The 57,671-nt window shown below is 33.5% G+C and carries 50 protein-coding genes, 2 tRNA genes and 2 pseudogenes (1 of these 54 running past the window's edge); 24 read left to right on the top strand and 30 right to left on the bottom strand.

The features are described 5' to 3' along the window. Positions 1 to 300: 300 nt before the first annotated feature. The 7 genes from ACFSJT_RS02600 to ACFSJT_RS02570 all read right to left on the bottom strand — a co-directional run bounded on the left by ACFSJT_RS02600 (position 301) and on the right by ACFSJT_RS02570 (position 6,939). Positions 301 to 1,161 (bottom strand): SDR family oxidoreductase, encoded by an 861-nt coding sequence (locus ACFSJT_RS02600; protein WP_378318636.1) that lies wholly within the window; start codon positions 1,159 to 1,161, stop codon positions 301 to 303. A 17-nt stretch (positions 1,162 to 1,178) separates the two neighbouring features. After that, positions 1,179 to 2,198 (bottom strand): zinc-binding dehydrogenase, encoded by a 1,020-nt coding sequence (locus tag ACFSJT_RS02595; RefSeq protein ID WP_378318635.1) that lies wholly within the window; start codon positions 2,196 to 2,198, stop codon positions 1,179 to 1,181. A 202-nt stretch (positions 2,199 to 2,400) separates the two neighbouring features. Continuing rightward, a complete protein-coding gene (locus ACFSJT_RS02590) occupies positions 2,401 to 2,856 on the bottom strand; it encodes a pyridoxamine 5'-phosphate oxidase family protein (protein WP_378318634.1) in 456 nt (151 codons plus the stop codon). Positions 2,857 to 2,923: 67 nt separating this feature from the next. Then, entirely contained in the window at positions 2,924 to 3,955 is a 1,032-nt protein-coding gene (locus ACFSJT_RS02585; protein WP_378318633.1) for a zinc-dependent alcohol dehydrogenase family protein, read from the bottom strand. 45 nt (positions 3,956 to 4,000) lie between these two features. After that, positions 4,001 to 4,390 (bottom strand): hypothetical protein, encoded by a 390-nt coding sequence (locus tag ACFSJT_RS02580; RefSeq protein WP_378318632.1) that lies wholly within the window; start codon positions 4,388 to 4,390, stop codon positions 4,001 to 4,003. A 73-nt stretch (positions 4,391 to 4,463) separates the two neighbouring features. After that, the gene (gene ftsH, locus ACFSJT_RS02575; RefSeq protein WP_378318631.1) at positions 4,464 to 6,416 is read right to left on the bottom strand and encodes an ATP-dependent zinc metalloprotease FtsH; all 1,953 of its coding nucleotides are present in this window, start codon (positions 6,414 to 6,416) and stop codon (positions 4,464 to 4,466) included. A gap of 73 nt (positions 6,417 to 6,489) precedes the next feature. Continuing rightward, positions 6,490 to 6,939, bottom strand: coding sequence for a DUF2267 domain-containing protein (locus tag ACFSJT_RS02570; protein WP_378318630.1), 450 nt, complete (start codon positions 6,937 to 6,939; stop codon positions 6,490 to 6,492). Between the two features lie 462 nt (positions 6,940 to 7,401). Here ACFSJT_RS02570 and ACFSJT_RS02565 point away from each other — a divergent pair, with 462 nt between their 5' ends. Next, entirely contained in the window at positions 7,402 to 7,605 is a 204-nt protein-coding gene (locus ACFSJT_RS02565) for a hypothetical protein (protein WP_378318629.1), read from the top strand. Here the strand turns inward: ACFSJT_RS02565 and ACFSJT_RS02560 are convergent. The 3 genes from ACFSJT_RS02560 to ACFSJT_RS02550 form a co-directional block, all read right to left on the bottom strand. After that, complete coding sequence (locus tag ACFSJT_RS02560; protein ID WP_378318628.1) at positions 7,602 to 8,015, bottom strand: YeeE/YedE family protein; 414 nt, start codon at positions 8,013 to 8,015, stop codon at positions 7,602 to 7,604. The two genes, ACFSJT_RS02565 and ACFSJT_RS02560, sit on opposite strands and share 4 nt — an antisense overlap. A 3-nt stretch (positions 8,016 to 8,018) precedes the next feature. Further along, the gene (locus ACFSJT_RS02555) at positions 8,019 to 8,576 is read right to left on the bottom strand and encodes a YeeE/YedE family protein (RefSeq protein ID WP_378318895.1); all 558 of its coding nucleotides are present in this window, start codon (positions 8,574 to 8,576) and stop codon (positions 8,019 to 8,021) included. A gap of 239 nt (positions 8,577 to 8,815) precedes the next feature. Next, the gene (locus tag ACFSJT_RS02550; protein ID WP_378318627.1) at positions 8,816 to 10,063 is read right to left on the bottom strand and encodes an NAD(P)/FAD-dependent oxidoreductase; all 1,248 of its coding nucleotides are present in this window, start codon (positions 10,061 to 10,063) and stop codon (positions 8,816 to 8,818) included. Positions 10,064 to 10,372: 309 nt separating this feature from the next. Here ACFSJT_RS02550 and ACFSJT_RS02545 point away from each other — a divergent pair, with 309 nt between their 5' ends. The 5 genes from ACFSJT_RS02545 to ACFSJT_RS02525 all read left to right on the top strand — a co-directional run bounded on the left by ACFSJT_RS02545 (position 10,373) and on the right by ACFSJT_RS02525 (position 15,376). After that, complete coding sequence (locus ACFSJT_RS02545) at positions 10,373 to 11,593, top strand: sulfite oxidase (RefSeq protein WP_378318626.1); 1,221 nt, start codon at positions 10,373 to 10,375, stop codon at positions 11,591 to 11,593. Positions 11,594 to 11,595: 2 nt separating this feature from the next. Beyond that, positions 11,596 to 12,072 (top strand): monoheme cytochrome C, encoded by a 477-nt coding sequence (locus ACFSJT_RS02540; protein WP_378318625.1) that lies wholly within the window; start codon positions 11,596 to 11,598, stop codon positions 12,070 to 12,072. Continuing rightward, positions 12,056 to 13,012 carry a sulfurtransferase gene (locus tag ACFSJT_RS02535; protein WP_378318624.1) on the top strand — a complete coding sequence of 319 codons (957 nt, stop codon included), beginning with the start codon at positions 12,056 to 12,058 and terminating at the stop codon, positions 13,010 to 13,012. The genes ACFSJT_RS02540 and ACFSJT_RS02535 overlap by 17 nt, the downstream gene beginning before the upstream one ends. Before the next feature lie 5 nt (positions 13,013 to 13,017). Continuing rightward, the gene (locus tag ACFSJT_RS02530) at positions 13,018 to 13,893 is read left to right on the top strand and encodes a sterol desaturase family protein (protein ID WP_378318623.1); all 876 of its coding nucleotides are present in this window, start codon (positions 13,018 to 13,020) and stop codon (positions 13,891 to 13,893) included. Between the two features lie 244 nt (positions 13,894 to 14,137). Then, positions 14,138 to 15,376, top strand: a complete 1,239-nt coding sequence (locus ACFSJT_RS02525; RefSeq protein WP_378318622.1) for an OmpP1/FadL family transporter — start codon at positions 14,138 to 14,140, stop codon at positions 15,374 to 15,376. Between the two features lie 252 nt (positions 15,377 to 15,628). On the opposite strand, the gene ACFSJT_RS02520 is transcribed toward ACFSJT_RS02525, so the two are convergent. From ACFSJT_RS02520 to ACFSJT_RS02485, 8 genes and pseudogenes are all read right to left on the bottom strand, one after another. Continuing rightward, positions 15,629 to 16,312: an aspartate/glutamate racemase family protein gene (locus ACFSJT_RS02520; RefSeq protein WP_378318621.1), complete on the bottom strand. Its 684-nt coding sequence runs from the start codon at positions 16,310 to 16,312 to the stop codon at positions 15,629 to 15,631. 122 nt (positions 16,313 to 16,434) lie between these two features. Next, positions 16,435 to 16,707: a cupin domain-containing protein gene (locus tag ACFSJT_RS02515; RefSeq protein ID WP_378318620.1), complete on the bottom strand. Its 273-nt coding sequence runs from the start codon at positions 16,705 to 16,707 to the stop codon at positions 16,435 to 16,437. 125 nt (positions 16,708 to 16,832) lie between these two features. After that, positions 16,833 to 17,074: pseudogene (locus ACFSJT_RS02510) on the bottom strand (rhodanese-like domain-containing protein). 428 nt (positions 17,075 to 17,502) lie between these two features. After that, a complete protein-coding gene (locus ACFSJT_RS02505; RefSeq protein ID WP_378318619.1) occupies positions 17,503 to 18,915 on the bottom strand; it encodes an MBL fold metallo-hydrolase in 1,413 nt (470 codons plus the stop codon). 146 nt (positions 18,916 to 19,061) lie between these two features. Next, positions 19,062 to 20,477, bottom strand: a complete 1,416-nt coding sequence (locus ACFSJT_RS02500) for an MBL fold metallo-hydrolase (RefSeq protein ID WP_378318618.1) — start codon at positions 20,475 to 20,477, stop codon at positions 19,062 to 19,064. A gap of 63 nt (positions 20,478 to 20,540) precedes the next feature. After that, a complete protein-coding gene (locus tag ACFSJT_RS02495) occupies positions 20,541 to 22,280 on the bottom strand; it encodes a SulP family inorganic anion transporter (RefSeq protein ID WP_378318617.1) in 1,740 nt (579 codons plus the stop codon). Between the two features lie 68 nt (positions 22,281 to 22,348). Beyond that, positions 22,349 to 22,759, bottom strand: a pseudogene (locus ACFSJT_RS02490) (Crp/Fnr family transcriptional regulator); the annotation flags it as partial. A 541-nt stretch (positions 22,760 to 23,300) separates the two neighbouring features. Next, positions 23,301 to 23,385, bottom strand: a tRNA-Ser gene (locus tag ACFSJT_RS02485). Positions 23,386 to 23,527: 142 nt separating this feature from the next. On the opposite strand from ACFSJT_RS02485, the gene ACFSJT_RS02480 reads away from it, so the two are divergent. Continuing rightward, entirely contained in the window at positions 23,528 to 24,583 is a 1,056-nt protein-coding gene (locus ACFSJT_RS02480) for a M28 family metallopeptidase (RefSeq protein WP_378318616.1), read from the top strand. Positions 24,584 to 24,773: 190 nt separating this feature from the next. Here ACFSJT_RS02480 and ACFSJT_RS02475 read toward each other — a convergent pair. The 4 genes from ACFSJT_RS02475 to ACFSJT_RS02460 form a co-directional block, all read right to left on the bottom strand. After that, positions 24,774 to 24,849 (bottom strand) — tRNA-His (locus tag ACFSJT_RS02475). A 59-nt stretch (positions 24,850 to 24,908) separates the two neighbouring features. After that, positions 24,909 to 25,625: a bacillithiol biosynthesis deacetylase BshB1 gene (gene bshB1 / locus ACFSJT_RS02470; protein WP_378318615.1), complete on the bottom strand. Its 717-nt coding sequence runs from the start codon at positions 25,623 to 25,625 to the stop codon at positions 24,909 to 24,911. A gap of 2 nt (positions 25,626 to 25,627) precedes the next feature. After that, entirely contained in the window at positions 25,628 to 26,797 is a 1,170-nt protein-coding gene (locus ACFSJT_RS02465) for a trans-sulfuration enzyme family protein (protein ID WP_378318614.1), read from the bottom strand. Between the two features lie 123 nt (positions 26,798 to 26,920). Then, positions 26,921 to 29,098 carry a response regulator gene (locus ACFSJT_RS02460; protein WP_378318613.1) on the bottom strand — a complete coding sequence of 726 codons (2,178 nt, stop codon included), beginning with the start codon at positions 29,096 to 29,098 and terminating at the stop codon, positions 26,921 to 26,923. Positions 29,099 to 29,433: 335 nt separating this feature from the next. Here ACFSJT_RS02460 and ACFSJT_RS02455 point away from each other — a divergent pair, with 335 nt between their 5' ends. The 5 genes from ACFSJT_RS02455 (at position 29,434) to ACFSJT_RS02435 (ending at position 31,694) form a co-directional block, all read left to right on the top strand. Continuing rightward, a complete protein-coding gene (locus ACFSJT_RS02455) occupies positions 29,434 to 30,072 on the top strand; it encodes a peroxiredoxin (RefSeq protein ID WP_378318612.1) in 639 nt (212 codons plus the stop codon). A gap of 79 nt (positions 30,073 to 30,151) precedes the next feature. Next, positions 30,152 to 30,466, top strand: a complete 315-nt coding sequence (locus ACFSJT_RS02450; RefSeq protein WP_378318611.1) for a thioredoxin family protein — start codon at positions 30,152 to 30,154, stop codon at positions 30,464 to 30,466. Continuing rightward, positions 30,447 to 30,704: a DUF6952 family protein gene (locus tag ACFSJT_RS02445; protein ID WP_378318610.1), complete on the top strand. Its 258-nt coding sequence runs from the start codon at positions 30,447 to 30,449 to the stop codon at positions 30,702 to 30,704. Before ACFSJT_RS02450 ends, ACFSJT_RS02445 begins: the two co-directional genes overlap by 20 nt. Positions 30,705 to 30,820: 116 nt before the next feature. Continuing rightward, positions 30,821 to 31,318, top strand: a complete 498-nt coding sequence (gene tpx, locus ACFSJT_RS02440) for a thiol peroxidase (RefSeq protein WP_378318609.1) — start codon at positions 30,821 to 30,823, stop codon at positions 31,316 to 31,318. 7 nt (positions 31,319 to 31,325) lie between these two features. After that, complete coding sequence (locus tag ACFSJT_RS02435) at positions 31,326 to 31,694, top strand: diacylglycerol kinase (RefSeq protein WP_378318608.1); 369 nt, start codon at positions 31,326 to 31,328, stop codon at positions 31,692 to 31,694. 96 nt (positions 31,695 to 31,790) lie between these two features. On the opposite strand, the gene ACFSJT_RS02430 is transcribed toward ACFSJT_RS02435, so the two are convergent. After that, complete coding sequence (locus tag ACFSJT_RS02430; RefSeq protein ID WP_378318607.1) at positions 31,791 to 32,972, bottom strand: hypothetical protein; 1,182 nt, start codon at positions 32,970 to 32,972, stop codon at positions 31,791 to 31,793. Between the two features lie 322 nt (positions 32,973 to 33,294). On the opposite strand from ACFSJT_RS02430, the gene ACFSJT_RS02425 reads away from it, so the two are divergent. The 4 genes from ACFSJT_RS02425 to ribB all read left to right on the top strand — a co-directional run bounded on the left by ACFSJT_RS02425 (position 33,295) and on the right by ribB (position 39,273). Then, positions 33,295 to 35,805, top strand: a complete 2,511-nt coding sequence (locus ACFSJT_RS02425) for an FtsK/SpoIIIE family DNA translocase (protein ID WP_378318606.1) — start codon at positions 33,295 to 33,297, stop codon at positions 35,803 to 35,805. Between the two features lie 57 nt (positions 35,806 to 35,862). After that, the gene (lolA1, locus tag ACFSJT_RS02420) at positions 35,863 to 36,498 is read left to right on the top strand and encodes an outer membrane lipoprotein periplasmic chaperone LolA1 (protein WP_465252804.1); all 636 of its coding nucleotides are present in this window, start codon (positions 35,863 to 35,865) and stop codon (positions 36,496 to 36,498) included. Between the two features lie 133 nt (positions 36,499 to 36,631). Further along, positions 36,632 to 38,068 (top strand): LptF/LptG family permease, encoded by a 1,437-nt coding sequence (locus ACFSJT_RS02415; protein WP_378318605.1) that lies wholly within the window; start codon positions 36,632 to 36,634, stop codon positions 38,066 to 38,068. A 53-nt stretch (positions 38,069 to 38,121) separates the two neighbouring features. Continuing rightward, positions 38,122 to 39,273: a 3,4-dihydroxy-2-butanone-4-phosphate synthase gene (ribB, locus tag ACFSJT_RS02410; RefSeq protein ID WP_378318604.1), complete on the top strand. Its 1,152-nt coding sequence runs from the start codon at positions 38,122 to 38,124 to the stop codon at positions 39,271 to 39,273. A gap of 19 nt (positions 39,274 to 39,292) precedes the next feature. Here the strand turns inward: ribB and ACFSJT_RS02405 are convergent, their stop codons facing one another. After that, positions 39,293 to 40,483 (bottom strand): DegT/DnrJ/EryC1/StrS family aminotransferase, encoded by a 1,191-nt coding sequence (locus ACFSJT_RS02405; protein ID WP_378318603.1) that lies wholly within the window; start codon positions 40,481 to 40,483, stop codon positions 39,293 to 39,295. A gap of 136 nt (positions 40,484 to 40,619) precedes the next feature. Then, positions 40,620 to 41,249 carry an NAD(P)H-dependent oxidoreductase gene (locus ACFSJT_RS02400; RefSeq protein WP_378318602.1) on the bottom strand — a complete coding sequence of 210 codons (630 nt, stop codon included), beginning with the start codon at positions 41,247 to 41,249 and terminating at the stop codon, positions 40,620 to 40,622. Between the two features lie 90 nt (positions 41,250 to 41,339). Here ACFSJT_RS02400 and ACFSJT_RS02395 point away from each other — a divergent pair, with 90 nt between their 5' ends. After that, on the top strand, positions 41,340 to 41,738 hold the full coding sequence (locus tag ACFSJT_RS02395; protein ID WP_378318601.1) for an acyl-CoA thioesterase: 399 nt from the start codon (positions 41,340 to 41,342) through the stop codon (positions 41,736 to 41,738). Positions 41,739 to 41,773: 35 nt separating this feature from the next. Here ACFSJT_RS02395 and nhaC read toward each other — a convergent pair whose 3' ends face one another. After that, positions 41,774 to 43,279, bottom strand: a complete 1,506-nt coding sequence (gene nhaC, locus ACFSJT_RS02390; RefSeq protein ID WP_378318600.1) for a Na+/H+ antiporter NhaC — start codon at positions 43,277 to 43,279, stop codon at positions 41,774 to 41,776. Positions 43,280 to 43,703: 424 nt separating this feature from the next. On the opposite strand from nhaC, the gene ACFSJT_RS02385 reads away from it, so the two are divergent. Beyond that, positions 43,704 to 44,336, top strand: coding sequence for a CPBP family intramembrane glutamic endopeptidase (locus ACFSJT_RS02385; RefSeq protein WP_378318599.1), 633 nt, complete (start codon positions 43,704 to 43,706; stop codon positions 44,334 to 44,336). Here the strand turns inward: ACFSJT_RS02385 and ACFSJT_RS02380 are convergent. The 3 genes from ACFSJT_RS02380 to ACFSJT_RS02370 all read right to left on the bottom strand — a co-directional run bounded on the left by ACFSJT_RS02380 (position 44,333) and on the right by ACFSJT_RS02370 (position 46,249). After that, a complete protein-coding gene (locus tag ACFSJT_RS02380; protein ID WP_378318598.1) occupies positions 44,333 to 44,905 on the bottom strand; it encodes a non-canonical purine NTP diphosphatase in 573 nt (190 codons plus the stop codon). The genes ACFSJT_RS02385 and ACFSJT_RS02380 overlap by 4 nt on opposite strands. 71 nt (positions 44,906 to 44,976) lie before the next feature. After that, positions 44,977 to 45,501, bottom strand: a complete 525-nt coding sequence (locus ACFSJT_RS02375; protein ID WP_378318597.1) for a KdsC family phosphatase — start codon at positions 45,499 to 45,501, stop codon at positions 44,977 to 44,979. Beyond that, positions 45,485 to 46,249, bottom strand: a complete 765-nt coding sequence (locus ACFSJT_RS02370) for a Rossmann-like and DUF2520 domain-containing protein (protein ID WP_378318596.1) — start codon at positions 46,247 to 46,249, stop codon at positions 45,485 to 45,487. Before ACFSJT_RS02370 ends, ACFSJT_RS02375 begins: the two co-directional genes overlap by 17 nt. A gap of 138 nt (positions 46,250 to 46,387) precedes the next feature. Between ACFSJT_RS02370 and ACFSJT_RS02365 the strand changes: the two genes are divergently transcribed. After that, positions 46,388 to 49,555 (top strand): cytochrome c biogenesis protein, encoded by a 3,168-nt coding sequence (locus tag ACFSJT_RS02365; RefSeq protein ID WP_378318595.1) that lies wholly within the window; start codon positions 46,388 to 46,390, stop codon positions 49,553 to 49,555. Between the two features lie 500 nt (positions 49,556 to 50,055). Here the strand turns inward: ACFSJT_RS02365 and ACFSJT_RS02360 are convergent, their stop codons facing one another. After that, positions 50,056 to 50,604: a hypothetical protein gene (locus ACFSJT_RS02360; RefSeq protein WP_378318594.1), complete on the bottom strand. Its 549-nt coding sequence runs from the start codon at positions 50,602 to 50,604 to the stop codon at positions 50,056 to 50,058. A 340-nt stretch (positions 50,605 to 50,944) separates the two neighbouring features. Between ACFSJT_RS02360 and ACFSJT_RS02355 the strand changes: the two genes are divergently transcribed. The 5 genes from ACFSJT_RS02355 to ACFSJT_RS02335 all read left to right on the top strand — a co-directional run. Then, entirely contained in the window at positions 50,945 to 51,106 is a 162-nt protein-coding gene (locus tag ACFSJT_RS02355) for a hypothetical protein (protein ID WP_378318593.1), read from the top strand. 86 nt (positions 51,107 to 51,192) lie between these two features. Then, on the top strand, positions 51,193 to 53,172 hold the full coding sequence (locus ACFSJT_RS02350) for a sensor histidine kinase (RefSeq protein ID WP_378318592.1): 1,980 nt from the start codon (positions 51,193 to 51,195) through the stop codon (positions 53,170 to 53,172). 20 nt (positions 53,173 to 53,192) lie between these two features. Beyond that, positions 53,193 to 53,861, top strand: a complete 669-nt coding sequence (locus ACFSJT_RS02345) for a response regulator (RefSeq protein WP_378318591.1) — start codon at positions 53,193 to 53,195, stop codon at positions 53,859 to 53,861. 628 nt (positions 53,862 to 54,489) lie between these two features. Next, positions 54,490 to 57,249: a triple tyrosine motif-containing protein gene (locus tag ACFSJT_RS02340; protein ID WP_378318590.1), complete on the top strand. Its 2,760-nt coding sequence runs from the start codon at positions 54,490 to 54,492 to the stop codon at positions 57,247 to 57,249. A 401-nt stretch (positions 57,250 to 57,650) separates the two neighbouring features. Continuing rightward, a protein-coding gene (locus ACFSJT_RS02335; RefSeq protein ID WP_378318589.1) for a glycoside hydrolase family 2 TIM barrel-domain containing protein crosses the window boundary here: on the top strand, positions 57,651 to 57,671 show its 5' end (the start). It continues 3,168 nt past the right edge of the window; the window shows 21 of its 3,189 coding nt (coding positions 1-21); the start codon lies at positions 57,651 to 57,653; its stop codon lies off the right edge, out of view.

Raw genomic sequence — 57,671 nt, 5'->3', positions numbered from 1 at the left:
GATTCTATATACTCCTAGTCTTATTCCAATGTAGAGGGTGATTGGATTCGAGTAAATCTGGATGGTATTATGGATAATTTCAGAAGATTTTAAAGACACCTCACCATTTATCTGGGATGATTACTTCTCTTATTTTCAAAAAGAAGATTTACTTCTGGCACAAGATTTTTTCAGTGATGATTATTTTTTTAAAACTGGCTGCTGCAGAAAAACACATTTCATTTTTTGTTTTAGTAGGTCATATGGGAAAAATCATAAGACTAATTAAATAAAGCTTTCTCGTAAACGCCAAAAAATTTTTTATTGCCGTTTTTTGATTTCCAGTATTTTTTCATCTTCAACAAAAGTAAAATCATCTTTTATTTTCTGCCTATTTAAAAGAATAATCCAATCGCTCAATTTGGGAAAATATTGGATCATAAAATCTGCAAAATAGCCAAGGCCTGTCAATACTGTCCTGTTTTTTCTTTTTTCAATCATAAGACAAACACACCTTGCAACCGATTGTTGTGTAGCAAGGTGGATGTTTTTTCTTTTTGGTAAATAAACCAAAGATCCATCAACGTCCAGGATTGTTTTTCGAGAGTCGTTTTCTGTAAAACCAACATATACTAACCCTATGTGAATACCAGAATCATATAGCTCAATTCTCAAGGCATCTGCAAGGGCAGCTTGCGCCATTTTTGAAGCTGTATAGGCCGAATTATAGGGCATTCCTCGTAAACCCCCAACGCTATTAATAAATATTTGATGGCCTTTGGTTTTTTTTAAATACGGAATAGCGTATTTACTCATATATGCGCACCCTGTATAATTAGTTTCTATTAAAACCTTAAAATTTGATTCGGCCATTTCCTCAACAGCACCTCTACTACTCATTGCAGCATTGTTAACTAAAATATCAATCTTGCTATACCTTTTAATGGTTTCATTAATGAGATATCTGCACTGTTCCGGGTAACGTACATCAGCCGCGATAGCTAAGACGTTATATCCTTTTTGCTTCATTTTGGTCTCTGTATTTTCTAATTTTTCAAGATCTCTACCATTTAATACAACTTTAGCTCCATTTTTGGCTAATTCATTGGCAATAGCTTCTCCTATACCCATACTGGATCCGCTGATGATTGCTACTTTATTCTTTAATAGTTTGTTTTTCATTTCCGAAGTATAATCTATTACCATTTCACAACAATCTTACCAGTAGATTTTCTGGATTCCAGAAATCTATGTGCTTCGGCCAGTTCGTCAATAGTATATTCTGCTCCCACATGGGGCTGTAATACCTTTTTTTCAGTTAATTGTATCACTTCTCTCATTACTTTGGAGACTTTCTCTGGTCGTTCTTTTGCTACCTTTAGCATATTAACGCCGATTATCCCTTTAGAACTGCTTAAAAATTGAAGAGGATGATATATTCCAAACTGAGCAAGAACCTTTAATTTTCCAAAAATTGATTTAGCTTTATTTATGGATGAAACGCCAAAAGACAATAATCTTCCTCCAGGAGCAAGTAATTTGTATCCTTTTTTTACTGATTTGCCACCAACAGGATCAAAAACAGCGTCAAGGCCATCTTCCCCAATAGTCCCTTGGATAGATTTTGCAAAATCTTCTTGCAGGTAATTAATAGGATATTGAACTCCATTTTTTCTGAGATATTTGATTTTGGCAGCAGAACTACAGGTACCAAAAATGATACAATTTTTAAGTAAAGCAAATTGTGTTAATGCTGTTCCAACACCTCCGGCAGCTGCATGAATTAGGATTTTTTCTTTCTCTTGGATATTTGCCATTTCATAAAACAAAAAATAGGCTGTACAATATTGAGTAGCCAGGGCAACACCAGCTCCTATTGATATCGCCTCTGATACTTTGTTGGTCATATTATCTTCGGAAATAGCATATTCTGCATATCCGCCAAACTGAGTGAGTGCTATTACCCGATCACCAATCTTTAATTTTTTTACATCTGCTCCAATTTGTTCTATATATCCTATCACATCGTATCCTAGTATAGCGGGTAAAGGAGGAGCATCTTTATAAAGGCCTAAACGCGCCATTATATCTGCGAAATTTATACCGAAAGCTTCTACTTTTATAAGTACTTGATTTGACTCTGGTTTTGGTTTTGCTATTTCTTTAATTTCAAAAGCAGTCTCTGGTGCTCCATACTTCACTAAATGGGCGGCTTTCATTTCTAATAGTTTATGTATCAAGGAAGGTACATTATTAAAAAGTAGAAATGGATGACAACAGTCATTCATTATTACTAATTCATTGCCGGTAAGAATTTCTTGATAAACGTATTATCGTTAAATATACCGCCTAAAGATTGATTTCTTTTTTTGGTATAAAGAAAGAGCAACATTGCTATCCCAAAAACTGTATCTTAAGCTTTTATGAATCTCTTTGTTTTCCAGTGATTTCATCTATTTTAATGCGATATACTATTGGTATATTTTCTGAGGATATTTTACTCGAAAATTCATCGATAAATTGAGGAGATTTCTTCTCCTTACGTCTGATGATTTTTTTCACACCTTCTGAAAATTCATGTAATAAATACCTGGCATCAGTTCCGGTAAGCTCTTCGAACCTACCTTGTATCAGTACTGACTTCCAATTACTTAAGGATTCAATTTCATCTACTATCATGGAAACCGCATCGTTCTTGCGCATCGCTTCTATCTTATGTCCCATCCCCGAATAGCTAATAGTCGTTATATTGTCTTTATCATAATAATAAGTAATGGGGACTATATAAGGGCTATCCTGTGATATAAAGGCTAAATAACCGATATAATTATTACTTAATATTTGAACGCTTTCTTTTTTATCTAATTTTTTTATCATAATTATAGTTGGTTTTAATGTGTTCGACTTAACTTACTTCAAAACTTGAGTACTCAAAAACCTAAATCTACCCTCTAATCCTTAACACTTTTGCTCCTCTTATTTTTTGAGTCTTCAGTTCCAATAATACAGTATTCGCTTCTTCTAAAGGATATTCTTGAATATGAGGTTTTATGGAGGCTTCTGCTGCCAGTTCTAAAAAATCACTTATATCTTTGCTTGTTACATTAGCTACACTTTTTATTTCTTTTTCTAACCATAAATGGTCTGGATAAGAAATTCGTTGAAGATATTCCTTATCGATGTCTTCTTTCCTAATTGCATTAATGACCAGTCTACCGCCTTTTTCCAGATTACTTAAAGCTTCGATTACTGGTTTCCACACCGGAGTAGTATCAATAATGGCATCCAATTTTTTAGGACATACATCGGTGATATCTCCGGACCATACCGCTTGTAGTTCTTTGGCAAATTGTCTTTCTTCTTCTTTTCTGGCAAACACATATACTTCTGTTTTTGGAAATAAGTACTTTGCCATTTTAAGGACGAGATGTGCAGAAGCTCCAAAACCCATTAGGCCCAGCCGGTCACCGTCCTTTATATTCGAGAGTTGGATAGAGCGATACCCAATAGCTCCTGCGCATAACATTGGTGCTGCTTCGCTATCTGTGAAGAAATCAGAAATGTGATGCGCATATTTTTCTGGAGCGGTCATATATTCGGCATACCCTCCGTGCACATCCCTTCCAGTAGCTAAAAACTGATCACATAAGTTCTCATAACCTTGACTGCAAAACTTGCAATGTCCACAGGCCGAAAATATCCAGGCTACTCCAACACGATCATCGATGTTATATTTTGATGCTCCCAAGCCTTTCTTCACAACGGTTCCTATCGCCTGATGCCCTAAAATTATTGGAAATGTCTTAGGAGGTGTCCTTCCCTCAATTTCATCCAGCTCTGTATGACAGACTCCGCAAACGGAAATTTTGATAAGAATTTCGCTTTCTTTCGGCTCAGGAACTGGAAGGTTCATTAATTTGAGTGGCATACTATTTTCTGCCAGTAGGGAGGTTTTAGTAAGAACCATTGCTTTCATGCCGATGTACGATTAATTTGGTCATTTTTTACATCAATAGATTAACTACATATACTTCGATAGAAAGCGAAAGAATTCCTTTTTTAAATCACTATAGATATGTCGTTGTGTCTCTATACGATCTCTAAAGTCAATATGTTTTCGAACTAATTGATGACTCATCACATCACTTTCACCTTTTTTACTATGCTCTGATATGTCGGTTTCGTGCACATTGATATCGTGTAGTAACGTATCGATCACTTCACCATGAACAATGAATTGGTTCTGATACTTTTGTAATTGTGCGAGAACATCTTTATCTGTCCAACGGGTTACAATTTCTTCAAGTCTGTTTTTGAATGATTTTAGTTCATCTTCCCAAAAGTAGAGTTCTCGTCTCCATTGTTCATGTTCAAAATGTAAATCTGTATTATAGAAAACTTCTTTTTCCATGATGTAAGATATTTAAGATTGAGATGGTACTATTTTTTTAATTATTTTTATTAGCAAAAGAAGCCCTGAAACTTTATGCCTCTGTTGATATTTCTGGATTTCTCTTGCCTAATATTTTTTCTAAACCTTCTTTATAAACGACTTCTTTTTTTAGAAGTAATTGTGCAAGCTTTTCTAATTCTTGTTTATGATCTATCAATAGTTTTTTTGTCACTTTATATGCAGTTAAAATCAAATCCTGTACCTCTTTGTCTATAAGTTTTGCCATGTTCTCGCTATAGGGTTTTCCAAATAAACGTTCTGTCTGACCTGTAGAATCATAAAAGCTTATCGGACCCACTTCTTCATCCAAACCATAATATGCTACCATGTTATAGGCTTGCTTTGTGACTTTTTCTAGGTCGTCTAATGCTCCAGAAGAAATTTCATTAAATATAATCTCTTCTGCGGCTCTGCCTCCTAGGGCAGCACATATCTGATCCATAAACTGTGCCTTGGTGATGATTTGATGCTCTTCTGGTAAGTACCAAGCTGCGCCTAATGATTTCCCCCGTGGTATAATCGATACTTTAACCAATGAATCTACATTCTTTAAATACCAACTCACAACGGCATGCCCTGCTTCATGATAGGCCACAATTTGTTTTTCTTTTGGAGAAATTATCTTTGACTTTCTTTCTAAACCTCCAACCACTCGATCTCTGGCTTCCATGAAGTCGTCCTGCTCTACAATTTCCTTTTTTTTACGTGCAGCAATTAAAGCTGCTTCATTACAAATATTGGCGATATCAGCTCCCGAAAATCCTGGACTTAATGAAGCCAGAAGTTCTATATCTACATCTTCAGCCTTTTTTATGGGTCTTAGATGAACATCAAATATTTCTTTTCGCTCTTGCTTATTAGGAAGCTCTAAATAAATGTGACGATCAAATCGTCCCGGCCTTAATAGTGCTTTGTCTAAAATGTCAGCCCTGTTGGTAGCTGCCAAAACGATAACTCCGGTATTGGTACCAAATCCATCTAATTCTGTTAAAAGTTGATTTAACGTATTTTCTCTTTCGTCATTTGTCTGAAATGCATTTGCTTTACCACGAGAACGCCCAATAGCATCAATTTCATCAATAAAAATAATACTTGGCGCTTTTTCTTTGGCCTGTTTAAATAAATCTCTTACCCTTGAAGCTCCGACACCAACAAACATTTCTACAAACTCTGATCCCGACAAAGAAAAGAAAGGTACTTTTGCTTCTCCTGCTACCGCCTTGGCCATTAAAGTTTTACCGGTTCCCGGAGGGCCTACTAACATTACCCCCTTGGGAATTTTGGCACCTAACTTTGTATAAGTTTCCGGATTTTTAAGAAAATCAACTATTTCTTTTATCTCAATCTTAGCTTCTTTCAAGCCTGCAATATCATCAAAGGTGACTGTACTTTTTTTGTCTTTATCCATAAGCTTGGCAGTAGACTTTCCAAAATTGAATATGGAGCCACCCAAGCCACCGCTTCCTGTCGTTGACCTGCGAAGTAGAACAAACCAAAATAAGATGATAAGCCCAACCGGAAGAAACCATGATAGTATATTTAACCAATTGGTACGTTTTTGATATCGCACATCAATAATATCTTTCTTAGCAAAATCTTGCTGAGCCTTTTCCAATTTATTTTCAAAACTCTCTACAGAACCTATAGATAACTTATAATGAGGTCCGATTTTTGATTTAAATAGTCCTTCAGAAATTTTCTTGTACTTAGGATCATTAAGTCTTTCTTGTTTTATATAAATCTCTGCAACTTCTTTATTAACTACCACAATTTTATCAACGTCTAATTGACTTAACATAGTTTGTTCAAATTCTGACCATCCTATTTCTTTAGTTATATAAGAAGATCTTGAAACTATTGAGAAAAGAATGATAAAAAGCATAACAACGTAAAGCCAATTGATTCTAAAAACCTTATAAGGTTTTTGAGGCCTATTTGCCCGGGATGATTTATTTATTCTATCTTTATCTTGTTCTGTACTCATCCTTATTCTTGTAAAAATGAACTATTTGGACTAGCAAAGAGCCCTTTATATAATTGAGTAAATTATTTGATCCCTAGAAAATTGACTTATTAAAAATCATGTCTTTTAGATTCTTTGGAAGCTCATCACGAATATCCTCCATTTCTCCTCGGGAAATATACTTTCGTAACACAAAAAAAGTGGTGTTAATGTAGTGTTCTGCAACTTCGTTGGATTCAAAATCATATATTGAAGTAGCTCCGTCAAATGTTCTTACCAAATCAATAAATGCTTCCATGTGTTTTACTTTCTCTTTTTTGGATTTTGAGGACCAGCCGTTAACATATACTGCTTTTAGGAACATAGGTAGTTGCGCTATTAGTTGCAGGGATTCTTCAACAGAAATTAATTCACGTAATCCATGTAGTATAGCTGACAAGATACGTCCAGCTTTATCTCTGTTATCTTTTAGATTCAATTCTTCTGCATATTCCTCTAAAAAGGTATTTGCTTCTACCGCATATTGATTAAAATTAAGTGCCATAATTAATACTTTTTAGTTTATGTGACATATCGCTAAAGTTATGAGCTAAATAGTAAAATTGGAATGACGAATGTCATCTGACTTGAATTAAAATATCATTTCAATTAGTTTTTGAGTAACCTTCTATTAGCCGTTACTTCTAATATTCTCTTTGAGAACTCTTCTTAGGCAGCCACCAATACCTTTTTTTGCTCGCAGAACTACAACATCCGATTTCTAAAGGCGGCATAAAGCCGTTGCGTTGCACTTCACTTTTTATACGCCTTACTGCCCTTGGATATTGCTAAATCGTTAAGTATCAAAAAAAAGGTAATAGCTATGGCTCTACGGGAAGTAAATCTAAAAACCGAACAATGAAATCGTATCAAAAAACATATCGAAAGCTATCTAAAAAATCAAAAAAGGAAAATGCTCTAGATACTCTAAATAAATCGATTTTTTAATCATTTAAATTTCAATGGTATGAGTACTATTCAAAATCACATACAGTTAATTGAAAAGCCTAAGGATTCCACAACAGTAGCGAACCTTGAAAGGGAGAAAAAAGTAGCCCGATTGTCATTGGCAACCAATGAAAACTGCAAGGATAAAGCCAGAGAAAAGCAAACAGAAATCAATTGGCAGACCGTTAATAGAAATGATAATTGCTTTGATAAGATTGACTAATGTGGTAATTTATCTCTTAGTAATCCATATAAAAATGTACCCAAAATCGCGAATACAATTACAATGAGTATTGGCAAATAACCAGCCCCAACCAAAGTAAACATTGGACCTGGGCAAGCACCTGCTAATGCCCAACCTAAGCCAAAGATAATTCCACCATACATATAGCGGCTAAAGCTTTTGTTTTTTGGGTTGAAAATGATTTTTTCGCCATAGAACGACTTAATATTGAGTCTTTTTATTAACTGAACCACAATAACCCCTATAACTAATGCTGATCCAATTATACCATACATGTGAAAGGATTCGAATTTGAACATTTCATAAATACGAAACCATGATGCTGCTTCAGATTTAAACATTGTAATTCCAAAAAGTATTCCGATAAATAAATATATAAGTGTTCTCATAGTTTAAAAAATTAAAGGGAAAATCAAATGAATCATTGCTAACCCACCAATAAAAAAGCCAATTACTGCAAGTAATGAAGGAATTTGAAGGTTACTCAGTCCAGAGATAGCATGCCCAGAAGTACAGCCGCCTGCATATCTCGCTCCAAATCCAACTAAAAGACCTCCAATAGCTAGTATGACTAAACTTTTTAAATCAGAAAATGCTCCCAAATCAAATAATTCTGTTGGTAAATAAGCTTTACCAGCACTTTTAAAACCTAAAGTATTTAAATCGGATATAGTTTCGGGGTTTATTGCAACAGCAGTACTAGCAGATAGATAGTGAGACCCGATAAATCCTCCAATAATCGCTCCTAAGACTACGACTAGATTCCATCGCTGTAATTTCCAATCAAACTTAAAGAAGTCAACTTTGTCACCTGCTCCACAGATAGTACAAAGTGTTCTAAGATTAGAAGACATTCCAAAATTTTTGCCTATCATCAGTAACAAAAACATGATAAAGGCTATAAGTGGCCCCGCAACATACCAAGGCCATGGTTCTAAGATTTTTTCCATCATTTGTTTAATTTTTATGCAAAGTAAAGGCTTATAAGAGTACTAGTCAGTAACCTTTGTTACAATAATAAAGATAGTATAGCGTCTTTTTTAATTATAGTTTTCATTAGTGCTATTTATTATTTGTTCATATTGTCTTATTACATTAATCTTGTGTAATTGTAGTTTTATCTTTTATCAATAAAAAAGAGACGACAATTTTATGGATATCCCCTCTTTTAACTAATATGGAAATCAAACTATACATCAATACCTTTTAGCATTTTATTCCAATACAGATAGGGAAGCATGTATTTTTTTAGAATCCAAAGCCTCCAATGTTCTTTCGAAGAATCTTTGATAAGCATCTGTTTTAATTTTGGATCTGGGGTAAAATTGTTTTGATAATCAAACTCAGCTAACACCATTTTACCATAATCGGTCACCAAAGGACAAGAAGAATATCCACTGTATGATTTGTTCCCTATTTTATTATGTTTCATAAGCAAGGTGATATTATCAACTACAATAGGTACTTGTTTTCTGATAGCGGCACCTGTTTTGGCTGTTGGTAGTGCTGCAACATCTCCTAATCCAAAAATATTGGGATACTTGTTATGTTGCATTGTGTATTGATCAACATCTAACCATTTGGCATCATTCACCAGTGCGGATTCTTGTATAAACTTAGGTGCAACAGATGGTGGTGCTAAGTGTAACATGTCATAATGGATACCTATTAAATCGCCATCTTTTGATACTTGAATGTCTTTATGATTATATTCAGATTCATTGTCTCCTATAGCATACCAAGCAATTTGTTTTTCAGCATCAATTTTCTTTAGTTGATGGCCAAAACGAATATTGATATCCTTTCTGTCAATGACTTTCATTAAGGTTTTGGCAATTTGTTTTATGCCAAAAATCACACCTCCATTAGTTGCAAAAACAACATTAGTTTTATTTTTTACACCACTCTTACGAAAGTAGCTTTCTGCCAGATACATTATTTTTTGAGGTGCACCACCACATTTAATAGGAGTTGTCGGTTGAGTAAATAACGCAGTTCCGCCTTTAAAATTCTTTATTACATTCCATGTATGATTAGGATTAGTATAATTACTACATACTGCACCCTTATCAATAGCTTTTTCTAATCCTGGCACCAATGAATGATCATAAGTTAGGCCAGGTGCAACTACCAGGTAGTCATAGTCGATATCGCCACTTGATTTTGTTGAAACCGTATTGGATTTTGGGTTGAAACCCATTGCATAGTCCTTTATCCATGTAACACCTTTTGGCATAACAGAACTCATAGGTTTTGCCGTTTTCTTATAGTTGTAGGTTCCTGCACCCACCAATGTCCAGGCTGGTTGATAATAATGGGTGTCAGCGGGCTCAATTATTGCTACATCTAGCTTTTTATCTTTTTTGAGTAATTGGGCAGCTGTCATGATACCAGCAGTTCCACCTCCTATAATAAGAATTTGATGATGTGTTTTCATTTTTATATTTTTTATAGACTTGTTGATAAAAGTAACTTTATCATTTTACCTCCACAGTAACTTATGTTACAAAAGGAGTTGAATGCTGATGTATTCAAGAAATTGGAAATGTAGCACTATGTGTTTAATAATAAAACCAATTTCAATAGCCAGAGAATTGGTTGTAATTGTGTATTGTAGGATTTATGATAATAGTCATTACTATAAAACCTGAGTTTTTTTATTTTTAATTAACTAGTGTAACATTTGTTACAGAAATGAAGATTATAAACCCTTAATTTTAAAAACCATAAAAACGTATTCTACTTCATGAAACGACGAAATTTTGTTAAGAAAGCTGTATTAAGTTCTATGGCAACGATCATTGGAACAGATATTGTATTTGGGGCTTGGATATCTGAGGGTTATAAGCCTCTTGCATTGCAAGATCCTGACCCTTACAAAATGTTCAATAAGGATAAAGGAATGGAAGTTCTTAATGATAAACCCTGGAACATTGAAGCAAAGGCACACCTGTTAGATGAGAGAATAACGTCTAATAAATACATGTTTATCCGTAATAATGGGCTAATACCCGAAAACATAAATATTAATAACTGGACATTAACTATTGACGGGGAATCTGTAAAAGAAAAGAAAACATATTCCCTTGCCGAATTAAAGTCAAAATTCCCACAATATACTTACCAACTTACTTTAGAGTGTGGGGGTAACGGGCGAAGTGAATTTGATCCTCCTGCAAAAGGAAATCAATGGACGGTTGGAGCGGTTTCGTGTGCAGAATGGACAGGTGTTAGATTGCGGGATGTTCTGGAAGATGCAGGTATAAAAGATAGCGCTATGTACATTGGTTATCATGCTGCTGATGTTCACTTAAGTCGGGATCCTAAAAAAGAACCAATATCTCGTGGTGCTCCTATGGCAAAGGCACTACAGGATGAAACATTATTGGCTTTCAAAATGAATGGAGAAGATATTCCAATAGTTCATGGATATCCCTTACGATTAGTTGCAGGGGGATGGCCAGCGTCTGTTTCTGGTAAATGGGTAAATAGAATAAGCATACGGAATAAAGTACATGATGGGACCAAAATGACAGGAACTGCATATCGTGTTCCTTGTGAGCCTGTAGCTCCTGGAGATAAAGTAAAGGATGAGGATATGTGTATCATAAAGTCCATGCCTGTTAAGTCACTTATCACGTATCCTAAATCAGGAGCAACTATTAAAAAAGGAAAAAAATTAAACATTAGAGGTCATGCCTGGGCAGGGGAATTGAAGGTTTCTAAAATGGAATACTCTATTGATTTTGGTTCAACCTGGGTAAAATGCCCTATAGAAAAACCTGCCAATCGTTTAGCATGGCAACATTTTTCTGCTGCCATAGATTTTCCAAAGAAAGGTTATTATGAAGTGTGGGCAAGAGCTACGGATTCTAGAGGCGCTAGTCAACCGATGCTTATACCGGGCTGGAATCCAAAAGGATATTTAAACAATGCTTGTCATCGTATTGCTATAAAAGTTGTGTAGAGATGGATACTCAGGAACAATTTAGGCAACATGTCAAGACTATCTTCCGACTGCTGATGGTAGTATTCACTATGGTCTTAATAATTACTATTGCTGGTATTTATCTTATTACTGATCCTACATTATCCGCCTTTAAGAAAACAGAACCTGATTTGGGATACGTTGTTGTTCCCGAAGAAGATGAAGACAGAATAGAAAATGGAGTTCATGTACGAACAGGACTAGTCGAAGCCGAAGGGTTGATGGAAGTTGTCAATAATTGTACTAACTGCCATTCATCAAAATTAGTTACTCAAAACAGGATGACAGCAGAAAGATGGATAGCAACCATACGATGGATGCAGGAAACTCAAAATTTATGGGATTTAGGAGGTAACGAAGAAATTATAGTAAATTATTTAGTAGCAAATTATCCCCCAACAAAAAAAGGGAGACGGGAAATATTAAGAAATATTGAATGGTATGATTTACAGGATTAGTAGAATTGTAATTTTAAGTGTATTGATGTTGTCCTGTAATAAGCAGAAAGAAAAAATTACTCCAGACACCGAACTAGAGGCAAGTACTTATTTTAATTCGGAACATCTAATAGAAGCTGAGGAGTTACTGGCATTATACAAACAAGAGCACATCAAAATAATAGATTTTAGGAAAGTTACAGCGTATGCTAAAGCACATATAAATGGGGCATTAAACATTTGGCGTACGGATATAGAAGATACTACATATCCTTATAAAGGGATGATGGCAAAAAAAGATAGTATAGAAGCCCTGTTCAGTAGATTAGGAATTAAAAATGAAGATCTTTTAGTAGTATATGATGATAAGGGTTCTAGTGATGCTTCTCGTTTATGGTGGATACTAAAGAATTATAATTTCGAATCTGTAAGAATATTAAATGGAGGACTGTTAGCTTGGGAAAAGGTAGGAGGTTCAATAAATAATAAAACCATATCGGTTACTCCTTCAGAATTTACTCTTCCAGCAATTAGTTCTTTTGATCTATTTATCGGAAAAGATGAAATAATTGAAATAGCCAATTCGAATGGAAGCGAAATTATTCTGGATACCAGAAATATAGATGAGTTTAGTGGTAAAAGACAAAAGGATGGTGCTGCCAAAGGAGGTAGAATTCCTAAAAGTTTGCTTATTGACTGGGCAGAGGCTATTGATTATGAAGGAACCCAAAAATTTAGATCTTACGATGAATTAGAAAAGATTTATAGCAGAATGGGGGCGTCAAAAACAGACCTAATTATTTCGTATTGTCATAGTGGAGTACGCTCAGCACATACCACCTTCGTGTTAACTGAATTATTGGGCTATAAAAATGTAAAAAATTATGATGGTTCTTGGGTAGAATGGAGTTATTTTAATGGTTTACCCTTTGAGCAAGACAGTATAACAACAATAAAATAAAAGTTATGGAAAAGTATATAAATGCATTTATAGGTTCTTTTATGGATAGCGTACATTGGACGTGGAAATCCATACTGTTTGAAGTCCCTTGGTACACTAATTATTTTTGGGGACTCACTGCAATCTCGTTATTGGTTTGGGGATTAGAAATTGTATTTCCCTGGCGAAAAGAACAATCAATTTTTAGAAGAGACTTCTGGCTGGATGGCTTCTATATGTTCTTTAATTTTTTCGTTTTCGCCATCGTTATCAGTGGTTTTTATAAATTGCTGGGAATATTGTTTAATGATATAGGAATTTCTGCAAAAAGTTTAACAATTATTGATATTTCTGCCTTACCCATGTGGGCACAGTTAGTCATATTTTTTATAATATTAGACTTTGTACAGTGGTTTACACATGTACTACTTCACAAATATCCATTCTTATGGAAATTTCATAAAATACATCATTCGGTTAAAGAAATGGGATTTGCTGCACATTTGCGTTATCACTGGATGGAAAATATCTTTTACAAACCTCTAAAAACCATTGGTGTAATGATTCTAGGTGGTTTTGAACCGGAACAAGCCTATATTGTCCATTTCATAGCAATAGCTATTGGCCATTTTAATCACTCTAATATCAAAATTACATGGGGTCCACTAAAATATTTAGTTAATAATCCGGTAATGCACTTATATCATCATTCTTATGTATTACCGGAAGGTAAGTATGGGGTGAATTTTGGTATTAGTTTAAGCCTATGGGATTATATTTTCAAAACGAATTATATTCCTGAGGATAGTGGTACTATTGAGCTTGGTTTTCCCGGAGATGAAAAGGTTCCTGAAGATTTTGTTGGACAAATTACCTATGGTTTTGGAAAACGTGAAAAATAATCAATCTTTAAAATAAATGGATTTGAACTGTGATTGTTGACATGACTTTTTGGAAATATCATATTTATTTTTATTAAAATTTAAGTTATCAATTTGTAACATTTGTTACACAAGTAATTATTTTTTCTTTCAATCTTGAGTTTTCAAACTATTAGCAAAAACTTAACTAGAAATGAAAAAATACTTCTTTAATTTCTGTTTTATACTCTTTACTACTATTACTTTTTAGCAAGCAGGGCATATTATGCGAGGCTTAGGGGCTGTTAACATGTCTATGGGAGGTGCTTCAACTGCACAGCCTCTAGATATTTCAGGTGCCCTTCATTGGAATCCAGCTGTAGTTTCAGTCTTTGATGACAAAATTGTAAAGCTTGATGCCGGTTTATTCTTTTCTTCGCCAGAATTACGTTCTACTGTTCCCGAATTTGATGCTGGTGGACAACCCACTGGCAATTTTTTTAGTGGTATTACTGAAGATGATAGGGATGCCTCTCTTTTACCGGCTTTAGCAATGGTTTGGGGTAACGAAGAAAGTAAGCATACTTTTGGCGCATCTGCCTTTGGTATTAGTGGGTTTGGAGTCACTTTTCCAGAAAGCACTACCAATCCTATTAATTTACCTCAAAATATGGGAGGATTTGGTAGAATAGAATCTGATTATATTTTATTACAGGTTGGTTTTACCTGGGCTTATGAATTATCGGATAAATTTTCAATTGGCGTACAACCAACAATCAACTATGCAAGATTGCAATTAATGCCTAACCCTACAACTAATCCTACGTCGGCTGGATATCCTTCAACAAACAAGGCCTCTGCAATAGGTTATGGTGCACAATTTGGATTTTTCTTTGATTCTGGCAAAGGATTTAAAGCTGGTGCATCTTATAAAACAAAACAAACTTTTGGTGATTTTGAATTTGACAACACCTATTTAGATAATACAACTGATACTAATGAATTTAATATGGACTACCCAGCTATATGGTCTGTTGGTGTTGGATATTCATTAGGAGATATAGACCTAGCGCTAGATTATAGGCTAGTAGATTATGAAAATACGGACGGTTTTTCAATAACAGGTTGGACCGCGACAGCTTCAGTATCCGGATTTGGCTGGAAGAATATTAATATTCTCTCTGCAGGAATTCAATATAAAGGTATAGATAAGCTTCCTTTACGAATAGGATATACACATAGCTCAAATCCTATTAATGGTGATGTTGCCTTTTTTAATATTCCAGCAACTGCAATTATAAAAAATGCTTTTCAGTTTGGATTGAGTTATGAGGCAAGTGATACATTTTCATTGGATGCAGTTTATTATTATGGAGATAGTGGAGGCGCAACTTCAGGACCAGTTCTCAACCCACAATTTATACAAAACTCTCCTCCTTATGGAGCAATTCCGGGAAGTAGTGTATCTTATGATATGTCTACTTCAATGATTATGTTAGGAGCAAGTTATACCTTTAGTAAATAAACATTACCAATCTTAAATTAAATTAATCATCTTAACGTAGTTGAGATCTCTAAGAACTAGATAAAATGAATTTCTCGACTACGTAATCTCACTTTCGTGCGAATACCAGGTTCATTTTTGTTTATAATTTGAATAATAACCCATTTATTATATAGTTTTGTTCTGAAAAGCTGCTAGATAAATCGATGAATTTCATGAATAATAACAGGGTTAGAAATATTAACTATAGATTAGAAATTTTTGGATTATAATCTAATTACCTAAAATGAAATTAGATGCCATTTCTGCATGGAGTTGGGTTGTAGAAAGTAGGGGCACATCTGATTCTGACTGATCAATTAGCATTGGCAATTCTGTACACCCTAAAATAATACCTTCTGCACCTCTTTGCTTTAGCAATTCAATTTGGTTCAGAAAAAATTCTCTTGCCTTATCGGTAAACTTTCCTTGTGTTAACTCATTGGACACATAATTATGAGACTTACCTATATATTCTTTGTCTGGGATTATGGTATTTATCCCAAAATTAGATTCTAGAAATGAGGGAATAAAGCTTCCTGTCATTGTTGGTCGGTTACCTAATAAGCCAAGCTTACAAAGTTTTAATTTTGAAGCTTCCTTACCTATTGAATCAGCGATATGTAATATAGGAATGTTAATTTTTGGTTGAACAAATGAATATACCATATGAGGCGTATTTGCACATATTACAATGGCTTTGGCTCCTGCTTTTTGCAGTTTGTCAGCCACCTCAAGATATTTTGCATTTATCTTTTCCTTATTCTGCTCACGCATTAACTCTATATTAATACTATATAGCAGTAACTCTGGATTACCTTGCGTGCCTATTTCATTTCCAACTAATTCATTGATTAGTTTATAGTAAACGATGGTAGAATGCCATGAGGTACCACCAATCAGGCCTATTGTTTTCATTTTGTGTCTTTTTTTGGTTAGAACTACTTGTGCAGGCTATGTTTAGTAATCTTGTTAGAAGTAATAAAAGGTTAGAAAACTTAAAGAACACCCACTATTTTCTCATTTTATTAAAAGAAATTTTACATCCGTAATAGGGATACTCCGTGATTTATTTCTTTTGGTAATGTAATGGCATCTCCTTGTTTTAGTATATGTTCTTTATCAGCGATAGTGATTTTAGTACTGCCTTCAAGTATTTGCAAAGGAGTATTCATTGAAGCTGAATGCGGTTTTGGTAACTGATCTTTTTTCAAGGCAACTAATATCATCTTATAAGCTTCGCTTTCAAAAAAAACTTTGCTATTGATTTTGTCGTTATACGTTATTTCACTTGCAAGCCCTATATTGACCATATCCAGATTTTTATTGTTTTTCAGTACAACCTAATAGTGTACCCAATATCACTATGATAATTAGTTTTTTCATTATTTCAACATTTTGTTTCTTCCTGGAACTTTATTTAATAGTATCAAAATTATTATTGCCAAAACATATAGCCTCCTTTGAGGTCGTAAATCATCTTAAAGCCCTTATTCAAAAGTCTTCTAGCGGCTTTTTGACTTCGATTTCCCGAGCGACAATATAAATAACAGGTTTCTCTTTGTTGAGCTTATCAAATGATGGCTCAAAATTTCCTTGTTGGAAATAATCTATGTTAATGGCGTTATCTATATGTCCTGACTCATACTCTTGTTGCGTACGAACATCAACAAGTTGCATATTTTTTCCCATCACAGCTTTCTTGAATGTGTCTACATGTAATATTTTTATGCTATCAGACTGCTGTGCTTTCTCACCAAAAATTGAACTTAAAAAAGTCATAAGTATAAGAATTTGTTTCATATTATATTTCACTTTAAAAGGAAATAGCCGCGGTATGCAAACTATTTCCTTTAAACAACCAACCAATATCAATCAATCAATTCTTTGTGTTCACTCATTCTTATTTCTTTAATACCTTCTAAGTAAATTGTTTTCATAAAATTAAAATGTAACAGGGTTTTACACAGTAACATATGTTACACATATGGCTGTTATTTCCTTAAAAAAACATTAAAATTTCCTAAATCTGTTGTAATAAAAAGGAGCGAGATTAGTATACCGCTCCTATATTGTTCTTCATCCTAAATGATTACATTACTGCGTTTTTATTTTAAAGTCGAAGGACATATGTAATCAGTTACTGGTATTCCTACTTCTTTGATTTTCTCAAATCCACCAGCCACATCGATTATATTATGTATTCCTCTACTTTTGAGAATCGATGAGGCTATCATACTTCTATAACCACCGGCACAGTGAACATAAAATGGCTTACTATCCGGGAATTCTGCTAAATGGTCATTGATAAAATCTAATGGTGTATTATTGGATTCCTTTATATGTTCAGAAACATATTCACTTTCTTTACGTACATCAAAAACAGGCACTTTCTCTTCCTCTAAAGTTTCTTTAAAAGTAGTAGCACTTATAGAACTCACTGTATCATATTCCATAGCTGCTTTTTTCCAAGCTTCAAATCCACCTTTTAGATATCCTAATGTATTATCAAAACCTACTCTAGAAAGTCTGGTTACGGCTTCTTCTTCCCGTCCTGCTGGAGTAACTAAAAGAATAGGCTGTTGTACATCGGCTATTAGTGCACCTACCCAAGGAGCGAAACTTCCATCCAAACCTATGAAAATTGAGCGTGGTATATGTCCCTTTGCAAAATCATCTTGATGACGCACATCCAGCACAACCGCACCAGTTTCATTTGCGATAGCCTCAAAAACATCAGGAGATAGAGCTTTTGTTCCTCTTTCAAGAACAACATCAATATCATCGTACCCTTCCTTATTGAGCTTCACATTTAACGGGAAGTATTGCGGTGGTGGTAATAATCCATCTGTTACCTCTTTTACAAACTCTTCCTTAGTCATATCTTCACGAAGCGCATAGTTCATCTTTTTTTGATTTCCTAAGGTATCTACTGTTTCCTTCATCATATTTTTTCCACAAGCAGAACCGGCACCGTGAGCAGGATACACGATAACATCGTCTCCCAATGGCATAATTTTTTCGCGTAAACTATCATACAGTGTTTCTGCAAGTTGTTCTTGAGTCATATCTTCTGCCTTTTGAGCCAGATCTGGACGTCCAACATCCCCTAGGAACAGCGTGTCACCACTAAAAATGGCATAGTCTTTACCATTCTCGTCTCTAAGAAGGTAAGTAGTGCTTTCCATGGTATGACCTGGTGTATGTAGCACTACAATAGTTACTTCACCTAATTTGAATTCTTGACCATCCTTTGCAATTACTGCATCAAACGAAGGATCCGCATTGGGTCCATAAATAATTGGCGCACTGGTTTCCTTGGCTAAAGTTACGTGACCACTTACAAAGTCGGCATGGAAGTGAGTTTCAAAAATGTATTTGATCTCGGCATCATCCAGCTTTGCTTTATTAAGATATGGCTTGACCTCTCTTAATGGATCAATAATAGCGGCCTCTCCATTGCTTTCGATATAGTATGCACCCTGGGCGAGGCATCCTGTATAAATTTGTTCAACTCTCATTTGCTTTTAGAATTTTAATTTCGATGGTAAAAATAGTATTGATTTTTGATTTCTACAGTAACTTATGTTACAAATGGAAACTTCTTTTATTGAAAAATAAGCTTCCAAAAATCTGTTAGTCAGTCGATTAAAAAGAATTTGATTCGCTAAAGTAAAGTGGTTGGGCAGATATATTCTGACTTTGGAATATTAGTTTGAGCAATCTCTTCAAACCCGCCAACAACATCCACAATATTATGCCATCCTCTTTGTTTTAAAATTGAGGCTGCAATCATACTTCTATATCCTCCGGCACAATGAAGTACAAAAGGTTTGTCTTTAGGAAACTGTGCTAAATGATTATTTATTTCGTTTAACGGAACATTGATAGCACCTATTATATGCTCTGAATCATATTCACTCTTTTTACGAACATCAAAAGTTAAAGGACTTTCCGTTTTGTACCCTTTTTCCAAATTTTTAGGTGTTATTCTGTTTATTGTTTCATAATCTTTCTTTTCTTCTTTCCAGGTATTAAAACCATCTTTAAGATATCCAATGGTATTATCATAACCTACTCTAGATAGTCTTGTTACTGTCTCTTTCTCCTTTCCGGGATCGGTAATGAGTAGAATTTTTTGTTTCACATCAGGAATCATTTCTCCTACCCATTGCGCAAAGTTTCCTTCAAGCCCAATATTAATACTATTAGGAATAAATCCTTTGGAAAAATCTTCCGCATCCCTGGTGTCAAGCATCAAAGCACCTGTTTCATTGGCAGCCACTTCAAAAGCTTCCGGAGATAAAGGTTTGGTAGCTCTATCTATTACTTTATCAAGACTTTCATATCCTTTGATGTTCATTAAAACATTTTGAGGGAAGTATCCCGGAGGTGCTGTGAGTCCAGTCAATAATTCTTTTATGAATTCCTCCTTGGACATATCTGCACGCAGTGCGTAATTTACTTTTTTCTGATGGCCGAGTGTATCTGTAGTTTCTTTACTCATCATTTTACCACAAGCAGAACCTGCGCCGTGATTTGGATATACGATAAGGTCATCACTCAAGGGCATTATTTTGTTGCGTAAGGAATCATATAAATGGCCTGCCAGTTTTTCTTCAGTTAATTCAGACACCACATGCTGAGCCAAGTCTGGCCTTCCTACATCGCCAATAAATAGTGTATCTCCGGTAATAATTCCGTGTTCCTTACCGGTATCGTCAATGAGTAAATATGTAGTACTTTCCATGGTATGGCCTGGTGTATGTATAACCTTCACTTTATAATCACCCACTTTAAAGATTTGACCGTCTTCTGCAACCGTTGCATCATACCCTGGTTTTGCAGTAGGGCCAAATACAATTTCTGCACCTGCTTTCTTTCTTAAATCAAGGTGACCACTCACAAAATCTGCATGAAAATGTGTTTCAAAAACATATTTAATCTCTGCATTGTCAATCTGAGCACGGTCAATATAAGGTTGTACTTCTCTTAACGGGTCAAATACTGCTGCCTCTCCGTTATTTTCGATATAATAAGCGGCATGGGCTAAACATCCTGTATAAATCTGTTCTACTTTCATTGTGTTTATTTTTAATAGTTTATCAAAGCAAAAGTAGTAGTGATAATACTTCTTTACAGTTACTTATGTTACAGAAGACGATTTTTTTGTTTGAAGTGAGATCTTTTCTTGCATATGGGTTTTTGCGCCTGAATTATTACAATGGTCATAAGCTTCACAGGTTCTAACAAAAAGGTTTTCTGTACCAATAACATTAATAAGCCCACTACTGAATATGATGTCCCTTGTTGGGCCAATTGCTCCTGCAATAAGAAATTGTATTCCTTTACTTTTCAACTCATCGATCACTTGTTGAAGCATTAGCATCGCACTACTGTCAATATAGTTGATGGCTTCTGCATTTAGAATAATTTTTTTAAGACTATCACCTTTTTGATCAATATGTTTGTAAAGTTCTTTTTTGAAGTAATCTTTATTTCCAAAATATAGTTGTCCATCAAATCGGATAATTAGAATGTCTTTTGGTATTTCTATGTCATTACTGAAGCGATTGATATTTTTAAAATAATTGGTGTCCTTTATTTTTCCCAGAATAGCAATATGAGGTTTTGAAGTTCGATACACCAATAATAACAAGGAGATTAGTACACCTAGTAATATTCCTTCTTTGATACCAACAGTTAGCGTAATTAGAAATGTGATAATGAGCAATACAAATTCATCTTTTCTGTCTTTAAAAAGTTGAATAGGATAGGTTATGTCTATTAAGCCAAAAACAGCAACCATTATGATAGCTGCTAATACAGCATTGGGCAGATAGTAAAATAGGGGTGTTAAAAATAACAATGTAAGACCAACTACAATAGCACTCACAATAGCGGCTATTCCTGTTTTTGCTCCGGCCTGGTCATTAACTGCAGTTCTTGAAAAACCTCCTGTGGTAGGGTAAGATTGGAATAGTGAACCAATAATATTTGATGTTCCCAAAGCAATTAATTCTTGATTAGCATCTACTTCGTAATCTGTATGCTTTTCTTCAACGGCCTTGGCTACAGAAATGGCTTCCATAAAAGCAATAAAAGCTAGTGTTAAGGCAATTGGAACGAGTTCTGAAATTCTTGAATAATCAATCGATGGTACTCCAAATTCAGGCAGCCCCTTAGGCACAGCGCCAACTATCTTTACTCCTAAATCATTAAGTCCGGAAAGATAAATCCCAACAATTCCAATAACAACTACTGCAAGTGCTGCGGGAATTCTTTTATTTATTTTTTTAATACCTTTAATAAGTATAATGGATGCAATACCAATTACTAATGTAAAAATATTGGTTTGGTCGATAGTTTTAAGAGCATTTTGTAATAGAATATGCACCTGATTACTACGTTCAATTTCGGTACCCAACAAATGTTTTAGTTGACTTAATCCTATGATTATTGCTGCAGCTGAAGTAAAACCACTTATTACGGGCTTAGACAAAAAGTTTACTAAAAACCCCATTCTGAACAGCCCAAGCACTAATTGAATGCTCCCCATAAAGAGTGCTAAGAAAACGGCCATTGCAATATATTCGTTAATACCAGACAAAGCTAATGCGCCCAAACCTGAGGCAACAAGTAGAGAATCCATTGCAACTGGTCCCACCGCTAACTGTCGGGAGGTACCCATTATTGCATATACGATCTGGGGAAGTAGCGCAGCGTAAAGCCCAAATACAGGAGGAAGGCCTGCAATCATAGCATAGGCCATTCCTTGGGGAATAAGCATTATTCCTACGGTTAACCCTGCAGAAATATCTCCAGATAAATAAGATTTTTTGTAGCTTGACAGCCATTCAAATATAGGAAAATAACGTTTCAACATTTATAAGAGTTTATAGACAAAAGTAATACTATACAAATCCTTGATCAGTAACATTGGTTACAGAGTGCCTATAAATCAAGGATTTTAATATGACTTCTGTGTAGCTCAATTTTTCCCAGTTTTTCTAATTTTTTGAGTAATCGAGAAATCACTACTCTGGAACTGTGAAGTTCGTAAGCAATTTCTTGATGGGTATTATGTATAGTGTCTTCTTCATTAATCCTTGCTTTTTCTTTCAGATAATTAACAAGACGTTCATCCATTTTATGAAAAGCGATACTATCTAATGTAATTAAAAGCTCGTTTAACCGGTTATGATAGCTTTCAAATACAAAATTCCTCCACGATTTATATTTCGTTGTCCATTCTTCCATTTTTTGAATAGGAATCATTATCAATTTTGTATCCAATTCGGCAATAGCCCTTATTTCACTTTTAGTTTGCCCTATGCAACAACTTAAAGTCATGGCGCATGTATTGACCAAAGTAATAATGGCATTATTAATAGTTTAGTCTTCATTATTCTTTATACTCAATTATTTTTCAACAAAATCATAGTGTGATATGAGGCAAGTCAGTAACCAATGTTATGGTTAAATATTATTTTGTTAACATTTTTTATAAAAATAGCTGTAAATAATACCTTTTGAAATGATATTTATCAGGCTGTATGTTAGCATAATCAGATTTCTTCAAATAAATTAATCAGGTTACCTAAATCCCTGAGAATGTTCCAGTAAAAGGCAGTTTCGATATTCTAATGGATAAAGAAAAGTATTTGAAATGAATTGAAACTAAAGAGATTAAAATAGAACTGCAAAAACCAGAAAATAAAAAGAGTTCAGCAAAGGATGAGATTATTAGAAACTACATTAAAGAACCTTATAAAACATCGAGTTTATTTTCAAATAATCAAAAGACCTTTTTTGAATTTGTATTTAGTTTAAAATAAGAAGAATTGTCAACGATTTTGTCAACTAAAAAAAAACCTTGTAAATCAAAAGATTACAAGGCTTTTCGCGGAGAAAGAGGGATTCGAACCCCCGGAGGTGTGACCCTCAACAGTTTTCAAGACTGCCGCATTCGACCACTCTGCCATTTCTCCTTTGCGGGGGCAAATATAAAACCTTTTTTATATCTAAAAAGAATATTTTTGAAATAATTTTAGATTTTTCTTATGGGATAAAATATTCTTTCTATAATATTACAGGAAATCAGTATCTTGTGCATTCTTAATTAAAAAATACATGAAAAACACTTTATTGTTCATTAGTTCATTTATCATTTATTGTTGTGGAACTTCACAAAATGCTACTTCTACAACTGCAAAAATAGATACTGATCTAACTCCTGAATCTGCGGTAGTTTCTTATGCACAGAGCATAACTGCAGAGGAGCTAAAGGAATACCTATACACCTTTGCTGGAGATGATTTTGAAGGAAGAGATACTGGAGAACCAGGTCAAAAGAAAGCAGCAGCGTTTTTAAAGCAGCAATATAAAAAAATCGGAATACCTTCTCCATTAGGAGGAGACGATTATTTTCAGGAAATACCAGAGAGTTTTTTTAGAGCGGGTATAAAGTCTTCAGAAAATGTTTTGGCATTTATAGAAGGAACCGAGAAGCCAGAAGAAATCATTGTAATTTCTGCTCATTACGATCATGTTGGTAAAGATGATAATGGTAATATTTATAATGGTGCCGATGATGATGGATCCGGAACGGTAAGTTTACTTGAAATTGCCGAGGCTTTTGCAAAAGCCAAAAAGGATGGATTTGGTCCCAAAAGATCGATCTTATTTTTACATGTAACAGGCGAAGAAAAGGGCTTGTACGGTTCTAGATATTACACCGAAAACCCTGTTTTTCCTCTTGTTAATACAGTTACTAATCTTAATATCGATATGATAGGAAGAATAGACAAAAAACATGAATCGGAAGACAAAAACAATTATGTGTATTTAATAGGTAGTGATAGATTAAGTGCTGATTTGCATAATATTAGTGAAGAAGCTAATGCCAAGTATACGAGATTAGACCTTGATTATACTTATAATGCAAAGAACGATCCTAATAGATTTTATTTCAGAAGCGACCATTATAACTTTGCCAAGCATAACATCCCTATTATATTTTATTTTAATGGTGTACATGAGGATTATCATAAACCCACAGATACACCAGATAAAATAGAATATGATTTAATGGCCAAAAGAGCTCGATTAACATTTTATACAGCATGGGAAGTGGCTAACAGATCTCAAAGAATTGTAGTAGATGGAGTAGGGAGTGAAGGAGAATAGATTTTTACAATCATCGATATTTATTTAGAAAATAACAAAGCTCTTGAAAAAGGGTTTTTGTTCAAAGAGTGGAGGATGCGTTTTTATATTTTTAAAGTTAAATTCAGCTCTCTCTCATATAATCAATTACAATACAGAGAGTATAGTATATAACAAAAAAAGCTTCTCAGATATGAGAAGCTTTGCTTTTGGGTGGAAGATCGGTCTCGAACCGACGACCTCCTGAACCACAATCAGGCGCTCTAACCAACTGAGCTACAACCACCATTTAAATTTAGGCTGCAAAAATAAAGTATTTCTCTATTTCTACAAACATTTTTTTGCATTAAATTAGATCAAAAATAGAATCAACTGCTACATAGCGTTCTACGGTAAAGCCTTCGGCATAATCAACACCAATTATTCTTCCCAAATCGGCAGCTCTGTATTTAATACTATCTAAAAAGTTCTTACTCGATATAGGAGTAGAAGGTTGCTTACTATTTGCATCATAAAATTGAGAGGCATATGCTTGCACACTTTCCATCTTTTTTTCTATATGATCACTGATATTAACAACAAAGTCTGGCTCTATATGTTTCCATTGTATATAATGATACACCTGTTTAGGCCTCCATACTTCCTGTTGTTGGTTGTTATATACGGTTTCAATTTTCTTTAAACCTGATAGAAAACAAGCGTCACTTACTAATTTGCTTCCTCTGCCATGATCAATATGTCTGTCATTTATCGCATTACATAATACTATTTCGGGTCTGTACTTTCTCAGTATTTTAATTACTTCTAATTGATGTTCTTCATTATTGATAAAAAAACCATCTTTAAAATTAAGATTTTCTCGGGTTGCCACTCCAAGAATTTCTGAAGCTTTTTGAGCTTCGGTATCTCTTATTTCTGCATTTCCTCTGGTTCCTAGCTCTCCCCTGGTAAGATCAAGGATACCTACTTTTTTACCTTTGTCAACTTCTTTGGCGATAGTTCCAGAGCAACTTAATTCTACGTCATCAGGATGTGCTCCTACAGCTAGAATGTCTAATTTCATATTTAATGTTCTAAGGCTAAGACTTTTGTTTTTTTTATGGCTTGCAGTATATCCTGCATTAAATCTTCTTTTTCTTCAATGCCTACACTAAATCGCAGTAAGCCATCTCGAATGCCCTGCCGTTCTCTTTCTTCTTCTGAAAGTAAAGCATGGGATGTGAGTGTAGGGGAGAGAATAGTACTTTCTACTCCCGCAAGGCTCATTGAACTTTTGATTAGCTTTAATTCTTTTTGAAATTTGCTAGCATCTAACCCTTCATTCAACTCAAAAGAAAGCATTCCGCCGAAACCTTTCATCTGTTTCTTGGCAATCTCGTGATCTGGATGAGATTTTAATCCAGGATAATAAACAGCAGAAACATCTTCGAGCTTATCAAGCCATTTAGCTAATTTCATGGCATTTTTATTTTGAGCTTTTACCCTAATTCCCAAAGTTTTAATACTTCTTTCTAACATCCATACCGTAAAATCACTGAGGCTACCTCCAAAGTTTTTAGCAACTTGAAAAATTTGATCTATATGTTTTTCAGTTGAAACTACAGCACCCGCAAGAATATCACTATGACCACCTAAGTACTTGGTTGCCGAATGTAAAACAATATCAATACCTAACTCTATTGGATTTTGATTTACCGGAGAAGCAAAGGTGTTATCAATCATCGTTATGATATCATGTTTCTTTGCAAGGTCTCCTATAGCTTTTATATCTGTAATACTTAATAAAGGATTCGAGGGCGTTTCAATATAAATTACTTTTGTATTCGATTTTATTTTTTCTTCATAACCTTCAAAAGTGTTTGAATCTACATAAGAAAATTGTATTCCATGTTTTTCAAATTCTTCATTAATAAGGTTAGCAGTACCGCCATAAATTTCTCGTTGTAAAACGATATGATCTCCTTTTTGTAAAAAGGCAAATAATGCAGTGCTAATCGCCGCCATACCGCTTCCAAAAATTAATGAAGCCTCTCCTTTTTCTAGAGCAGCTATTTTTTTGCAAAGAGCCTCTTGATTTGGAGTATTAAAATATCTTGGATAACGCTTTATATCAACGTCTTCAAATGCATATGATGTAGATAAGTAAATTGGAGACACCGCTCCCTTAAATTGTTCATCGTTAATTTCGCCAAGATGTGTACAGATGGTATTGAAACCTATTTTTTTTGAATTCATAATTAATACGATAGATAGCCTTGAATTTTCAGCATCTAAATTAACATATTCAAAAGAAACCAAATAGTATTTAACAGATTTAAATTAAATATTAGACATTCAATATTGTAAAATAAAGAAGTATTAAGCCATTTTTACTTTTGAGATATTCCTCATTATTGTCTGGAAGAATTGCTGCGTATCATATGGTTTTATAATAACGTCATTCATTCCTACCGATAATGCCTGATTTCTAATTTCTCCTTCTTCAACGGCTGTTAGGGCTATTATCGGAATGTGTGTATTGAATGTTCTTATGACTTTGGTGGCTTCCAGTCCATTCATTTCGGGCATATTAATATCCATTAATACTAAATCAAATTTTTCTTTTTTTAGCATTTCAATCGCCGCCATTCCATTACTAGCAATATTACAGGTATATCCTTTCTTTTTCAAGATATTTTGGGTAACTATTTGATTGATTTTATTATCATCAACAATAAGAACGTAGAAGTTACTTGTGCCTATACTAAGGTTTTCTCCTGATTGAAGAGATATTTCTTCTTCTTTTACTGCTTTTTCATACGTTAGATCAAAATAGAACTCTGAACCTTTTCCTTCCTGACTTTTTATTTTAATTTCGCTATTGTGCAATTGTATTAATTTTTTAACAATAGCAAGACCTAATCCAGTACCTTCATATTCCTGATTTTCGTTTTTTACCTGCGCAAAATTGTCGAATATCGTTTGTTGTTTGTTTTTAGGGATTCCTATACCATCATCTTTAACTATAAAACGTAAATCATAACTATCCTCGTTGTTTTGCAAACATTTTACAGATACCCATATGTTTCCGTTTTTTGTAAATTTTAATGCATTACCGATAAGATTTATAAGTATTTGTGAAAGTCTTACCGAATCACCAAGAAGGGTAGTGTTTATATTTTTGTCAATATCAATATGTACCGTGTTGTCATTGCTTTTTTGTTTTGTGTGCAGCGAATTAACAATACCTTCAATGAGTGATCTGATGTCAAAAGAAACTTTCTCCAGTTTCACTTCATTTGTTTCTATCTTACTTAACTGTAATACGTCGTTAATTAATGCAAGAAGATAATCTCCAGAAAACTTAAGAGATTCAAGGTATTCTGTTTTTTTCTTTTTATCTGGATCTTCCATCAGGAGCGATGTAAGTCCGATTACACCATAAAGAGGTGTTCTTAGTTCGTGGCTTACGGTAGAGATAAACTGCGATTTTAGTGTAGAAACTTGCTCTGCAGTTTCCTTGGCACTGATTAACTCCTTGTTTTTTTCTATGAGAACGCTGTTTAATTTCTTTTTTTGAATATTATTATTATAAGCACTAATCAAAAACGCCATTGAAATTAGAATGAGAATAATCCCTAAAATTATACTAATCTTCCATTTGGTTACCTCTGCAACACTTTCTTTTTTTTCCGTTTCGGCTTTTTTTATTTTTTCTTCATACTGATCAACCTCATATTTTATATTAGCCCGTTGTAATTCTATAAGTTTCTTAAAATCTTTTGCTCTTAAAATATTTTGAAATTGTTTTTTCTGATAATTATATGCATTCTGATAATCCTGTTGTTTTTTGTACAGTTCAGATTTTGTTTCATAAGCAGAAGCTAATTCTTCGTAATAAGTAGAGATCAACTCATCATTATTGTTTTTGTTTTTTGTCTCTCCTAAAGAATATGATATTGCCCGATCTATGTATTCTTCGGCTACTTCATACCTTCTAACATTTAAAAAATACCTTCCTAACAAGCCATTTAATTTTGTTTTATCAAGGTTAGAAGAATTTTCATGAATTAATTCTCGTGCAGGAGCAAGATATTCGTAGGCACTATCAAAATCATTTCTGGAAATATAATACTCACCCAGATTAAGAAGGGGTCTTATCATTCTTGCCGTGTCATTGAGCTCTACAGCAAATTCATATGATTTTTTGTAATAACCAACTCCTTTTGATCTTGTCAAATTATGTTTTGTATATACCCGGGCAAGATTGTTGTATAAGTCAGTTTCTAATACTTTACTTTTTGAACTTCGTGCATGCGTCATTGCCCTTCTATAATTGCTTCTTGCCTTAGTGTCATCTTCACTAATTTCATAATTTTTGGCAATTATATTATAGATATATCCCAGACTTTTATCATCATTATTAAACTGTGCATTTTGCAAAGCAGCCTTAGCTATTTCTAATGACTCTTCATACTTATATTCTTCCTGTAGTTTTTCAGCTCTTTGGATATAGCTCTGTATACTGTCTGAGATTAAGGAAGGTTGAGCGTGCAAGATTTTGATGAAACTTACTATAAATAAAAGGATTATATATTTTGTGGTGTTTCTCAACTCACTCTGGTTAAAGGGTCGTATTAATAAGCGAAAATACAAAAATAGATTTAAGAAAGTGTTATTCACCGTAAAAAAAGTACAATTTATCCGTAATTTTTGTAGGTAAATGAATGTGTTTGTAGGAATTTAATAAGACGATCGAAGGAATTTTTTGGTAATTAGAAAAAACTATAGAAACATAAATAATAAAAATTAGGGACTTCATTTTATTACTTACGTAAATGTATCTTTGCGACATTCAAAAGAAATTAATTAATAAATTTTAAAAATAAAATATGGCATTTGTAGGCAAAAAATTTCCAGATCTAGACGTAGACGCAATGAATGATATGGGAGATACTTTTAAACTTAATGTTTTAGAAGAGGCTAAGAACAAAAATAAAAAGGTATTACTGTTTTGGTATCCAAAAGACTTTACTTTTGTTTGTCCAACAGAGCTTCACGCTTTCCAAGAGGCATTAGAAGAATTTGAAAAAAGGAACACCATCGTAATTGGTGCTTCTTGTGATACTCCAGAAGTACATTTTGCTTGGCTAAACACCTCTAAAGATAATGGAGGAATAGAAGGAGTAACATATCCTATTCTTGCTGATTCTAATCGCAATTTATCAAGCACTTTGGGTATTCTAGATATTACTAACGAATCGTATAACGAAGAAACTGGGGTTGTGACCGTCGAGGGGGATAATGTCACGTATAGAGCAACGTATTTAATTGATGAGGAAGGTACCGTTTTTCATGAAGGTATAAACCACATGCCAGTAGGAAGAAATGTTGCTGAATTCTTAAGACTTATCGATGCATATGCACATGTTCAGAAGAATGGCGAAGTTTGTCCTGCAAACTGGGAAGAAGGAAAAGAAGCAATGAACGCTAATAGAGAAGGAGTAGCATCATATTTAGCTTCCAATTAATCAATACATTTTTATTTTACAATTTTTCCAGAATATATATTCTGGAAAAATTGTAAATTTCATTTTAAATAGTATTCATATGATTCAAGAATTAAAAGAAGATAATCTTTCTCAACTGGTTAGTGATAACAATACAGTTGTAGTACAGTATTCTGCTTCATGGTGCGGTAATTGTCGTATTATGAAACCAAAATTTAAAAAACTGGCAACAGATAAAGAAGACGCTACTTTTGTGATGGTGGATGCCGAAAAATATCCTGAATCATGTAAAATGGCAACCGTAGACAATCTTCCTACCTTTGCTACTTTCAAAAATGGAGTTTTTGTTAATCAGGTGCAAACTAATAAATTTGATATCCTTAAAGAGTTAGTAGATGAAGTTACCAATAATTAAACATCTTACAGGATTTATCGAAGAAAATGATGAGGACTTTTTAGTCGAAACCATCGAAACCCTGGAAGCATTGACTGAAGTTCCTTCACTAAAAGACGAAGAGTTAGATGTGATAGGAGAATTAATCTCTAATATGTACGGTGCTCTTGAGGTCGATAAAATGGTCAAACAAGGAACTCCCAAAAAAGAAGCATTGAATAATTTTATGCAAAGGGTCCTAGGATCCATTGATACATGAAAAAGAAAAAGTCAAACCTTCCAAATCGGAAGGTTTTTTTATTTTCTAAAAACTTTACCAAAATTACCATATAATCTTACTAATTTTAAGGCACAAAAAAATAACAATCATTTATTATGGCTACGATAACATTAAAAGGAAACGAAATACACACCAATGGAAATTTACCAAAGGTAGGACAAAAAGCTCCAGATTTTGAATTAGTTGGTGCAGATTTATCTATATCTAAACTATCAGATTTTAAAGGATCAAAAGTTATTTTAAACATTTTCCCCTCTATCGATACAGGGATTTGTGCAGCTTCTGCAAGAATGTTTAACAAAGAGGCAAGTAACTTATCAAATACCAAGGTTTTATGTATTTCTAGAGACCTGCCTTTTGCACAAGGACGTTTTTGCGCTTCAGAAGGATTAGAAGATGTAATTAACCTTTCTGACTTTAGAACGGGACAATTTGGTAAAGATTATGGGTTAGAAATTGTAGATGGTCCCATGAAAGGACTACACTCTAGAGTAGTAGTTGTACTTGATGAAGAAGGTACTGTTACCTATACAGAGCAAATTCCTGAAATTGTTCAAGAGCCTGACTATGCTGCCGCTTTAAAAACATTGTAAAAGATTAATGAATAAACTATCTAAATTTATTGCAGGCAGACTTCGAGGGTGTGGCTACGCTTTTAAAGGTGCCATATTGTTATTAAAAACAGAACCGAGTATACAGGTACAGACAGGAATTGCTGTAATAATGACTGGACTTGGATACTATTTTAACATCACATCGACAGAGTGGATCTTACAGGTTTTTGCAATTGGTTTAGTAATGGGTATAGAAGGATTAAATACAACCATCGAAGCCATAGCAGATTTTATACATCCCGATTTTCATGATAAAATAGGTTTCATAAAGGACGTATCAGCAGGAGCTGTTTTTATTGCTGCAATTACGGCTATGACAATCGGTCTTATAATTTATATTCCTTATATTTTTTAAATATTGGAGTAGTTCTGAAGTTGGTTGAAGGATACTAAATATTTAAATACATCCAGTAAAGAAAGCTTTACTGGATTTTTTATGCATATACTTTAATTAGTAGTTAATAGTTATATATTCTGTTTTGCATTGTTGCGCTTTAATATTACCTCTTCCCAAGATTACATAATTGACTTGGTCGTTAACAGAGTTTTTAATTTTTACAAAGAAAGGGTATTCTCCAAGTTTAATACTTTTAAAATATCCTCTAGAATTCGCTTTTACTGCAATTTCTTTGTAATCTCCATAATATCCGTCTTTTTGCTTTTTTTGGAGGGTTACCAAGACGTTTTTATTTGTGTTATTTACGAAACAAAAGTCACCATATCCTTCCAAACAATTTACTTTGGAAGTTGTGTTACTTCTTCCCAAGGTATTGATATCGGTAAAAATATCCGGATTAGCAGCTGTTTTATTTTTTGTCACCGGATTTAAAGACATTGCATTGGATTGATTAGCAAAACCATCAGAATTAAGTGGCCTTGTATTTAAAGGAACATTTTCCTGGTTTCTAGTCAAATTGCTATTTGTATAATTTGTTGGAACTTCAATTTGTTGGTTATACTGCCCCGGATTATTAGTAAAAGATCCATTATAGTTTTCTAAGGGTTGCTGGAGATTTTGATTACTTCCCGTATATCTGTTATTTTGTTGTAAGGCACCAGCTCTATTCACTGAATGCATATTTGCATCTTGGTTCCTCAAATATTGAGGTGTTGTATTTTGAGAGTTATTCTGAGGTATTTCGTTGTTACGTTCTGAATAATAGTTTTGATTATAATTTTGAGGAATTGGTTGATAACCTTGCTGAAATTGGGTTACTGGTGCGGGAGAATAACTATTTTGAGTGTTATTTGAAGGAGCAGTATTTGTATTTCCAATATTAGGATTTAGGTTAGATCCAGAGGTATAATTGTTATAGGGTGTAGTATTACTAGAATTAGCATTATAACGCTTTCGATTAGCCATATTATTCTCTGGCATAACCATTTTAAATTGCTCATCTTGCGTTAGTTTTCTAGAGTTTTGTTCCTTTTTAATGCTCCTAACATCCTGTGTCCTAAACATAAATCCATATCCATCTTTAGTTTGTACTGTTAGATTTTCATTAAAATTAAATTCAGTAATTTTTCCAACAATAACACTTCCGTTTTGTAGTGTGATGATATCCCAGGATTCTTGTGCCAGACAATGAATATAGGTGGCTGACACCATTAATAATAAGAGTAGCTTTTTCATGGTTTCTTTTTTAGTTTTAATAAATTCGACTTGTGTTTACAGATAATTGTCTGAATAATTAATCTATTCTAATTTGAATAGTTCATAACAACTACTTATTTCTCAACTTGTGCGTTGATGTAGGAAAGAATGATTTTTGTTCTCTCTTCACAAATTAATGATTATCAATAAATTATGTAGTTAACTCTTTATTAAAATAAATGCTAAAGTTTTTAAAAAATTAACGGGAGATTATTCTTTGAGAGTTTCGTTAAGAAAATTTTTGGATCATTTTTACGTTCCATTATAGATATTCGTATTTTTGCGATAAGACATCCAAAAAATGGCTAAAAAAAAGGTAAGTACAAAAAGGAAAACAACAAAAAAACCTAAGACTCCATTAAAAGAACGATTGGCTTTATCAAGACAACAAAAAGTTGTTTTGGGAAGTTTTTTATTCTTTCTTGGGATAGGGTTGTTCTTTGCGTTTATTTCGTTTTTCTTTAATTGGAAAATAGATCAAAGCGAGGTATCGCAATTCTATAATAGAGCCTCCTCTCCAAAAAACTGGCTTAGTAAATTTGGCGCAGCAGTAAGTCACTTTTTTATATTTAAAGGGTTTGGAGTATCCTCCTTGATTCTTCCAGTTTTAACTTCGTTGACCGGAGTGTATCTGTTTTTTGATTTGAACAAAAGAAAATTGGCAGGATTCTGGTTTTGGGGAACATTGGTGATGATCTGGATATCTGTTATCCTTGGTTTTATTAAAAAAGAAAGTGGACTATTGGCAGGAGTGGTTGGTTATGAAACTAATGATTTTCTGCAAGATTATATTGGATTCATTGGTACTGTATTAGTATTAGCTTTCTTTGCTATTGTATATATAGTAGTACGTCTACGATATACACCAGAGAAACTAACGGCTTCGTTAAAAAATACACAACAAGTCATTACAAATGATTTTGAGTCGGCTATTACCACAACTGCAACAAATAATAATGGTTCAACAGTATCTTCGGCAGCTACAGAGGATTCTGGTTCTAGTATCAAAGAAAAAATTGATGCCATTATTGCAAGATCTAAAGACATTGGTAAAAAAGAAGAAGATAAAAAAGAGGTTGTAAAGAAAGAGATCGTTAAGAAAGAAACTACCGCAAATGAGATAACTTTAAACCCAACGATTAATGATTTCTATGGTGATCCTAAAAATAGAGATGGCGAAGCGCCTGAGAAACTAATTATCAAATCTGAAGACAATCCGGAGGATATCGCAATGGAGGTCGAAACAGTTGCCGAAGAGGAAGTCGTTAAAAATGTAAGTGCAAAATTGGTAAAAGATTTTGGGGAGTTTGATCCAAAACTAGAGCTTGGTAATTATAAATTTCCTGCGATTAATCTTTTAAAAGATTATACCGCACATGCAGGAGGTATTACTATTGATCAAGGTGAATTAGAGGAAAATAAGAACCGTATTGTTGAAACCTTAAAAAACTACAAGATTGAGATTGCTCAAATTAAGGCAACGGTTGGTCCTACGGTAACATTATACGAGATTGTACCAGAAGCAGGAATACGTATTTCCAAAATAAAAAATCTCGAAGATGACATTGCATTATCACTTGCAGCTTTAGGAATTCGTATTATTGCTCCTATACCTGGAAAAGGTACTATTGGTATAGAGGTGCCCAATAAGAAATCAACAATTGTATCTATGCGCTCGGCAATTGCATCTTCAAAGTTTCAAAATGCAGAAATGGAACTACCTTTATCACTTGGTAAAACTATTTCTAACGAAACTTTTGTAGTTGATTTGGCAAAAATGCCACATCTTCTAATGGCAGGTGCCACAGGTCAGGGTAAATCAGTAGGATTGAATGCGATATTAACATCATTATTGTATAAAAAACATCCCGCTGAGGTAAAATTTGTTTTGGTTGATCCCAAAAAAGTAGAACTTACTTTATTTAATAAAATTGAACGTCATTATTTGGCGAAATTACCAGATACTGAAGAGGCTATTATTACCGATAATACCAAGGTGATTAATACGCTTAATTCACTATGTATAGAGATGGATGCTCGTTATGATTTGCTGAAAAACGCCATGGTTCGCAATATTAAAGAGTATAATACAAAGTTTAAAGCGCGAAAATTAAACCCAGAAAACGGGCATAGATTTTTGCCTTACATAGTTCTTGTAGTAGATGAATTTGCAGATCTTATCATGACTGCAGGTAAAGAGGTAGAGACTCCTATTGCTAGATTAGCGCAATTAGCTCGAGCTATTGGGATACATTTAATTATTGCCACACAACGACCTTCGGTAAACGTGATTACAGGGATGATTAAAGCTAATTTTCCAGCAAGGATAGCATTTAGAGTTACTTCAAAGATTGATTCCCGAACCATTTTAGATACAGGAGGAGCAGATCAATTAATTGGTCGTGGAGACATGTTATTTACTCAAGGTAATGATATTATAAGGATACAGTGTGCTTTTGTAGATACACCCGAAGTTGAAAGAATAACAGAGTATATTGGTAGTCAAAAAGCATATCCGGATGCTCATCTATTACCAGAATACGTGGGTGAAGAAAGTGGCACAAGTCTTGATATAGATAAAAGTGATAGAGATAAACTTTTTAACGAAGCTGCCGAAGTAATTGTAACAGCACAGCAAGGTTCTGCGTCTTTATTACAAAGAAAACTAAAATTGGGATATAATCGTGCAGGAAGATTAATTGATCAATTAGAGGCGGCAGGAGTTGTTGGACCATTTGAAGGTAGTAAAGCCAGACAGGTACTGGTTACCGATCTTGTTTCATTACAACAGTTGTTAGATAATGAAAAATAATCTGATCTTTGTTGAAAGTTCGTAGAGAATTAAAAAATAAAAGAAGAATAAAATAAAATGATAAAAAAAATAACATTTATACTATTTGTATTTGGTATTACTACTTTACAAGCTCAAAGTGCAAAAGAACTTCTTACAGAAGTTTCCAAAAAGGTAAAGACCTATGATAACATAGTAATTGGATTTAAATACAGCCTTAATAACCCAACAGAAAATGTGTCTCAAGAAACAAGAGGAGATGTAACACTAAAGGGTAATAAGTATCTTTTAAATCTAATGGGTACCAAACAAATGTATGACGGGAAAAAGTTGCATGTTATTATTCCGGAAGATGAAGAGATTAATATATCGTCTCAAAATGAAGAGGATGAAAATAGTGTTACTCCTTCAAAAATGCTAACTTTTTATGAAGATGGATATTCTTATAAAATGGATATAGTTCAGGACGTTAACGGAAGAAAAATTCAGTATGTAAAATTAACTCCTATAGATTCAAAAAGTGATATGAAAGAGATATTATTAGGGGTTGATAAACAAACAATGCATATTTATAAAATGATTCAGAAGCAAAACAATGGAACCAATGTTACCATAACAGTTAATAGTTTTAAAACGAATCAGCCATTATCTGAAACATTATTTGTGTTCGATGAATCGAAATATGAGAATTACTATATTAATCGATTAGATTAATTAAATTCTTTTGAGAGCATAATATAAAAATTGTGATACATAAAATTTTAAAGGACGGGCGCATAATATTGTGCACGTTCTTTAATTTTTAAATTACTTTTATTGTAAAGGTGATTTTTCAAAAACAAAATAAGTGAAGATTCTCGATAGATATATTTTAACAACTTTTTTAAAGACCTTTTTTCCACTCTTTATCATAATCATGTTTATTCTTTTATTACAAACCATTTGGTTGTTTATATCAGAATTAGCAGGAAAAGATCTAGATTTTTCGGTAATTATAAAGTTTTTGACATTTGCTACGCCAAGGTTGATTCCTATGGTCCTACCTCTTACCGTTTTACTTACTTCAATTATGATTTTTGGAAGTTTTGCTGAAAACTATGAGTTTGCGGCTATGAAATCTTCTGGAATATCATTACAAAGAGCAATGCGAACACTTTCGGTTTTTATCTTCTTTGTAGGAATAGGTGCTTTTTTCTTTTCTAATACAGTAATACCTTCTTCAGAAAAAAAGTTTATTAACCTTCGCAAGAATATAGTTAAAGTAAAACCGGCAATGGTCATTACTCCAAATCAGTTTAATGATTTGGGGGATATAAACATTAAAGTGTCTGAGAAATATGGCGACAATGATCAATTTTTAAAAGACGTTATCATACATAAAAGAGCAGCCAGACCTGGTAATTTTACTGTTATAAAAGCTATTGACGGAGAATTACAGGGGAGTGTCAATTCAGATCTTATTACTTTGATATTAAATGATGGTAATTATTATGACGAAATTCAACAAAGATCACCACAACGAAGAAATAAACTTCCCTTCGCCAAAACTCATTTCAAGAAGTACATCCTAAATATCGATTTGTCTTCTTTGGGAAGTGTAGATATGGATGCGCAGCAATATAGCAAGGGGTATAACATGTTAAACGTTAATGGGTTAAAAAATGAAATTGATACGTTATCGATGCAAGTGAATGAAGAAATAAAAACGCTTGGCGTAGAAATAGATAGGAGAATAGGATTTGAAGGACTAAACAAGAATATGAAAATTGATAGTATTCAGGACATCAGAAAAGATACATTGGATATTATGGATCATTTTGATGCTAAAAAGAAAATCCAGATTTATGTAAGTGCTATTTCAAATACTGAAGGTGTTGTTAGAAAAATAAACACATTAAACGAAAGAAATGTAAGGACAAAAAGAGCGTTAAACAAGTACGAAATGTCATTGCATAATAAATATGCTCTAGGGATTGCATGTATAATTCTTTTCTTTGTAGGTGCACCTCTAGGAGCCATAATTAGAAAAGGAGGGATGGGATTGCCAATAGTTATAGGTGTTGTTTTGTTTTTAACTTATCATTTTATTGGTATTTTTGCTAAAAACAGTGCAGAAGAAGGAGGAATTCCTCCATTTCTAGGATCTTGGCTCTCAACATTCGTTATATTTCCATTGAGTATTTATCTAACGTTAAGAGCAACTGCAGATCGAGGAATCTTTAGTTTTGATAATTTTGTTCAGCCCATACGAGATTTCTTTGCAAAACGCTCCTCTAAAATCTAAAAATTCGATTTCTTTTTGAATATCTTTGCAAGCAACAATTTAAGAGTACTATTATGTCGCAGATTACCGAAACCAAAAAGAAATTTAAGTTGAATACCATAGAAGAAGCTATAGAAGATATTCGACAAGGAAAGGTAATTATCGTTGTTGATGATGAAGACCGGGAAAATGAAGGAGATTTTATTGCTGCTGCAGAAAAAGTGACTCCCGAAATGATCAATTTCATGGCCAAGCACGGTAGAGGTCTCATTTGCGCGCCTCTTACTGAAGATCGTTGTGATGAATTGAGTCTTGAAATGATGGTTCAGAATAATACTGTGCTACACGAAACACAGTTTACAGTTTCTGTAGATTTGATAGGTAGTGGTTGTACCACAGGTATTTCTGTGCATGATCGTGCAAAAACTATCAAAGCTCTTGTAGATGAAAATACAAAGCCTCATAATTTGGGACGACCAGGGCATATTTTTCCTTTAAAAGCAAAAAATGGTGGAGTTTTACGACGAACGGGTCATACTGAGGCAGCTGTAGATTTAGCAAGATTGGCAGGATTACAACCTGCGGGAATTTTGGTAGAAATTTTAAATGAGGATGGGACCATGGCGCGCCTACCGCAATTAGTAGAAGTTGCCAAAAAATTTGACCTTAAATTGATATCAATAGAGGATTTAGTAGCATATCGTATGCAGCACGATTCTTTAATTGAGAAAAAAGAAGACTTTGATATTGCCACACGATTTGGAAATTATAGACTAAGGGCATACAAACAAACTACCAACAATCAAATTCATATTGCTTTAACACTTGGTACCTGGAGTAAAGATGAACCTGTACTTACCCGGGTAAACTCTACATTATTTAACAACGATATTTTAGGAACACTCACTAATAATGCTGATAAGCGATTAGATGCTATGTTTCAGCGCATTAATACTGAAGGTAAAGGAGCAATTATTTTTATTAATCAAGAAAGTACATCGTTTAATCTTCTTAATCGTTTAAAGGCATTAAAGGAAATTCAGAACGGAAAAGACGTAGTAAAAGCTCCAAAAATTGATATGGATACCAAAGATTTTGGAATTGGAGCGCAAATACTGCACGATATTAATGTTCATAAACTGCGTTTAGTATCCAATACAGTTCAACAGAAGCGTGTCGGGATGATAGGGTATGGGTTAGAAATTGTAGAGTATGTAGAGTACTAATATGTAATATTTTTATACGCTATAAGACACTTTTTATAGCTTCTACCATTTTAGATGCTCTTTTGTTTACCTCTTCTTCTGTCCAACTTAATTTTATTAGACAAGAAATTGTTCTACCCATCCAGGCATCACTAGCTTCAAAGGATCTATTATTCTTTTTTAATCCGTTTTGGACTTCTTCAGAAAGTCTGCCCAGGGATTTTTGTTCTAATAGATGCTCCCATTTTTTATAATAATGCCAGTTATTATCAAACCAATAAAAACATGCATCAACTCCATGAGCGCCCAAAGCTTTATGAGCATTTCTTGCAAGGTTTTCATTAGGTAAAAATAAGTTTAGAAAGGCATAACTTTCAACACCGGTCTCAGGCACTCTTCTGAAAGTAACTTCTGGAATTGCTTCTAAGGCATGACGAAGTATTGAGTAATTCTTTTCTTGAGTAGCCAGTGTAGTATCTAATTTTCTTAATTGCGCAATACCAACTGCAGCATTTAATTCTGATAATCGGTAGTTATATCCCAAAAAAGGATGTGTTTCTGCACCGCGGTCATTACCAACATGATCATGACCATGATCTTGATATTTATGAGCTCTATCGGCAAATTTTTTAGAATTAGTGATAATTCCACCACCCTCGCCACAAGTAATTGTTTTTACATAATCAAAAGAAAAACAACCTAAATCACCATAACTTCCCAGAGGTTTATTGTCATAAGTTCCGCCTATGGCCTGGCATGCATCTTCTAATAAAATAAGATTGTGCTGATCACAAATAGCTTTTAAAGCGCTAAGATCTGCCATTGATCCGCACATATGTACAGGCATTATTGCTTTAGTTTTAGGTGTGATAGCGGTTTCTACAGCTTTAGGGTCAAGAGTTAGAGTATCATCAATATCACACAACACCGGCACTGCACCAACAGAGAGTATGGCTTCAAAACTAGCAACAAAGGTAAATGTTGGCATAATGACTTCATCACCCGAACCGATTTCAGCAGATGCTAGCGCTACGGTTAAAGCTGCTGTACCACTAGAGACTACCTGAGCGTATTTGGTTTGCATTCTTTTTGCAAGATCTTTTTCAAGTTCTAATGCTTTATGATGACCATTTCTCATGGGATCAAACCCGTATCTCATCAAAACTCCATTATCCAAAACATCTTGAACTTCTTTCTTTTCCTCAGCACCAAATAACTCAAATCCTGGCATAGTAATATCGTATTAAATTCTGTTTCCCGCAAAAATACCGAAAAGAGTTTTGATTTTACAGTCGATCTTTTATATTTTTTTAGATAATATAGGTCTGGTACTATAATAGTATGGTAATACTAGGATAGCTTTGTTTTTACATGGTGATCACTGTATCTGTGATGTCTTTTCTTACCTTTTTCAAGTCAGAAAATATATCATCCTGGGCTCTATAACCTACAGGTAAAACCAATACAGATGAGAGACCTAAATCTGCAAGTTTTAGTAATTCATCATATTTTTCGGGTACAAACCCTTCCATAGGACAGGCATCGATTTGTTCAATGGCGCATACCGTTAATAAGTTACCCATTGCTAAGTATGCTTGTTTCGCGGCCCATATCGATATTTCTTCCAAAGGTTTATTTTTAAAGGAATCTACTAATTGCTCTTTAAAGGGATTTAGTATCTCATCTGGAGTATTTCTGGTGGTTTTTACATTATCAAAATATTTGGCAATGTATTCTTCTCCCACTACATTTTCAATGCAAAAAATCAAAACATGTGATGCATCTGCTACCTGCTGCTGATTCCAGGAATGTTGAGTAAGCTTTTTTTGAAGCTTTTTATCTCTTATAACTACAAGCTTTAAAGGTTGTAAACCATAAGAAGTGGCAGTAAGATTAAAAGCCTCAGTAAGGGTATCTATTTTTTCTTGTGGAAGAATTTTGTTATTGTCGAATTTTTTTGTGGCATATCGCCAGCGCAAACTTTCTAGAATATTCATTTGAAGTTTTTTTTAATACGCTACAAAGATAATATGATAAGATTTACCTTTGATATATAAAATTATAAGAAAAAACTATATCACAATTGCATGAATACTATAGATGAATTAATCAAAAAGTCTGAAACAAGAATTTTTAAAGCGGTATTCCCAAATACAACAAATCATTATGAAACTTTGTTTGGGGGTACAGCATTACAACTTATGGACGAAGTTTCTTTTATTTGTGCTACTCGATTTAGTAGAAAAAAAGTAGTAACTATTTCTACAGATAAAATTGATTTTGAAAAACCAATACCTGAAGGAACTATCATAGAGCTTGTAGCAAAAGTAACCAAAGTTGGAAGAACTAGCTGTTTGGTAAAAGTTGATATTTATAAAGAAGATATGTATAGTTATGATCGAGAACTAGCAGTTTCTGGTCATTTTAAGTTTGTGGCCATAGATAATAATAAAAACTCCATACCAATTATTGATGAAAAAAAATAAGAAATATGGGTGTAAGGGTTTTGGAGCATATATTCCTATGCTCTTTTATGTAGCTCGTTTTCGTTTTGCACTAATTGTTTAATTTTTATTTTGAATGCTGCAAAAAACAAAGTCATAAATGGACTTAACCAGTTAAATATGGCAAAAAAGAAATAATCTACTACAGGTACACCAAGTACTCCACTTTGATACGCCCCACAAGTATTCCATGGAACCAAAACCGAAGTTACGGTACCAGAATCTTCCAGGGTACGACTTAGGTTTTCAGGAGCGAGGCCTTTATCTTTGAAAGCTTTAGCATACATTCTCCCCGGAACAACAATAGCAAGGTATTGGTCAGAGGCTGTAACATTTAAGGCCAGACAGCTTACTACAGTGCTTGCAAACAGACCAAAAACTGAATCAAATAGGTTAAGAAGTGCTTTACTGATTCTTGCCAAAGCTCCTATAGCATCCATCACGCCACCAAAAACCATAGCACATACGATAAGCCAAATAGTGCCTAACATTCCAGACATTCCACCTGCAGAGAATAAATCGTTAAGTTGTTCATTTGTTGTTTCTACAGTCGTATCTACAGTCATCGCCTTCATTACACCCATATAGGCAGAATTAAAAGTAAGTTCGTTACTTCCGGCAATCGTCATTACAATATCAGGTTGCGCGATAATAGCGGCTATGGCACCAAGTAATGTTCCTGCCAATAGTGCAATTAGTGGAGGCGTTTTTTTGATGATTAATCCAATGACTAATAATGGAACAATGAATAACCAAGGTGAAATGTTAAATGCACCTTTTATAGCTTGTAGTTGTTCTGTTATTTGTGGAGTACCAGACGTATCAATGGCAAAACCAATAATGATAAAAACAATTAAGGTTATTACTATGGTTGGTACCGTAGTGTAGGTCATATACTTTATGTGAGAAAATAATTCTCCGCCCGCCATAGCGGGTGCTAAATTGGTAGTATCTGATAACGGGGACAATTTATCACCAAAATATGCCCCTGAAATTACTGCTCCTGCTGTCATTCCGAGTGAAATGCCCAGGGTATCACCAATTCCGATTAAAGCAATTCCCACTGTTGCAGAGGTGGTCCACGAACTACCTGTTGCTATCGAAATTATAGCACAAATAATAACACAGGCGGCTAAGAAAATAGTTGGATTTAGAATTTGCAACCCATAATAGATCATTGTGGGTATGATCCCACTGATCAACCAGGTACCCGCCAGGGAGCCTACCATTAACAAAATAAGCAAAGCCCCGGTAGTAGACCTTACATTTCTTGCTACTTCTTCCATCATTTGTTTGTAGGAGACTTTATTGAAGAAACCTACAATAGCCGCAACTGCTGCACCAAGTAGTAGTATAAATTGGTTACTACCACTTAGGGCATCATCACCAAATAGGTACACATTATAAAACAACATTCCTACTAAAATAATTACCGGCAGTAATGCCTCCCAAATGTTCAATTCTTTATTCTCGATAATATCTTCGTTTTGGGGATTGGTAGGAGTAATGTTTTGACTTTCCATGTGTCGTATTCAAAATTTTATGGATGTAATGTTACGATATTAATAAAATTTATGCAACGTCTGGATCGAGTTTAATTTTTTCAATGTTGATCAAAGTATGGAGTTATAAAGGTATGATGTACTCGTTTTAATAAATATATATGCATTTTATCGAATTTATTTGCTTTTTGTCGATATAAGTAGTATTATTGCCATATAATTTTATTCAAAACATAGAAAGTTAACCTACTTTTGAAGTGTAAAATAAAAAGAGTAAGAGAAAAATTGGAATTGATTGTTTTAAACTTTTTTTGCCCCCAGAAAGAATAATTCCCCCCGAATTATTTGATCCCAAAACCTATAAAAGCCTCTTCCCCCAAGAGGCTTTTTTTGTTAAAAAAGCATTCAATTCAGTATTTATACGGAAATTAGTCAAAAAATAAAAATGCAGACTACTATATACAAAGGCGTAGAATTATTTTTTCTTTTCGTTGTATTACCATTAAGTTTTCTGATCAGTTATCCTATTGCTATTAAATTGGCACTTACTATAATAGGCTTTCTTTATATTTTGATAATATTGAAACGCAATGGGCTCCTAAAATTGAGATTTCCAGATAAAATGTATTGGAAGCCATTTTGGAAAGAGACGGTCATTAAGCTTGCCATAGTAATGATTATAACGGGATTATATGTTCTTTTTGTGGCACCGGATAAATTGTTTTTAGTTTTGATAAAAAAACCACATTTATGGTTAATGATTTTATTTATCTATACCTTTTTGTCTGTATGGCCCCAAGAAATTATATATCGTACTTTTTTTTATGAGCGTTACCAGGGATTGGTAAAAAATAAATGGTTATTCGTTTTTATCAATGCGATTCTTTTTTCGCTTGCCCATCTTTTCCTACAAAGTTTTTTGGTTCAGGTACTTACTTTTATAGGAGGGATGTTATTTGCTTATACCTATCAAAAAACAAAATCAACTACGTTGGTATCTGTAGAACATGCTATATATGGTAATTGGTTGTTTACCGTTGGAATGGGAGAGATGTTAGCTTTTCCAGGAGCAGACTAACGATTCAAAAAATCAATTAATTCTTGTACTGCTTTTCCGCGATGGCTAATCTTGTTTTTTTCTTCCAGTGGGAGTTCTGCGAATGTTTTAGAATATCCATCAGGAATAAAAACGGGATCATATCCAAATCCTCCATTACCTTTTTTACTGTTACTAATACTTCCTTTACAAATACCCGTAAACGGTATCAGTTCATTATTTAGTTCTAAAGCGATGACAGTCTTGAATTGAGCAATTCTATTTTCTTCTCCTCGTAGTTCATTTAAAAGCTTATCCATATTGGCATTAGCATCTTTTGAGTCACCGGCATATCTGGCTGAATATACCCCCGGAGCTCCGTTAAGTGCATCTACTTCTAGTCCGGTGTCATCGGCAAAACAATCATAACCATAATGTTTTTTGACATATTGAACTTTTTGCTTTGCATTGCCTTCGATAGTAGATGAAGTTTCCGGGATATCTTCGACACATCCTATATCGGTAAGACTTAATAGCTCAATTTGGGCTGGAAGTAACGCCTGTACTTCCTTGACTTTATTAAGATTATTTGTAGCAAATACTAATTTCATTTCAATTTAATGTTATGAATTTCTAGTGTTTAAGTTTTTGTAGTATTTTTTACCATCAATCATCAACTTACTCATGCTTCAGCATCAAAATCCGATATCCATTTTCCTTGAACCTTCAACACCTGTTCAATCACATCCCGAACACATCCCTTTCCTCCTTTTTTAAAAGAAACATACTTTGAGATCTCTTTAATCTCGGCCACAGCATCTTGCGGACAAGTAGGTAACCCTACCATTTGCATTACCGGCATATCAGGAATGTCATCACCCATGTACAAAACATTTTCAGACTTAATATTATAAATATCAAGGTATTCGTCTAATTGTTCAACTTTGTGATGTGCACCAAGATAAATATCAGTAATTCCTAATCCTTTTAGCCTTTGGCGTACACCTTCATTTTTTCCGCCTGAAATAATACAAACATTAAATCCTTGCTGCACAGCTGTTTTTAATGCATATCCGTCTTTAATACTCATTGTTCTTAGCAACTCCCCATCTGTGTTTATAATTACAATACCATCGGTAAGTACACCATCAACATCAAAAATAAAAGTAGTAATGTGTCGTAAGTATTCTTTATAACTTTTTTCCATATTTAGATTGAATTGCTTTGGTTAATGTTTGATATATTTCTTTTTGTAGTGGATCTGACAAGATATTCAAATGCCGCTCTATAGTTTTGGTATCTTTTCTAATTGCAGGACCTGTCTGTGCTTGATCTGGATTCATTTGTATTACTTTTTGTGCCGTTTCCTGAATTAAAGGATATAAAATTTCAAAAGGAATGTTATGTTCTTTGCAAATATCATTACCAATCGAAAATAAATGATTTGTAAAATTGTTTACAAATACGGCAGATACATGCAGTATATTACGTTGGTCTGATGAAATTTCGTATATCTTGGATGATAGAGGTGTAGCAAGATCTTTTAAGAGATGTACATCTTTTTCTTCTTCAGCCTCTATACAGATAGGAACACTATCAAAATCGATGTTTTTATCCCTACTAAATGTTTGCAATGGATAAAACACGCCTCTTTTATTTAAATTACAAAGAGCTTTCATAGGAACACTCCCTGATGTATGAACGACCAGTTTGTTCTTAAAAGGAAGTTGGGCCGATAAGGGTGTAATTGCATTATCGCTTACAGCAAGTATATAAATATCTGCCTCTTTTAGCGAACCAATATCATCTGTAATCGAGTTTTCTTCTTGTGCAGGATGAAATAGTAATCTTTTACGATTGTAGCATTGTATTACTTTTGCATGTTTTTGATCTAAAAACCCGGTATAAAGGTGTTGAGCAACATTTCCGGAACCAAGAATTACGACTCTTATCATTTGGCTAAAATAAGCAAGTTCCATTAAAAAATTAAACAATAGTAACACTTCTGTTAAAACCTTTATAACAAAGGTAAATGATGCTACTTTATCCTACCAAAAACACTAAATTTGCCGATCAAAAAAAGAAAGGTTATTATGCAGGATAAGTTAGCAAGCATTTTGTTCTCTACACGATTAATGGCAATTTTATTTATAGTTTTTGCAGTTTCAATGGGAGTAGGTACTTTCTTAGAAGATGCCTATGGTACCACAGCTGCAAGAATATGGATTTATAATACTTGGTGGTTTGAGGCTATAATGGTGTTTTTTGCCATTAACTTTTGTGGAAATATCGTTAGGTATAAACTTTATAAAAAGGAGAAATGGGCCACACTACTATTACATTTATCCTTCATTCTTATTATTATAGGAGCTTTTATTACTCGATATATCAGTTATGAAGGTGTCATGCCTATAAGAGAAGGTGAAACAACCTCAACATTCCTTTCTGAAAAGACGTATTTAACCATCTTCCTTGATGGCGAAATTAATGGAGAACCCAGACGTAGGATAATTTCTAAGGATTTTGAGTTAGCTGAGGCGGCCGATAACAGTTTTACTATTGATACAGATTACAATGAACAACCTGTGATAGTTCAATATAAAAACTATATACAAGGAGCAGAGATGGGGCTCGTTGAATCTGAAGATGGTAATAGATACCTCAAAATTGTAGAGGCAGGAGATGGTGATCGACATGATCATTTTTTACAGGAGGGTGAAGTCTCAAACATTCACAATGTATTAGTGGCTTTCAATAAACCAACCGATGGAGCGATCAATATCACCTATACCAATGACGAATATTTTATAAAATCCCCATTCGAAGGCTCTTATATGAGAATGGCAGATCAAAAACAGGGTCTTGTCTTCAAAGATAGTCTTCAGCCTTTGATGCTTCGATCATTATATCAAACTGCTGGTATGCAATTTGTAATTCCTGATCCCGTAGTTACGGGTAAATATGATGTAGTTCCTGTAGAGATCAAAGATAAGGGACAACAAGATGCCTTGTTTATTAATGTTTCAACTAATGGAGAAACAAAAGAAGTTAAATTATTAGGAGGGAAAGGTTATCACAATGATATGACTAAAATATCTTTAGGTGGATTAGACATGTATTTTTCTTACGGATCCAAACAAATGGAGTTACCATTTGCTCTTAAGTTGAATGATTTTATTGCAGAAAAGTATCCTGGTACAGAGAATGTCTACAAATCTTTTAAAAGTAAAGTGGATATTGTCGAAGAAAATAATTCAAGGCCTTATGACATTTATATGAATCATGTCCTGGATCATAAAGGATATCGATTTTTCCAGGCTTCTTTTGATCCAGACGAAAAAGGGACAGTATTGTCTGTAAATCATGACCGCTGGGGAACTTTGGTGACTTATACAGGGTATATGCTATTGTATTTAGGTATGATGTTAATCTTATTTACGAAAGGCTCTAGATTCAAGGATTTAGAAAAAATGTTGAATAAAGTAAAATCAAAAAAGAAAAATTTAGTAACGCTTTTAGTGCTTATGATTTCGTTGTCTTCTATGGGCCAGGAGCTTCCTAATCAGACAGATCATCTTCAAACGTTACCTACCAAAGCTCAATTAGATTCTGTAATCAAAGCCAATGCTGTTAGTAAAGAACATGCAGCCAATTTTGGTAGTATTGTGATTCAGGATGAACGAGGAAGAATGAAACCCGTAAATACTTTTTCTTCCGAATTACTTCGTAAACTTAGTAAAAAAGATACTTATGAAGGGCTAAGCGCCGATCAGGTATTTGTTTCTATGATAGAAAATCCATTTGTGTGGTATAGCATTCCCATTATTGAGATTCAAAAAGAAAATGATAGTATTCGTAAAATATTAGGTGTTCCAAAAACGGAAAGAACAGTATCCTTAATAGATCTTGTAGAACCAGACGGATCTTACAAACTGACACCTTATCTCGAGCGCGCCAGTAGTACAAATACACCAAGTAGTTTTGAAAAAGACTTTCTTAAGACTCATGAAAAATTTTACTTACTGAATCAAGCACTTGGCGGAGGAATTCTAAAAATATTTCCTGTACCTGGTGATGAAGGGAATAAATGGGTTTCTATCCCAGAATTAAATGAATTTAAGTTTAGTGGAATGGATTCTGTATACACACGTCAGATCATTGCTATTTATCGTCAATCATTACAAGAAGCCAGGAAAACCGGAGATTATAGTAAGCCGGATCAATATGTGGCAAGTATAAAAAGTTTTCAGAAGAAATTTGGTAGTGAAGTATTACCGACTGATAAGAAGATAAAAGCTGAAATAGCATTAAACAAGTACGATATCTTCAGAACGCTATACCGATACTATATGGTGATCGGTTTATTATTGATGCTTTTTGTAATCATCGCAATATTTAAAGAATCAAAAATTATTCGCAGATTAATCAACGGAACCATTGGACTAGTCGTCTTATTATTTATAGCACACACGGCAGGATTAATAATACGCTGGTATGTTTCGGGTCATGCACCATGGAGTGATGCCTACGAATCTATGATTTACGTAGCCTGGATGACTCTCGCGATTGGATTAGCTTTCGGAAGAAAAAGTAACCTTACCATTGCAGCTACAACCTTTGTGGCGGCAATTATATTGTTCTTTGCACATCAAAACTGGACAGATCCTGCAATCGCCAATTTGGTTCCGGTTCTTGATTCTTACTGGGTACTTATCCACGTTTCGATCATTGTTGGTAGTTATGGGCCTTTTTTCGTAGGAGCCATTCTGGGAATACTTGCTTTATTATTAATGATCCTTACCACCAAATCGAATAAGAAAAGAATGGATCTTAATATCAGAGAAATTACTATTATTAACGAAATGGCACTTACTATCGGCTTGGTGATGCTTACAATTGGTAATTTTTTAGGGGGGATGTGGGCTAACGAAAGTTGGGGACGCTATTGGGGATGGGATCCAAAAGAAACCTGGGCTTTAGTTAGTATTATGGTATATGCCTTTGTAATTCATATGCGACTGGTACCCGGCCTTCGAAGTAGATGGTGGTACAATTTGGCATCTGTAATTGCAATTTACAGTGTACTAATGACCTATTTTGGGGTGAACTTTTACTTAAAAGGGTTACATTCGTATGCAAGTGGTGATAAAGTGATTACGCCTAATTCTGTATATTATTCTGTTGCTTTTGTAATTCTTTTGGGAGCACTTTCTTATTGGAGGTATAAGGTGTATTATAAAAAAAAGAAAGAAATGGCATGATAAATCTAAATTGAAGATAGTCTTTAACTCTTTATGATTTAAAAAATAGTAGAACGCTCAACCAAATTTTAGGGTTGGGCGTTTTTATTTTGCAGTAATGAAAAAAAAGAAAAAGGATAAGAGATGAAAATCAGAGGATTAATTCTAATAGGATAAGATTGATCATAAAGGCATAGCTTGAATTATACAATTATATTTAGATAAGAAGAATGAAAAGTAATACAAAACCTATACTAATCATGGCAAATAGTTAATTTAATAAGGTTCTAGAAAGGTATGAGTCGAGTACGGTATACTTCAAAGAAGTATATAGAAATTCTAGTATAGTTAGAAAAAATAGCGAAAGTTTGATAATAGTGAAGAGTAGATAGTCTTTTTTTTCACTTTGAAAATGAAAATATTAGTTATTCACTAATCTTATACGTTTAATAATGAGCCCCCAAATTATTTTGTATTCCTGATGATGAACTTTTCCCGAGTTCATTTCATTCTGCATAGTATTATAAGGATACTATAGTCGTAATTTTAAGTGAAGGATTTATCTGAGATATAATAGTTATACTTTTATTATTCTCATGAATAACCTGAGTTTCCGGAATTTTAGATAGCTCAGTTTCCTTTTTGAAATGCAAAAGTTGATCTCTTTGGTGGTTGTATTCCTGTACCACTTCTTCCTTAGCATCGTAAGCAGACCCCAAATACACCGATAAGGGTCGCGGTCTAAAATCGATAAGCCAACTAATTAATTCTAAGTTAGCAGGTGTAGTTGATTTTGTTTCTCCTGTCAAAAAATTGACAATTGGCTTAAACTTATCTCCATTAACCCGCTCAATTGCATGCATCTTGTTTTCGCCTTCTTTAAACTTAAAAAAACGACTGAGGATACGATCATCATACTTTTCTTTTCGCTTGTCTAGTAGCCAAAGACAAGCTTCTTTAATTTGTTTGCGAGTAGGTTCGATAAGATAACTACTCATTTCTCCTCCTTTTTCCTTTTTGTACTTCTCTAGAATTTCATCACGATAAGTACTACTTGTTTTTAGTCCCATAAATTTTTTGAATTATTGGAATCTTACAGCTTTCTGCGGAATCTTTGGAATCTTTGGAATCGATTATGGAGTAACCAGCAAAGCCTCCTTAAATTCACATAGTAACTAGTTCCAGTTAGACATTGCTAACATAGTAAATGTATTAGCGAAGTTTTTACGGGAATCCGTAAGCGAGTAGTTGAAGGTCATTGGAAAGTAGCCTAATACTAATCCATCAGATTCCCGCTTTCCATAAAAATTAAGGAGTACTCCCTTTTTAAGTAACGGCTACTGTTGCCAAAATTTTCTCAAAAATTTTGGATGGTAACCTCTATGTCAAATTCAAAAAAAGTAAAAAATTATGAAAACAATATTTTATATATTAATCGCCCTATTTATGTCTACAACATTCACTTCTTGCACAGCAGATAGTGTTTCAGATAATGTTGAACTTTCGGTAGAAGAAGTTGCAACAACAGGTCAACACGGACATGTAGAGGATGAGGATGAAGGAGGGAACTAAATTGTTATAGACTTTTATTCTTCAAGTCTGGTCTGTGTAATGTAAAAATGTCACACAGACCAGATTTTATTTAGTAATTTTGAAGAATGAAACTTTGGCGCGTCAATCCCCCAATCTACATTATTTTGTGGGGTTCTATTCTGTTTATTGGTATTTTATCTACTTTAGGTCAAACTGAAGAAGTAAAAGCTCCTTCTCAAGAAGTATTAGATAGTATTTCTAAATATTATGCATTAAGCAAATCAGATTCTTCAACAATAAATCAGAGGTTGAAAAATATTACTTCTTTCTTAGAAATTGCTAAATTTTATGAGCAAGACTCTATGATCTATAATGGATTAATGCAAAAAACATGGTTGCTTAGTAAGGCTAAGATGTACGACAGTGCAATCGCTCATTCCCATAAATTGTACGATTTTGCAAAATTTAATAGAGATACGAGCTACATGCTAAAAGCATATATCAAGCTTGGTATTTATCACAAAAAAAATAATGCATTTACTGAAGCTTTTAAATACTACAATGAAGCTTTCAAAATCTCTCGAAAAACTAAAGATAGTTTGTGTGCATCAAAGAATTTACTTCAGATGTCCTATATCCAATCTCTTTTAGGGGATTATTCAGGAAGTAAGACTACAGCTGTAGATGGAGTTAAATTTGCAGAGAAAACTTCGAGCCTGAAAAATCTTTCAGGGTTATATCATATTATTTCGGTCGCAAATTTAGAACAAAAAAATCACAGGGAAGCTCTAAAATATAACTCATTAGCTCTAATGCTTGGTAAGGATAGTTTAGCCTTGAAATCAATACAATTAAATAATATTTTGAAGTATGAAAATACACGTGCTCTTATCCTTGCAGATACGATGAATTATAAAGATGCTACAAAAATACTTACAGAATTAGCAAATGATTCTATCGTTAAGGCCAATAAATATGAATACTCAAGAGTTCTTGGCAATCTAGGTTACATACTATGGCTTCAGAATAACCGAAATAAAAGGTCAGAAAAACTTCTACTTAATTCTTTAGAAATCAGAGAGGATATTAATGATAAAGAAGGGCTTATTTCCGGCAATATTTATCTTACAAAATATTACGAGAATGATAATGAAACCAAAGCATTATCATATGCCGAAGCGGCTTATCGCAATGCTTTGGACTTGAAAAGTTTGACCTCTATCATCGAAGCATTAGGATATATATTTAAATTAAAGGAAAATGTCCAAGAAGAGGCTAAAATTTTTAATGAAACCTATCATAAGCTCAACGAAATCAATCAAAACAACCGTGAGATTTATGCAGTCACCAAGTACGAAAATGAGAACCTCACCAATGAAAACCTTAAGCTTGAAACCGATAATGCCAAATTGGAGATAGAAAAAGCAAAAGAAGAGCGTGAAAATATCATTTATCTATTAAGTACCATCATTTTAATTCTTTCAGGAGGTTTTGTTGTTTATTTATTACAACAAAAACATAAAAGAGAACGTATACGTGATGTTTTTAATGCTGAAACCCGAATTTCTAAAAAATTACATGATGAACTGGCAAACGATGTCTATCATGTAATGACACAAATACAAAACAAAAGAAATGATCATGAAGTGTTGGATAAATTAGAGGATATTTATAGTCGTACCCGTGATATCTCCAGGGAAAATAGCAATTTTAAAATTAACAAAGATTTTGTGCATGAGCTTAGCGGTATGCTAAGTAGCTATGGATCTCTTGAAACTAAGATTATTATAAAAGATATCGATGATATCCATTGGTCATCAATAACTCCCGAAAAAAAAATAATTATTCATCGTATTATACAGGAATTAATGGTCAATATGAAAAAACATAGCCAAGCTACTTTAGTTGCTGTAACCTTTAAAAAAGGACTTAAAACCCATGAGATTAGCTATGCAGATAATGGCGTTGGTGTTGCCAAAAATGATATAATTTATAGTAGCGGACTCCAGAATGCGGAAAACCGTATAAAAACTATTGGTGGATCATTTATCTTTGACTCTGAAGAGGGAAAAGGCTTTAAAGCCAGAATACATTTCCCAAATTAATTAAAAATAATGAGTATATTATGTTCAACAAAGTTTTAGTTGCAGAGGACCTGGGGAGTATTAATCATGGAATCTCTAATATTTTACATGAAAGAACAGGAGTCAAAGAAATAAAACAGGCGCAATATTGTGATGACGCCTATTTGAAATTTAGAAGAGCCTTAAGGGATCGTAATCCTTTTGATTTACTAATCACAGATCTTTCGTTTAAAGATAGTCATCGAGAGAGAGAGATTGTTTCAGGAATTCAGTTAATAGAAGAAATAAGAGCAATACAAACCGATATAAAAGTAATTATTTACTCAATGGAAGATCGGCCGGCAAAAGTAAAATCATTTTTTGATGAATATGGTATAAATGGTTATGTATGTAAAGGACGATATGGTTTAAATGAATTAGTACAATGCGTAACCGAAGTTTATAAAGGGAATACATTCCTTTCTCCATTATTGGCTAGTGCAATGAGTAAGAATAACATGTTTGAACTTAAGGACTATGATCTTTTATTGCTTAAGCATTTATCTGATGGCCTTACTCAAGAACAAATAGGTGCCTATTTCAAGAAAAATCATATTTCACCTAATAGTATCAGTTCTATAGAAAAAAGATTAAATAAACTAAAGTATAATTTCAAGGCAAAAAATGCAATTCATCTCATCGCAATGACCAAAGACCTAGGTCTTTTATAGAGAAAAGAAAATTATAATAAAACAACCCCGCAATTGTAAAACTTTGGCGAGCCAACAAAAGCAGGGTCTGAATAACAATCGATTTAATGTAAATCAACCATTATATTGGATGTTTTTTCAAATGAAATAACTCAAAAAAGCACTCATGTTTTTTTGAGTTATTTGGCTAAACATCCAAATTTAATATCATTTAGGATAGGGGTTCCTTACTTTACTTTTTATAACGCACAATATAATAAGAACCTTTTAAATATTTACGGTTTCCCGCAGAAAAATGTTAATTTCTTATAAAAAGAATCAGAATACTAAGGGAATATCTTCATGAACAGGGGGTGTAACGAAGTAAGTTTTCCAATTTTTTTGAGATCTACTTTACCACGATTTCCTCCTTAAAAAAGTTTTTTAAAAGGATAATTTGTTTGTTTTTGGTCTCTTCTCAAACAGGCTTACCATTTGTCTTCTAAAAAATATCCCTTTTAATTTTTATTTTGATATTGTCAATATTTATGTGAATTCTCTGTTGAATTAATAATTTGTATTATTGTATATAGTAATATATTTCTTTTCTTAATTGGGATTTTATAAAATAACATCTTTGCTCTTAGTAGTTATTTTCTGTTCAGTAACCATGGCACAGGAGCTACCTCCTATTCAAAATTATTCACCCAAAGATTATAACGCTGAAAATCAGAATTGGGGGATTTCTCAAGCTACAGGAAAACTAATATACGTTGCTAATAACAAAGGACTATTAGAATTTAATGGTGCAATATGGAAATTATACCCTTCTCCAAATGAAACTATTATAAGATCTGTTAATGTTGTTGGAGATAGGATCTATACAGGTTGTTATATGGAGTTTGGATATTGGCAAAAGGATGATTTTGGAGTTTTACAATATTCGTCTTTATCCCAACAAATAAATATCAAATTAATAGATGATGAAGAGTTTTGGAATATTATAGATATTGATGATTGGGTAGTTTTTCAATCCTTAAATCGAGTTTATATATATAATGTTAATGATAAGTGGGTAAATACTATAGATTCGAAAAATATGATAACCAAAATATTTAAGGTAGATCAAAGTGTTTATTTTCAGGTTATTAACGAAGGCGTGTATAAGATTGAGCACGGTAAAGATACCTTGATTATTGGCGACGATATGGTTAAAAATAATGAGGTCGTCAGTATTTTTGATGTTGGACAGAACCTTTTAATTTTAACCAGGGATTATGGCTTTTATAGTTTTAAAAACAATTCATTAAATAAATGGAATATAAGTGCTAATGAGTTATTATCTGAAGTGAGTATCTATAATGCTATACGATTAAAAGAAAATAATTTCGTATTGGGAACTATATCTAATGGATTAATTTACCTAAACGAAAACGGTGATCTTTTATACCAAATAGATCAAAATAAGGGGTTATTAAACAATACAGGTTTATCATTATTTCAAGATATGGATAGCAATATTTGGACGGGTCTTGATAATGGAATTAGTTATATTAATATAAATTCATCGTTCAAAATATACAATGATAATAGTGGTGTTTTAGGAAGCATTTATGCATCGGCAATTCATGACAATAATTTGTATCTAGGGACTAATCAAGGGCTTTTCTTTAAAAAGCTCGACGGCAACGATAACTTTAAGTTTATTAAGGGTACACAAGGCCAGGTATGGTGTTTACAAAAGATTAATCAAACATTATTTTGTGGACATAATGCAGGCACTTTTATCATAGATGACAATCAAGCACAAAAAATATCTAATGTTCAGGGAACCTGGAATATTACCAAATTGAGAGATGATACCTCAAATCTTCTTTTACAGGGAAATTATGACGGTTTATATGTTTTGGAAAAAGCGAACAACAATTGGCAACTTAGAAATAAAATAGAGGGTTTTAATAATTCATCTCGATATTTTGAGGTTTTTGGGAATGAGATTTATGTAAATCATGAATATAAAGGTGTTTTTAAGATACAAGCCGATAGTAGCTTTTCTAAAGCAACGAATATTGTTATTGATAACTCAATAATAGGTTCTAATTCTGGACTCATAAACTACAATGGAGAACTATTGTATGCCTATAAAAAAGGGATTTTAAAATATGATCATCACAGGGAAGAGTTTGTTGAAGACAGTCTCTTAAGCACTATATATTCTGATAAAGAATATGTCTCGGGTAAATTAATTCTTGATGAACAGAACAAAAATTTATGGGTTTTTACAGATTCTAATATAACTTTTGTAACCCAAGGTACGCTCACAAAAGCTCCGAAGCTTAATACCATACCTTTTACAAAAGAAGATCGAAAAAGTGTCACTGGATATGAAAGTGTAATGAGTTTTGAGAACGGTAACACATACTTATTTGGTACTAGTTCTGGATACATAACTGTTAATCTTGATGATTTAAGTATTAAAAATTTTCAGGTTTTTTTGGGAAACATTACAAATGGTAGTAATAAAAAGAATAAGGCGGCTATAAAACTTGCGAATAAAGATTTAAAAGGAAACTTTAAAAACTCAGAAAATAATCTAGAAGTATCTTTTTATGCACCAGAATATAACAAATATTTAAAACCAAGATACCAATTTCAGCTATTAGGTATTTATGATGATTGGAGTGATTGGTCCGAGAATCCAACAGCTTTCTTCGCAAATCTCCCATACGGAGATTATCAATTTAATGTAAGATCCAAAATAGGAAATAAAGTATCAAGTAATATTGCTAGTTATTCTTTTGAAATTGCTAAACCTTGGTATATTACCAATTTAATGTTAATAACTTATGCTTTGGCAACCGTTTTGTTTTCCTTTTTCATGCATATCATGTATAAAAGATATTATAGAAAAAAGCAGCAAAAGTTGATTGAAAAAAATAGACGCGAGTTAGAGTTGGCAAAGGTACAGAATGAAAAAGAAATCATCAAAATTAAGAATGAGCAACTAAAACAGGATTTTAGGAATAAGAGCAAAGAATTGGCAACATCAACCATTGACATTGCAAAAAAAAATGAATTGTTAACACAAATAAAAAATCGACTAATTAAGATTCAAGACAAAAGCATTATCGAACCGGTAATACATATAATCGATAAAAACCTAAACGATAATGATAATTGGGAATCTTTTAAAGAAGCTTTTAATACAGTAGATAAGAAATTTTTAAAGAAGCTAAAAAAAATGCACCCAAATCTATCTACAAATGACCTAAAACTATGTGCATATTTACGCTTAAATTTATCTTCTAAAGAGATCGCTCCGCTGTTCAATATCTCAACTCGAAGTGTTGAGATTAAGCGTTATAGACTTCGCAAAAAAATGAATCTATCACATGAAGATAACCTGGTGAGTTATATTCTGGAGATCTAAAATACCTATACATTAGTTAAACAAAGCTCTACATTACCCATACATGGTCATATTTTTAGATAAATTTTATAAAAAGACTTCATAGATCGTAACCTCCATTAAACAAAAGGGTTGTGAAATTATTATATTATTAAAAAAACACTCAAATTCTTGCAATGTATATTTTTTGTTGAGTTTTTTTTTGCCGATATCATAATTTTTCATAATACATTTAACCATCCCCAAACTAAAGTACCAATAGAGTGAAACTTTGGAAAATGTTATTGCCGTTTTATCTATATATTGATAAAAACTTGCAAATAATATATTCAATGAACTTTTCCTAGATAATGATATGTAAGAAAAAAATGCAAGTCATGGCATTTAGCATTACATAAAAGATCAACTCAATAATAATTAATATGATGAAAAGCAATTTTCTA

Source organism: Aquimarina celericrescens (genome assembly GCF_042682765.1).
Classification (GTDB): domain Bacteria; phylum Bacteroidota; class Bacteroidia; order Flavobacteriales; family Flavobacteriaceae; genus Aquimarina; species Aquimarina celericrescens.
The sequence above is the reverse complement of the archived record's forward strand: the minus strand, read 5'-3'. Positions and strand labels throughout refer to the sequence as shown.

Coding starts and splice junctions, on each gene's coding strand:
- ACFSJT_RS02600 (WP_378318636.1), bottom strand. CDS start 1,161: ATGAAAAACAAACTATTAAAGAATAAAGTAGCAATCATCAGCGGATCC.
- ACFSJT_RS02595 (WP_378318635.1), bottom strand. CDS start 2,198: ATGAAAGCCGCCCATTTAGTGAAGTATGGAGCACCAGAGACTGCTTTT.
- ACFSJT_RS02590 (WP_378318634.1), bottom strand. CDS start 2,856: ATGATAAAAAAATTAGATAAAAAAGAAAGCGTTCAAATATTAAGTAAT.
- ACFSJT_RS02585 (WP_378318633.1), bottom strand. CDS start 3,955: ATGAAAGCAATGGTTCTTACTAAAACCTCCCTACTGGCAGAAAATAGT.
- ACFSJT_RS02580 (WP_378318632.1), bottom strand. CDS start 4,390: ATGGAAAAAGAAGTTTTCTATAATACAGATTTACATTTTGAACATGAA.
- ftsH (WP_378318631.1), bottom strand. CDS start 6,416: ATGAGTACAGAACAAGATAAAGATAGAATAAATAAATCATCCCGGGCA.
- ACFSJT_RS02570 (WP_378318630.1), bottom strand. CDS start 6,939: ATGGCACTTAATTTTAATCAATATGCGGTAGAAGCAAATACCTTTTTA.
- ACFSJT_RS02565 (WP_378318629.1), top strand. CDS start 7,402: ATGAGTACTATTCAAAATCACATACAGTTAATTGAAAAGCCTAAGGAT.
- ACFSJT_RS02560 (WP_378318628.1), bottom strand. CDS start 8,015: ATGAGAACACTTATATATTTATTTATCGGAATACTTTTTGGAATTACA.
- ACFSJT_RS02555 (WP_378318895.1), bottom strand. CDS start 8,576: ATGGAAAAAATCTTAGAACCATGGCCTTGGTATGTTGCGGGGCCACTT.
- ACFSJT_RS02550 (WP_378318627.1), bottom strand. CDS start 10,063: ATGAAAACACATCATCAAATTCTTATTATAGGAGGTGGAACTGCTGGT.
- ACFSJT_RS02545 (WP_378318626.1), top strand. CDS start 10,373: ATGAAACGACGAAATTTTGTTAAGAAAGCTGTATTAAGTTCTATGGCA.
- ACFSJT_RS02540 (WP_378318625.1), top strand. CDS start 11,596: ATGGATACTCAGGAACAATTTAGGCAACATGTCAAGACTATCTTCCGA.
- ACFSJT_RS02535 (WP_378318624.1), top strand. CDS start 12,056: ATGATTTACAGGATTAGTAGAATTGTAATTTTAAGTGTATTGATGTTG.
- ACFSJT_RS02530 (WP_378318623.1), top strand. CDS start 13,018: ATGGAAAAGTATATAAATGCATTTATAGGTTCTTTTATGGATAGCGTA.
- ACFSJT_RS02525 (WP_378318622.1), top strand. CDS start 14,138: ATGCGAGGCTTAGGGGCTGTTAACATGTCTATGGGAGGTGCTTCAACT.
- ACFSJT_RS02520 (WP_378318621.1), bottom strand. CDS start 16,312: ATGAAAACAATAGGCCTGATTGGTGGTACCTCATGGCATTCTACCATC.
- ACFSJT_RS02515 (WP_378318620.1), bottom strand. CDS start 16,707: ATGGTCAATATAGGGCTTGCAAGTGAAATAACGTATAACGACAAAATC.
- ACFSJT_RS02505 (WP_378318619.1), bottom strand. CDS start 18,915: ATGAGAGTTGAACAAATTTATACAGGATGCCTCGCCCAGGGTGCATAC.
- ACFSJT_RS02500 (WP_378318618.1), bottom strand. CDS start 20,477: ATGAAAGTAGAACAGATTTATACAGGATGTTTAGCCCATGCCGCTTAT.
- ACFSJT_RS02495 (WP_378318617.1), bottom strand. CDS start 22,280: ATGTTGAAACGTTATTTTCCTATATTTGAATGGCTGTCAAGCTACAAA.
- ACFSJT_RS02480 (WP_378318616.1), top strand. CDS start 23,528: ATGAAAAACACTTTATTGTTCATTAGTTCATTTATCATTTATTGTTGT.
- bshB1 (WP_378318615.1), bottom strand. CDS start 25,625: ATGAAATTAGACATTCTAGCTGTAGGAGCACATCCTGATGACGTAGAA.
- ACFSJT_RS02465 (WP_378318614.1), bottom strand. CDS start 26,797: ATGAATTCAAAAAAAATAGGTTTCAATACCATCTGTACACATCTTGGC.
- ACFSJT_RS02455 (WP_378318612.1), top strand. CDS start 29,434: ATGGCATTTGTAGGCAAAAAATTTCCAGATCTAGACGTAGACGCAATG.
- ACFSJT_RS02450 (WP_378318611.1), top strand. CDS start 30,152: ATGATTCAAGAATTAAAAGAAGATAATCTTTCTCAACTGGTTAGTGAT.
- ACFSJT_RS02445 (WP_378318610.1), top strand. CDS start 30,447: ATGAAGTTACCAATAATTAAACATCTTACAGGATTTATCGAAGAAAAT.
- tpx (WP_378318609.1), top strand. CDS start 30,821: ATGGCTACGATAACATTAAAAGGAAACGAAATACACACCAATGGAAAT.
- ACFSJT_RS02435 (WP_378318608.1), top strand. CDS start 31,326: ATGAATAAACTATCTAAATTTATTGCAGGCAGACTTCGAGGGTGTGGC.
- ACFSJT_RS02430 (WP_378318607.1), bottom strand. CDS start 32,972: ATGAAAAAGCTACTCTTATTATTAATGGTGTCAGCCACCTATATTCAT.
- ACFSJT_RS02425 (WP_378318606.1), top strand. CDS start 33,295: ATGGCTAAAAAAAAGGTAAGTACAAAAAGGAAAACAACAAAAAAACCT.
- lolA1 (WP_465252804.1), top strand. CDS start 35,863: ATGATAAAAAAAATAACATTTATACTATTTGTATTTGGTATTACTACT.
- ribB (WP_378318604.1), top strand. CDS start 38,122: ATGTCGCAGATTACCGAAACCAAAAAGAAATTTAAGTTGAATACCATA.
- ACFSJT_RS02405 (WP_378318603.1), bottom strand. CDS start 40,483: ATGCCAGGATTTGAGTTATTTGGTGCTGAGGAAAAGAAAGAAGTTCAA.
- ACFSJT_RS02400 (WP_378318602.1), bottom strand. CDS start 41,249: ATGAATATTCTAGAAAGTTTGCGCTGGCGATATGCCACAAAAAAATTC.
- ACFSJT_RS02395 (WP_378318601.1), top strand. CDS start 41,340: ATGAATACTATAGATGAATTAATCAAAAAGTCTGAAACAAGAATTTTT.
- nhaC (WP_378318600.1), bottom strand. CDS start 43,279: ATGGAAAGTCAAAACATTACTCCTACCAATCCCCAAAACGAAGATATT.
- ACFSJT_RS02385 (WP_378318599.1), top strand. CDS start 43,704: ATGCAGACTACTATATACAAAGGCGTAGAATTATTTTTTCTTTTCGTT.
- ACFSJT_RS02380 (WP_378318598.1), bottom strand. CDS start 44,905: ATGAAATTAGTATTTGCTACAAATAATCTTAATAAAGTCAAGGAAGTA.
- ACFSJT_RS02375 (WP_378318597.1), bottom strand. CDS start 45,501: ATGGAAAAAAGTTATAAAGAATACTTACGACACATTACTACTTTTATT.
- ACFSJT_RS02370 (WP_378318596.1), bottom strand. CDS start 46,249: ATGATAAGAGTCGTAATTCTTGGTTCCGGAAATGTTGCTCAACACCTT.
- ACFSJT_RS02365 (WP_378318595.1), top strand. CDS start 46,388: ATGCAGGATAAGTTAGCAAGCATTTTGTTCTCTACACGATTAATGGCA.
- ACFSJT_RS02360 (WP_378318594.1), bottom strand. CDS start 50,604: ATGGGACTAAAAACAAGTAGTACTTATCGTGATGAAATTCTAGAGAAG.
- ACFSJT_RS02355 (WP_378318593.1), top strand. CDS start 50,945: ATGAAAACAATATTTTATATATTAATCGCCCTATTTATGTCTACAACA.
- ACFSJT_RS02350 (WP_378318592.1), top strand. CDS start 51,193: ATGAAACTTTGGCGCGTCAATCCCCCAATCTACATTATTTTGTGGGGT.
- ACFSJT_RS02345 (WP_378318591.1), top strand. CDS start 53,193: ATGTTCAACAAAGTTTTAGTTGCAGAGGACCTGGGGAGTATTAATCAT.
- ACFSJT_RS02340 (WP_378318590.1), top strand. CDS start 54,490: ATGGCACAGGAGCTACCTCCTATTCAAAATTATTCACCCAAAGATTAT.